Raw genomic sequence first — 57491 nt, forward strand, 5'->3', positions numbered from 1 at the left:
GGTTGGCCCAACGGCAAGCCGTCGCGGTCGAACACCAGGCTGGTGTTGTACAGCGCGCCATGACCGACCTGCAATTGGCCCTGGCTGACGCTCGGGTTGGGCAGGGCGATGGAGCCGGCCACCAGGGTCACTCCGAACTCTTTGGCCAGACCGCCAAACAGCACCTGGTAATCACGGGCCATGGCCGGCGCCTTCATGCGCAGGTAGGCATCGTCCAGGCGGTTATCGCCCTGGGCACTGATCAGTGCGCGCAGGAACAGCAACGGATTGCTTGCCGACAGCCAGTTCATCGCCTCTTTCAGGCTGGTGGCCTGATACAGCTGGTTTTTTTCGCCACTGACCATCAACCAGGTGCCGACGTGCTCCGGCAGGACCACGATGGTTTTGTCGTTGATCAGGCCCATGCCCCGGGCATTGCGCAGGTAGGCCGAGAGCTTCAGGTGCAGGCGTTCCAGGCTCTGGTAGTCAGCGGGGAACAGCTCCGGCTGGATGCCCAGCAGGTTGCCGTGATCGGCGGGAGTGCCCTCGTTCACCGCCAGGTTGATCCGCAGGTCCGACAGGTAATGCCCCACGGGGCGCTCCTGGGTCCAGACCAGATAGGCGGAAACGGCGGCGACCAGGGCCATGGTCAGGGTCAAAGCAAGTAATTTACGCATGGGGGAACAGACAACAGGCCGTGTGCAGGGTTCGCCCCTAGGGTAGGGCCCGTCGTCCCGCTTGCCAAGGGGCGCTGCACATTTGGATCAATAAGTTGTCAGTTTCAGTCATTGAGCGCTAAGGGCGGGGCTCTTAGTCTGTGGGACATAAACCGATGGCCGGCCATTCGAGCCTGCCACGTCCCGTGATGATCCGTTGTGGAGCTGTACCATGACCGCTGCTGCCTACCCGCACCTGCTGGCCCCGTTGGACCTGGGTTTTACCACCTTGCGCAACCGTACCCTGATGGGGTCGATGCACACCGGCCTTGAAGAAAAGCCCGGCGGCTTCGAGCGCATGGCCGCGTATTTCGCCGAGCGTGCCCGAGGCGGCGTGGGCCTGATGGTCACCGGCGGTATCGGCCCGAACGATGAAGGCGGGGTGTACTCCGGGGCAGCCAAGCTGACCACTGAAGCCGAAGCGCTGAAGCACAAGATCGTCACCCAGGCCGTACACGAGGCGGGCGGCAAGATCTGCATGCAGATCCTTCACGCCGGGCGTTATGCCTACAGCCCCAAGCAGGTTGCGCCGAGTGCGATCCAGGCGCCGATCAACCCGTTCAAGCCCAAAGAGCTGGACGAGGAAGGCATCGAGAAGCAGATCAGCGACTTTGTCACCTGCTCTCTGCTGGCCCAGGTCGCCGAGTACGACGGCGTCGAAATCATGGGTTCCGAAGGTTATTTCATTAACCAATTCCTCGCCGCCCACACCAACCATCGCACCGATCGCTGGGGTGGCGCCTACGAAAACCGTATGCGTTTGCCGGTGGAAATCGTGCGCCGGGTGCGCGAAGCCGTCGGGCCGAATTTCATCATCATCTTCCGCCTGTCGATGCTCGACCTGGTGGAAGGCGGCAGCACCTGGGAAGAAATCGTGCAGTTGGCCAAGGCCATCGAGCAGGCGGGCGCGACGATTATCAATACCGGTATCGGCTGGCATGAAGCACGCATCCCGACCATCGCCACCAAGGTGCCGCGCGGCGCGTTCAGTAAAGTCACGGCCAAGCTGCGTGGCGCGGTGCAGATCCCGTTGATCACCACCAACCGTATCAACACCCCGGAAGTGGCCGAGCAGATCCTCGCCGAGGGCGATGCGGACATGGTGTCCATGGCGCGGCCGTTCCTCGCCGACCCGGAGTTCGTCAACAAGGCCGCCGCTGGCCGGGCCGACGAGATCAATACCTGCATCGGCTGCAACCAGGCCTGCCTGGACCACACCTTCGGTGGCAAATTGACCACCTGCCTGGTCAACCCGCGCGCCTGCTACGAGACCGAGCTCAATTACCTGCCGGTCCAGCAGATCAAGAAAATCGCCGTGGTCGGTGCCGGCCCAGCCGGCCTGGCTGCTGCCACCGTGGCGGCGGAGCGCGGCCATCAGGTGACCCTGTTCGACTCGGCCAGCGAGATCGGTGGCCAGTTCAACGTGGCCAAACGCGTGCCGGGCAAGGAAGAATTTTTTGAAACCCTGCGTTACTTCAAGCGCAAGCTGCAGACCACCCATGTCGAACTGTGCCTCAACACCCGGGTCGATGTAGCGCAACTGGTGGCCGGCGGTTATGACGAGATCATTCTCGCCACCGGTATCGCGCCGCGTACCCCGGCGATTCCTGGCGTGGAAAACCCCAAGGTGCTCAGCTACCTGGACGTGCTTCTGCAGCGCAAACCGGTGGGCAAGCGCGTGGCGGTGATCGGCGCCGGTGGTATCGGCTTTGACGTGTCGGAGTTCCTTGTGCACCAGGGCGTGTCCACCAGCCTGGACCGCGAAGCGTTCTGGAAGGAGTGGGGCATCGACACCCTCCTGCAGGCGCGCGGTGGCGTGGCCGGGATCAAGGCCCAGCCCCATGCCCCGGCGCGTGAGGTGTACTTGCTGCAGCGCAAGGCTTCCAAGGTTGGCGACGGCCTGGGCAAGACCACCGGCTGGATCCACCGTACCGGCCTGAAGAACAAAAAAGTGCAGATGCTCAATAGCGTCGAGTACCTGAAGATCGACGACGCCGGCCTGCATATCCGGATCGGCGCCGAGGGCGAGCCCCAGGTGCTGGCGGTGGACAATATCGTCATCTGCGCCGGCCAAGACCCGTTGCGCGAGTTGCAGGACGGCCTGGTCGCCGCTGGCCAGAACGTGCACCTGATCGGGGGGGCGGACGTGGCTGCCGAGTTGGACGCCAAGCGCGCCATCAACCAGGGCTCGCGCCTCGCCGCCGAGCTGTAAGGCGACACGAGGGGCGGTGTTAGACTACCGCCCCTTTTTTTATGCAGACATGCACTGATGGGTCCTTTCGACTGGCTTCCCCATGCGCCCCTTGAACCTTTGCAGCTGGAGTGGCTGAACGGGGTCGAGGTGGCCGTGTTGCGCCTGGACCGCATTGACCCGCTGATCAGCGGCAACAAGTGGTTCAAACTCGCCGGGCACCTGGCCGAGGCGCAACAGGCGGGGGCCAGCGGCGTCATCAGCCTGGGCGGCGCCTACTCCAATCATCTGCATGCCCTGGCGGCGGCCGGCAAACGCTTCGGTTTTGCCACCGTCGGCCTGCTGCGTGGGCACCCACAAGACACCCCGACCGTCCTCGACCTGCAAGCTTTCGGCATGCAACTGCACTGGCTGGGCTATAGCGGTTACCGCGCGCGCCATGGGCCGGACTTCTGGTTGCCTTGGCGCGAGCAATACCCGGATTTGCATCCCGTGCCCGAAGGCGGCGGCGCAATGACAGGGGCGTTGGGCTGTGGCGTGTTGGTCGAGCAGGTGCGCAGGCAGTTGCACACCCTGGGCTGGGCCGATTACCACGCCTGGTGGCTGGCAGCCGGTACCGGTACCACCCTGGCGGGCCTGGTGCTGGCGGAGGCGGGTGCCCATCTTGTGTACGGGGCCCTGGCGGTGCCGGATGACCACGGCGTTGCGCAGAACGTGCAGGCTATCGTGCCGGGCGGGTATGAGTTGCTGGATGCCAGCCGTGGCGGCTTTGCAAAGGTCGATCCGTTATTGCTTGAGTTTATCCAGGCCACCGAGCGGGCCAGCGGCCTGCTGTTGGAACCGCTTTACACCGGCAAGGCGCTGCTGGCGCTCAAACAACAGATCGAGGCCGGGCGCTTTGCCCCCGGCACTCGCCTGATTTTTGTGCACACCGGTGGCCTGCAAGGCCGCCGGGGTTTTGTGGGTTAACGCTTGGGCAACATGCGCAACACGGTGTTATCCCGCATGAAGTAGTGGTGGTACAGACCCGCCGCGGCATGCAGGCCGATCAGCCAATAACCGAGGGTGCCGCCCAACACATGCCAGCCTTCGATCTGCTTGGCCAGGTCCTTGTTCTCACCAATCAGCGGTGGCAACTCGATCCCGTAGAACCACACCGAATGCCCTTCGGCACTGACGATCAGCCAGCCAAAGATCGGCATGCCGATCATGAACACATACAGCGCCACATGCATCAGCGTCGCCAGCAGGGCTTGCCATTGCGGCGGCGCGGGTAAAATCTTCGGCGCCACGCCAAGGCTGCGGGCAAACAGGCGCAGCCAGACCAGTACGAATACGGTCAGGCCGAACATGAAGTGCATTTCCTTGATCAGGGTGCGGCCGCCGCTACCTTTGGGGAAAATCCCGCGAAACTCAATGGTGGTGTAGACCAGCACCAGCAGCACTAGCATCAGCCAGTGCAAGGCGATGGACATCGTACTGTAACGGGACTCGCTGTTTTTCCACGGCATCGCGTATTTCCTCACTCATCAGGGGCAAACCTCCGTTCTTTGGCGACGAAGTCCCTTTAGCCTAAACCTGTTATGCAAGGTTTGCCCGAGTGAGGGGCGATGTATTGACGTCGATCAGGCGCTTTGCGGCATTTCACCACGGGCCAGGCGCTGATTGATGTCGGCGATCACGCCGGGCAGGTCGGTGATGGTGTCGATCAGGTAGTGCGGGCGCGAGCCGGCAAACAGCGTTTCGATGCGCTGGCGTTCACTGGCCAGGGTCGCCGGGTCCAGGGCGCGGAACTGCTCGTAGGTCAGGCCCAGGGCGTTGCCTGAGCAGGTCAGCGCCACGGTCCACATCCCGGCGCGGCGGCCTTCGAGGATGCCCGGCACGGTGTCGTCGATCTTCACGCAGGCCGCCACGTCATCGATGCCCAGGGCGATCACGTTGGCCAGGGCCTGGGCCGGCCATGGGCGGCCATTGGGTACTTCGTCGGTGGCCACGACGTGGTCGGCGATGTAGCCGTTGGTGGCGGCCAACTCGACCACTTTGTCCATCACTTGCTTGGGGTAGCCGGAGCAGGAGCCGATCTTGATCCCTTGCGCACGCAGCGCGGCAATGGTCTCCAGGGCGCCGGGAATCAGCGCCGAGTGTTCGGCGATTTTCTCGATCTGCAACGGCATGAAGCGCTCGTAGATGGCGGTCACGTCATCGTCGGTCGGCGTGCGGCCGAAGGCCTTGCGATAGCGCTCGGCGACTTGCGGCTGATCGCACAGGGTGCGGATGTGGTCCCACTTGCCCATGCCCATCGGGCCACGGGCTTCTTCGATGGAGACCTGCACGTCGAACTCGGCAAACGCTTCGACAAAAATCTGCGTAGGCGCGAAGGAGCCGAAGTCGACCACGGTGCCGGCCCAGTCAAGGATGGCGGCCTGCAGGGTGTTGGGGTTCTGATAGTTCATGGTTTAAATCCTGTCAGTAAGGGGTAGGAGTCGGCTTGCCGGCGATGGCGGCCGTGAAGGCCCCATCGCCGAGGGAATCAGATTTCGAGTACTTCCATCTCTTGCAGCGCCTGGGCAATCGCCGCCACCGCCGCTTGCATCTCGGCCTGGTTGACATGGCCGATGCAGCCGACGCGGAAGGTCTCCACCTGGGTCAATTTGCCCGGATACAGAATGAAACCCTTGGCCTTGACCCGCTCGTAGAAGTCTTTGAACTGGTAGCGCGGATCGTTCGGCGCATGGAAGGTGACGATGATCGGCGCCTGGATCGCGCTCGGCAGGAAGCTGCGCAGGCCCAGGTCGGCCATGCCATCCAGCAGCGTCTGGCAGTTGGCGGCATAGCGCTGATGGCGCGCCGGCAAGCCGCCTTCTTCGTTGTATTGCAGCAGCGCTTCATGCAGGGCGGCCACCACGTGGGTCGGCGGGGTAAAGCGCCATTGCCCGGTCTTGGCCATGTAGGCGTGCTGGTCGAACAAATCCATGGCCAGGGAGTGGCTGTTGCCCTGGGCCGCGGCCAGGGCCTCTTTTTTCGCAAACACAAAACCCATGCCTGGCACGCCTTCCAGGCATTTGCCGGAGGCGGCGATCAGTGCATCGAATGGCACCTGGGCGGCGTCGATGGGCAGCGCGCCAAAGGAACTCATGGCGTCAATGATCAGGTGCTTGCCGTGGCGCTGGATGACCTGGGCGATCTCCGGCAGCGGGTTGAGGATGCCGGTGCTGGTTTCGCAGTGGATCAGCGCGATATGGGTGATGCTGCTGTCAGCCTGCAACAGCCGGTCGACATCGGCGGCGGTGGTGGGTTGGTCTTCGGCGGTTTCGAAGGTGCTGAACGGGCGGCCCAGCACTTCGCAGATCTTCGCCAGGCGCTTGCCGTACGCGCCGTTGATCAGCACCAGCACCTTGCCATCGCGGGGTACCAGGGTGCCGATGGCAGCTTCGACGGCGAACGTGCCGCTGCCCTGCAAGGGCACGCAGTGATGGCTGTCGCCACCGTTGATGATCGCCAGCAGTTGCTCGCAGAGGCTGGCGGTCAGTTGGTTGAAGCGGTCATCCCACGAACCCCAGTCAACCATCATCGCCTGGCGGGTGCGGGCGGAGGTGGTCAGGGGCCCAGGTGTGAGCAGGATCGGCGCGGCAGTACTCATTCTCATGTCCTCGCAAAGCAGTGGGATGAAGCTACGGGACATAAATTGCAGTTTGGCTTGTCATCAATCAAATTGTTTGTTGTTATGCCAGCCATCAGTGAGGCCGATAGCTATGAATCTTTTCCAACTCCGTGCATTTGACGCCGTGGCCCGGGACGGCAGTTTTACCCGTGCCGCCGCGCGCCTGTTTATCAGCCAGCCAGCCGTGACCGGGCATATCAAGGCGCTGGAAGAGCACTACCAGATCACCCTGCTGCGGCGTACCGCGCGGCGCGTCGAGTTGACGGAGGAGGGCATCAAGCTGGCGGCCATTACCCGCAGCATCTTCGGCCTGGTGGATGAAGCGCAGACCCTGCTCGAAGCCAACCGCCAATTGCTCACCGGGCGCCTGGAAGTGGCGGCGGATGGCCCGCATATGGTCATGCCGATGCTGGCCAAGCTGCGTGCCCGTTACCCGGGGATTACCGTCAACCTGCGCCTGGGCAATGCCCAGGAAACCCTGGCGGCGCTGCTGTCCGAGCACGCGGATGTGGCCGTGTTGACCGAAGTCGAGCCGCGCAAGGGCGTGCACCTGCAACCCTTGAGCGAATCCCGTATCTGCGCCTTGGTACCGGCTGGCCATCCGTGGCTGGCGGACCCGGCGGGTATCCGTCTGGAGCAGTTGGACCAGGTGATCATGGTGCTGCGCGAGCCCAGTTCCATTACCCGCCGCACCTTCGACGACGCCTGTGCCAAGGCCAGCGTGCAGCCCAGGGTGTTGCTGGAACTGGACAGCCGCGAAGCGGTGACGGAAGCGGTGGCGGCCGAGTTGGGGGTGGGCGTGGTGTCGTCGGTGGAAGTCAGCCGCGATCCGCGGGTGCACGCGATTCCCATCCGTGGCGACGGGCTGCTGAACCAACATATGCTTGGCTGCATGGAGCGGCGCCGGGAGTTGCGCTTGATTCAGGCGTTTTTCGAGTTGGCTTCGGGCTGATCTTCGCGCAGGCTTTCGCGGACAATCTCCAGAAAGGTCGCCACTACCCGCCGCGAACTCTGCTCCTTGAGGCACACCAGTGTTTCCTTCATGCGCTGGGTGCAGTCGCGGATGGGCATGGCATACACCCGTGAATCGGCGCCGAACTCCGACGCCGACACCACGCCCACGCCAATCCCCACCACCACCGCCTCGCGCGCGGCTTCGCGGCCTTCCACCTGGATCGCCGGGCGGATGCGCAGCCCGGCCTGGTGCATCTCGCGCTCCAGGGTCTGACGGGTCACCGAGCCGGTTTCCCGCAGGACCAGGGGCGTGTCGTCCAGGTCCGCCAGTTCGATGGACTCGCGCCCGGCCCACGGGTGGTTGCGGGCTACGAACGCCAGCATCGGGTCATCACGCAAGGGGATCGAAAGCAGGCGCTCATCGTCGACGTCACGCCCCACCAACGCCAGGTCGGCCTGATAGTTGTACAGGCGGTACAGCGCATCATCGGTGTTGCCGGTCTCGATTTTCACGGTGATTCCCGGATAACGTTCGCAAAACCGGGCGATTTGCGGCAGCACATGCACCGGGGCGTCCACCGCCAGGGTCAGGCTGCCGGTTTGCAGGGCCTTGGAGTCTTGCAGCAGCTCCTGGGCTTCGGCGGCGATGACAAACAGGCGCTGGGTGATACTCAGCAGGCGCTCGCCGAGGTCGGTCAGGCGCACCGAGCGTTTGTTGCGATGGAACAGCAGCACGCCAAAACGCTCTTCAAGCTTGCGCACTTGGTCGGAAATGGCCGGCTGGGTGAGGAACAACCGTTCGGCCGCCAACGTGAAACTGCCATGGACAGCCACGGCATGGAAGGCTTTGAGTTGGGCGTGGGAAACCGACATGGCGCGACCTCTTACAAGCTGAGCTTATATTTGAAATACGATAAATCGATTTTACCTATTAGTCAGCCATTGCTTTGATAGCCCTCAGTCGCCGTAGGTTGAGTCCTACAACTTCGGCGATCATGAGCCCTTGCGTGCAACCTTGCAGGACTCATCTGACCAGTACCCGGTGCTCTGCCACCCGGTACTGCAGTGCAAAACAATAAAAACACAGGCAATTGCTTCTCGATTCTGCCGGCACACTCACACCTGAGGTCAGAACCACCATGAATATCCCTATGGGTAGCATCAAGCGTTGGCGCGTGCAGATTTTCGCCATCACCTGGCTGGCATATGCCGCTTTCTATTTCACCCGCAAAGCATTTTCCGTGGCCAAGTTAGGGATCGTTGACGACCCGAGTTTCCCGCTGGACAAGATGATGATGGCCAACCTGGATGGCCTGTACCTGGCGGCCTATGCCGTCGGCCAGTTCACCTGGGGCATGCTCGCCGACCGTTTCGGCCCACGGGTGGTGGTGTTGGGCGGGCTGGTGATTTCGGCGGCTGCCGCCCTGGTCATGGGCACGTTTGCCACCTTGCCGATCTTTGTCACGTGCATGTTGATCCAGGGGTTGGCGCAATCCACCGGCTGGTCGGGGCTGTGCAAGAACCTCGGTAGTTTCTTCCCGGCGCAACAGCGCGGGCGGGTGCTGGGCTTATGGAGCTCGTGTTACGCGTTTGGCGGGCTGGTGGCCTCGCCATTTGCCGGCTGGTGGGCCTACACCCTGATTGGCAGCTGGCACGCGGCATTTATCTCCAGTGCCGCGGTGGTGGCGGTGGTGGCGGTGCTGTTCTTTATTTTCCAGCGCAACACGCCACAGGACGTCGGCCTGCCAGAAGTGGAGCCCGAGCCGGCAATGAGCGCCGAAGAGCAGGCGGCGGCGAAAAAAATCAGCATTCTTGAGCCGTTGCGCGAGATCTTGCGCAACCGCACGGTGCTGACCCTGGGCCTGGCGTACTTCCTGTTGAAACCGGCGCGTTACGCGATCCTGTTGTGGGGCCCGGTGATTGTCTATGAGCAGATGCCCTCGGTGGGCAAGGTCGGCGCGGCCATTGTGCCCACGGCGTTCGAGCTGGCGGGGTTGTTGGGGCCGATCATGATTGGCCTGGCGTCCGACAAACTGTTCGGCGCCCGGCGCATGCCGGCCTGTGTTCTCAGTTTGTTGGCGCTGACCGTGTCCCTGGCGCTGTTTATGGGGGCGTTGCATACCGGCAGTGTGATGTTGGTGATGGCTTTGCTGTTTGTCATGGGCCTGACCCTGTACGGGCCGGACTCGATGATCAGCAGCACGGCGGCCATTGACTTCGGTACCGCCAAGGCCGGCGCAACGGCGGCGGGCTTCGTCAATGGTTGCGGCTCGGTGGGCGCGATCCTCGGTGGCCTGCTGCCGGGCTACTTCGACACGGTGACGGTGTTTATCGTGTTCGCCGGCGCCGCGCTGTTTTCCTCGCTGGTGCTGATGCCTTATTGGAACGCCCGGCCTGCGGTATTGGCGCAAGTGGGCGACTTTGTGCCGGATCGCACTGTGGCAATCAAACCCCTGCGCACCTGAGGTACCTGCAACGCTGGCCGGTTTTTTGGTGGAACGATGGGTTCTTGCCCTATAAACTCTGCGGCCAAAGCGCCGGCCAGTAGACGTCTCGGCGCCACGGATATCAAGAGAGTGAGTCATGGGCGCACAGTGGAAGGTTAAACATAAAGAAGCGGCATCCAATGCCAAGGGCAAGATTTTCGGCAAGCTGGTGAAGGAAATCACCATTGCCGCCCGTAACGGTGCGGACACCGCGACCAACGCCCACCTGCGTCTGGTGGTCGAGCAGGCCAAAAAGGCCTCGATGCCCAAGGAAACCCTGGAGCGCGCAATCAAGAAAGGCGCGGGCTTGCTCGGCGAGACCGTGCAGTACCATCGCGTGACTTATGAAGGGTTCGCCCCGCACCAGGTGCCGTTGATCGTTGAATGCGTGACCGACAATATCAACCGCACCGTGGCGGAAATCCGCGTAGCTTTCCGCAAGGGGCAACTCGGGGCTTCGGGCTCGGTGGCTTGGGACTTCAACCATGTAGGGCTGATCGAGGCCTCGCCGGACACCCCCGATGCCGACCCGGAAATGGCCGCCATCGAAGCCGGTGCCCAGGACTTTGAGGAAGGTGAAGAAGAGGGCACGACCCTGTTCATCACCGAGACCACCGACTTGGACGCGGTGCAGAAGGCGTTGCCGGAGCAGGGTTTTACCGTGTTGTCGGCGAAGTTGGGCTACCTCGCGAAAAACCCGGTCAGCGGCCTGAGCGACGAGCAGATGGCTGAAGTCGAAGCCTTCCTGGAAGGCCTGGACAACCATGACGACGTGCAGGATATGTTCGTCGGCCTGGCGGGCTAAACCCGGCCTGGAATTATGGGCACGGGCTTGTGTGTGAGCGGGCTTGCCCGCGATTGCTGTGTATCAGATGGCACATCAGTTGGCTGACCCACTGCTATCGCGGGCAAGCCCGCTCCCACATAAGCCCGCTTCCGCATTTGCAGGGCGTTTCAGAGTGAGGACAGCAGTGCCTCGATCTCTTCGAACGCCGGACGCGCCAGCACCTGCGGCTGGCAGCAGCGCTCCCGCAGCGCCTCCAGCACTTGGCGCTGGTCATCGCTCAAACCTGCGTCAATGCGCTCCAGCAACTCCTCCAGCAACACCCCGAACGCCCGCACTTCAATGCGCTGCAACGCCCTGGTTTCCAAGGTGTCGGCCGTGGCATGGAATGACGCCGCGCCAAAGTCCCCCAGCAAACAATCACCCCCGGCATTCCACAGGATATTGTGGCCATACAGGTCGCCATGGGTGATGCCATGCCGGTGCAGGTGTGCGGCCACGGAGGCGATGCCGCGCGCCATGCGCAACGCCACAGCCACGCTGAAACGGCTGGCGGGGTCGTAGATGTCCCGTGTGCAGGACGCCAGGCTGGGCAGGCCGGCGAGGTTGCGGTAGCTCGGGTCGATCAGGTCCATCACCAGCGCGGCCTGGTCATCGGGGTGGCCGATTACCCGGCCTTGCACCTTGATCAGGTTGGGGTGCAGCCCGGCGGCAATGCAGGCCTGCATTTCATGCAGCGGTGAACCGTCGCTGGTGATGGTGCCCTTATAGAGTTTGACCGCGACCGGCTCGTTCGACGGTTTGCGCAGTGCCTTGCGAATCACCCCCGAGGCGCCTTCGCCGAGCACCTCGGCCAGCTCCAGTTCGGCCCAGGGAATATTCGCTGTGTTGTCGTCAATTGCCAGCTCTACCGCGCTTTCCACCGGGTTGCCGGCATAGGCCAGCCAGGTCAGGCGCGGCAGCGTCAGCAGCCATTGCGGCAATTGCGTCAGGCGGTTGGCGGCGATGCGCAGCAGTTCGAGGTTATGGCACTGGGCCAGGCTCGCCGGCAGTTGCTCCAGGCGATTACCGGCCAGCATGAGTTTTTGCAGCAGCGGCCGTTCGCCGAGTTCATCCGGCAAGTGGCTGAGACGGTTATCGGTGAGGATCAACCAACGCAATTGCGGCGGCAGTGCAGCAGCCGACACCTGCTCGATCTGGTTGGCCTTGAAGCCGACCATGCTCAATTGCTGGCATTGCCCCAGGCACGCCGGCAGTTCGGTGAAGGCGTTGTCCGAGCAAAACAGCACGCGCAGGTGGGGCAGCCGGTGCAGGTCGTCGGGCAGACTGCGCAGGGCGTTGCCGCTCAGGTTGAGGATTTCCAGGGAGTCGGCCAGGTCGAAGATTTCCCGGGGGAACTGCGTCAGGCCGCAGGACAGGTCCAGGCGCTTGATGCCAGCCAGTTGGCCAGCCTTGAGTTGGGCAAGGGTATCCATGAACAGCTTAGGTCACTCGACAAGGTCAAAGGCGCTCATGATAGCGACTTGAGCGCCAGCGGGCTGACTTGTTGCAACTGCCCCAGGCGGCTGCGGGTGCGCGCCAGGTCAATCGCCTGGCCTTGCAGGGCGTGGTCCAGTGGCTGTTGGCCCAGCAGGGTCAGGTGCTTGTCCTGGTCGTACAGCACGTCGATCAGGTTGATAAAGCGCTGTTGCACGGCAATCGGGCAATCGCCGAGCAGCGGCAGGTCGTCGATGATCCAGTGGTCGAAATCCTCGCACAGCAGCAGGTAATCCATCACGGCGGTGGGCTGTTCGCACAGGTCGTTGAAGGTCAAGGCCAGGCTGCGCGCCTGGTGCCAGCGCACCTGCAGTTGCCGCGAGCCGACCGCCAGCGCCAGGGGCGGGCCATCGGTGGCGGGCAGCCCCAGCTCACGGCGCTGGGCCGGGGTGCCCGGCCACACGTACTGGCCATGGGTGAAGCGCTGCAGCTGGTGGTTCTGCGCAAGGCCCCGGTAGTCCTGGGGCGCGCTGACTTCCATGACGTCCATGCGCGCGCTGATCAAGTCAATCACCGGCTTGAAGCGCTGATGGTACAGCGGGTTGGGCAGCAAGCCCTGGGGCGGGTAATTGGAGGTGACCAGCAGCAGGATGCCCCGTTGGAACAGGGCCTTGAACAGGCGGGTGATCAACATCGCGTCGCCGATGTCATGCACATGGAACTCGTCGAAACACAGCACCCGGCAGCCGTCGAGCAATTGATCCAGGGTGGCGCCCAGGGCATCGGCCTGCTGGCGGTGGGCAAACATGCCGCGGTGCAGGCGGGCGAAAAAGTCGTGGAAATGTACCCGCTGCTTGTCAGGCAAGGGCAGGGCCTGGAAAAAACCGTCCAGCAGCCAGCTTTTGCCCCGGCCGACAGCGCCGTGCAGGTACAGGCTGCGGGTCGGGCGCTGGGCCAGTAGGTGTGCGGCCTGCCGCGCCATAGCGTCGATCACCTGCACCTGGCTGGGGCTGAGGGTGTAGCCCTGTTGCCGAGCCTTGTCCGCGAAGAAGCGCTGAATGGCTGGCGCGCTGTCGTGGGCGGTTTTTTTGCCCAGCAGGCGTTTGAGCAGGGGCAGGCGCCGGGGGCGGCTCTCTCGAAAAGGCATGGTGTTGGCGTCCTAGAACCGGGTGGTCTGCTTGAGCAATCGCGTGGTCGGCTCGTCCTCCGGGCTGACCATCGCATAGTTGTAGCCGGGGCTGGACCAGTATTCGGCCTGCAGTCCGTCGGCACTGCGGCTGCCCCGTGGCAGCAGAGTGTTTTGCGGGCCGGGCGGGCGAATATAAAAACTGATGCGCCGGCCCTGCGGGTTCTCGTAAAGCACCATCGCTGCCGCGCCCTGATCGGTGCTGAGCAGCCGTGCGCTGACCGGGCTGAAGCCGGCCTGGCTGAGGTCTGGCAGGCGATGGGCCTGGGCGAAGTAGCGGTCGAGCCAGGCTTGCATATCGCCATTGCCCTGCACCTGGTAATCGGCGGGCATGATTGGGTTCTGGGCAAACAGGCGGTACGCCTGCATGGCGTCGGTCATCGGCAGTGCGCTGGCGACTAGGGTCGCCTGCCGCGCTTGCCAGCCACCCAGGCCGCCCAGGCCGACGGCGAGCACCAGCATGGCGGCAGTAGCCAGCTGGCGGCGCGACTGGTGCTTGAGACGCTGGCGAATCTGCGCCGGATCCAACTCGGGGTTGGCCGCTGGCGGCGCACCGATGGCCGCGCGCAGCTGCTGGGCATCCTGTTGCCAGGCGTGGACCTGGGCCGCGACCTCGGGGTGGGCGGCAAGCCAGATCTGCAGTTGGCGGCGATCCGGTTCGCTGAGCTGGTGATCGACGTACGCGTGCAGGTCGCGTTCGTTGGGGGGCAGGTTGATCATTTGAGTATCCGCAGGGAAGGGCGGGTGATGTCGCCGTCGCTGAGCTGGCGCAAGGCCTGGCGGGCGCGGGACAGGCGTGACATCACGGTGCCGATGGGCACGTCGAGGATATGGGCGACTTCCTTGTAGCTCAAGCCTTCCACCGAAACCCACAGCAGCAGGGCGCGTTGCTCGCTGCTCAACTGGTCGAAGGCTTGCAGGGTCGATTGGGCGATCACCGTACGTTCGACTGACGGTTGCACGTCATCACGGCCGGTGAAGAACTCCAGCATCCGCGCATAACGCCGCGAACGCCGGTGCGCGTCGAGGAACTGCCGGTAGAGGATCGAGAACAGCCAGGCGCGCAAATCGCCGTCGACGCGCTTGTTGCGCCAACTGACGATGGCGCGCTCAAGCGTGGCCTGCACCAGGTCGTCGGCGCTGCTGGGGTTGCGTGTCAGGGATACGGCAAAGCGCCGTAGCCTGGGGAGGAGTTCACGCAATGAGTCGTCGAGTTCGTGCATGGCAATCTTGGTCACTGTGCTTGGACCAGGAAGACGTCCGGCCTTGGAGGTTATTCCAGGGATTGAAAAATAAACAGTGCGGGTGGGAATAGAGCGTGTCGACGCTCGTCCTGCTTCTCTCTCACCTGTGGCCGCTGGCCCTGGAGCACTGCATGCCAGATCAACCATCCCCCTCACGCCCGCCGCTGGGGCGCGCCAGCCTGATGCTGCGCCTGGCCGCTATCGGCGTGGTCGTCGGCGCCGCCGCCGGGGCGTTTGCCTACGTCAACGGTACACTCGACCCGCAGCGGTTACGCCCTAAAAACCTGGTCAATGCCCTGGAAACCAATAATGGCGTGTACCCCGGCTACCGGCGCAACCATTCCAAGGGTGTATGCGTGGCGGGCTATTTCGAGAGCAGTCCTGCGGCGCGTGCCTATTCCCGTGCGCAGGTATTCAGCGAGGCCCGCACCCCGGTGATCGGCCGTTTTGCCTTGCCCAGCGGCAACCCCTATGCCCCGGACAGCAGCGTGCCGATCCGCAGCCTGGCCGTGCAGTTCAACCAGGCCAACGGCCAGCAATGGCGCAGCGGGATGAACAGCATGCCAGTGTTCCCGGTGGGCACGCCCGAGGCGTTCTACCAGATGCTCAAGGCGGGGACTCCCGACCCGGCGACCGGCAAGCCCAACCCGGCCAGTATGCCGGCGTTTTTTGCCAGCCATCCGGAGACGGCGCCGTTCTTGGCCTGGGTCAAGACGGCCAGGCCATCAGCCAGCTATGCCACCGAGCGTTACAACGGCATCAATGCGTTTTACCTGGTGAATGCCGACGGGCAGCGCCAGGCCGTGCGCTGGGGGCTGGTGCCGCTGAGCCAGGACGTCAGCGCAGCCGCTGCGCCGCCAGGGGCGGATTTCCTCCAGGCCGACCTGGAGCAACGATTGGCGGCCGGCCCCCTGCGCTGGCAGTTGCAGATCACCCTGGCCAACCCCACGGACCCGGTGGATGACGCCAGCAAGGCCTGGTCTGGGGCGCACACGGTGCTGGATGCCGGCACGCTGGTACTCGAGCGCAGTCAGCCGCAGTTGGACGGTGATTGCCGCGATATCAACTTTGACCCGCTGATCCTGCCCAGTGGTATCGAAGCCTCCAATGACCCGCTGCTGGCTGCACGTTCTGCTGCCTATGCCAGTTCCTACCTGCGCCGTACCGGCGAAGTCAGCCAGTTGCACAGCGCCTCTCAGGAGTCCCAGCCATGAAGACTCAACCACGTTTTTTCGCCCCGCTGGCGCGCCTGCTGCACTGGCTGATGGCGCTGATGGTCATTGCCATGCTGTTTATCGGTGCTGGCATGGTGGCCTCGGTGTCCCAACGCCATGCATGGTTGTTGCACCTGCACAAGCCATTGGGCATTGCGATTCTGCTGTTGGTGATCGTGCGCCTGGTGGTGCGCTTTGCTACCCGCCAGCCGCCGCTGCCTGCCGATTTGCCGGCGTGGCAGGTGTTGGCGGCCAAGGCGTCGCATCTGCTGCTGTATGGCTTGATGCTGGCGCTGCCGTTGTTGGGATGGGCGATGATTTCGGCGGCCGGTGACCCAGTGATGCTGAGCAGTTCTTTGCAGTTACCGGCGTGGGTGCCGGCCAACGCGCAGTTGTTTGCAATCCTGCGCAAGGCCCATGGGTATCTCGCCTATTTGCTGTTCCTCACGGTGTTGCTGCATTTGGCGGCGGCGTTGTTCCATGGCTGGATTCGCCGGGATGGCGTTTTGCAAAGCATGCTCGGCAAGGACTGAGCCCCGAGGGTTGCCCACCAGTATCCCAGGGCCAGTAGGTTGATGGCGGCGCCCAGGGCACAAACGCCGGGCCAGCCGGCCCAGGCGTACATCAGGGTGGCGCCGAGCGAGCCCAGGGCGCTGCCTGCCGAATAGAACAGCATGTAGCCGGCAGCCAGGCGGCTCTGGGCTTCGGGGCGCACGCTGTAGATCAGGCTTTGGCTGGTGACATGCACGGCTTGCAGGCCGAGGTCGAAGGCAATCACCCCAAGCAACAGTGCCCATAACGAAGACTGGGTCAAGGCGATGGGCAGCCAAGACACCAGCATCAGCGCCAGGGCCGCGCCGCTGGTCCACTGTGCCCAGCCTCGGTCAGCCAGGCGCCCGGCATGGGCCGCTCCCAGCGCGCCGGCGGCACCGGCAAGGCCGAACAGGCCGATCTGGGTGTGGGACAACGACAGCGGCGGGGCGCTCAAGGGCAATACCAAGGGCGTCCATAGCACCGTGCCCGCGGCAAAAATCAGCAAGGCCAGCACCGCGCGGTCGCGCAGCACTTTTTCCTCGCGCAACAGGCTGAACACCGAGCCGAGCAACTGGCGATAGGCGCCTGGTGCCCGGGGCTGCTCGGTAGCGGGCAAGACACGCCAGAGCAGCAGCGCCATCAGCAACGTCAAGCCAGCCGACAGCAGGTACACCGAGCGCCAGCCGGCCAGGTCCGCCATGAGCCCGGACACCGTGCGCGCCAGCAGCAAGCCAACCACGATGCCACTGGTCACCAGGCCCACCACATGCCCCCGTTGCTCGGGGCGCGCCAGGTTTGCGGCGTAGGCCACCAACACCTGGGCCACCACGGCGAGCAAGCCCGTCAGCAACAGGCCAGCCAGAAACCCAACGCTGCTGTTGGACAGGGCGACCAGCAATACCGCGCCGGTGGACAGCAGTAACTGGCCGACGATCAAGTGCCGACGGTTGAGCAGATCGCCCAACGGCACCAGCAGTAATAAACCGAGGCCATAGCCGACCTGGGTCAGGCTGATCACGATGCCGACGGTGGCGGGGTCCATGGCGAACGTCGTGGCCATGGCATCCAGCAGGGGTTGGGCGTAATAGACGTTTGCCACCGACAGGCCGCAGGCAATGGCGAACAGCAGCACCACGGCGCCGCTTAACGATGATTGGGGCATGCTGAGTTCTCATTGTGGTTGTTAAATAAAACCAGTTGTACGGTAGGTATTCTGGTTTTATATTGCAACTACATTTTTTGTCAGGCAGGCGTTATCCATGGTCAAACTCACCCGCTTTGAAAGTGCCGAATGCCCGGTGGCGCGCTCGCTGGAGGCGATTGGCGATGGCTGGGCACTGTTGATCATTCGCGATGCATTCGATGGCATCCGCCGCTTTGGCGAGTTTCAGCGCAGCCTGGGCATGGCCAAGAATATTCTTTCGGCACGCTTGCGCAGCCTGGTCAGCCACGGGATTTTCGAGATTGTCCCGGCCTCGGATGGCAGTGCTTATCAGGAGTATGTGTTGACGGAAAAGGGCAGGGGGCTGTTTGCCGTGATCATTGGGTTGCGGCAATGGGGCGAGGGGTTTTTCTACGCCGAGGGCGAGGCCCATTCGGTGCTGTTGGACCGTGAGCACGGGCAGCCGCTGCAGGCTTTGCACGTGCAGGCGGCAGATGGCCGGGTGCTTGGGCCGCTGGACTGCGTGCGGGTGGCGGCGCAGTCCGAGGCTGAGGGTTAACGACGCTTATTGGTGCAGGGTCAGCGCAGGACGTTGACCATGTCCGCCACGGTGCTCAGCACGTCCTTGCCCAGTTGCCGGGAGCGTTTGCCGGACCAGCCGGTGCGTGGATCGGGCGCATCGTCGTTGTCCTTGAACGGCATTTCCAGGGTCAGGGACAGGCAATCGAATTTCTCGCCCACGCTGTTGCACGCCAAGGTCATATTGGCCTGGCCCGGCAAGTCGCGGGTGTAGCCATGGGTGGTCTGGAAGTCGCGGGTCAGTTCGCTCAAGTGGCTGCGAAAGTGTTTTTCCAGGGCCTCGATACGCGGGGTATAGCCGGGGTTGCCTTCACACCCTGCGGTGAATACGTAGGGGATTTCTTCGTCGCCGTGGATATCCAGGAACAGGTCGACGCCATATTTTTCCATTTGCTGCTGGACGAACAGCACTTCCGGGCTCTGTTCCTGGCTTGCGCTTTGCCAGGCGCGATTGAGGTCCTGGCCCATGGCGTTTGTGCGCAAGTGACCGTGGAACGCGCCATCCGGGTTCATGTTCGGCACCAGGTACAGGTCGGCGGATGCCAGGAGTTTTTTCAGTTCAGCATCACCTTCCTGTTGCAGGCGCTCGATGATGCCTTCCATAAACCACTCGGCCATATGCTCGCCCGGGTGCTGCTGCGCAATGATCCACACTTTGCGCTGCCCGGCGTCACCCTTGCCACGGCGTAGCAGGGGAATATCACGGCCTTCGACACTCTTGCCGGTGGCCAGCAATTGCGTACCAGCGCGGTTCAGTGCCTGCTCGATCAACCAGGTGTGACGCTCGCGACTGTAGGGTTCGAAGTAGGCGAGCCAGGCGTGTTTTTGCTCGGCCTGCAGTTCGATGTGCAAGGTTTCGCCATCAAAGCGCGTCGGCACCCGGAACCAATTGATGTGGTCGTAGGACGCCACGGCGTTGTAACCGCTCCAGGCATGTTTGTAGGAGGACTGGCCGGCGTTGCTCAGGCGAAAGGTATGGGTATGACCAATGTGCATGCCTTCGGCCTTGAAGTGGAACCATTGGAAGTGCTGGCTGCGGGTATCAGGTTTGATCGCCAGCAGTAACTGATGGGCATCGCTGGTGTCGAGCACCTGGATATTGCCACTGTCGAAGTCGGTGCTGATTTTGATGGAAGTCAAGGCCACGGTCATAGTCTGATTGCCTGAATATGAGAGTTGTGGCGGGCAGTTTACACAGACGCGGGGTAAAGTCTGGACGCAAATTATTGCGAAAAGGGAGGGGGCGTCATCCTTGACGCAGCCGCAGCTTAGAGTCTATGAGATTGATTCTCAAGTGCTATCTTGGAAAGAAGCGGGCCAGAGCGCTTGATCGGCTTTCTTTCGGTGATTGTCTTTTGCTACCATGCGCGCCATCGAGCAACACACAGTCTTCATTAGCCTGAAGCCACGCCAGAATAACTGGCAAAAAAAAGACCCGGCCAAAGAGCCGGGTCAAAAACCGTGATTAGCCTGATGAGGAGATATTCCAAGAGTCCGACCTAAGGTCTCTTGGCCTATCGACTGATCTCGCGACCAGCTGCTTGCAATAATAATCATTATCATTTGCAAGTCAAATGTTTTTATCCGTCTGATAGAAATATTTTTCCTTCTGTTCCTGCACGCCTATCTGGCTATGAGGCTTTGCCGCCTGCCAGTTGCAGTGGACGCTCCAGCATGGCCTTGGCCATATCAATCAAATACACCACTGAAAACGCCAGGTCTCGGGTGCCCCCCAGCTTGTTGTTCGCCAACTCATACGCGATGGCGGCGGCGCTGCGCAGCAGGTCCGAGGCATGCACCAGGGCTTCTTCGCTGCTGACATGGGGGTTGGCCTCGAAAAAGGCCACATCGTCCACTGGCTCCGTGTCCTCTTTCAAGTAGTAGTCCAGTGCGCGTCGGGCGGCTTCGCTGCCCTGCAAGAACTTTATTTCATCGTCATCAGGTGTGCCAGGCAGGTGATCCAGGGTAGTGGTCATGAGGTCGGTGCTCTGGGTGGGAAGGTGAACAGGTGGGGTTGATAATAATACGATCTGTATTTATGTCATTTGATTGATTACTACAAACTGTTTATTGTCGCCCTGAAGTCATCCTGTATTGTGTGGCCCATGGATAAATGGATAGCGTTGGTCAAAGCCAACATGAAGGCCCGCAAGGTCACGCAGCATCAACTGGCCGCACGCTTGGGCATGTCCCAGGGCGGCATTGGCCACTGGCTCGGCAAGCGCCGGGTGCCCAGCCTCGCCGATATGAACCGGGTGCTCGAAGAGCTGGGCCTGGGCTATCTGGAGACGGTGCTGGTGATCCGCGAAAAAAGCGACGCCCCGGCGAACGACGATGCCGCGCCGGTCACTCAATACAATCCGTATTTTCGTTACCCTGTGACCGACTGGAAACACCCCTGCCAGGTGCACGAACAGCGGCCAGCCTATGGCGCCACGCGTTTTGAGGCGAGCGATTACGAGGCCGACGGCGAGGCGTTCTGGCTCCAGGTGAGCGGCGATGCGATGACCGCGCCCAGTGGGCCGAGTATTGCCGAAGGGATGATGATCCTGGTGGACCTGGCCCGCGAAGCCGAGCCCGGTACATTGGTGGTGGCCCAATGGGCCGGCAGCAGCCAGGCGACCTTTCGCAAGTTGATCGAGGAAAGCGGCCAGCGTTACCTGGTGCCGCTCAACCCGACCTACCCCAAAGCCCTGCTCACCGATGACTGCCGGATCATCGGCGTGGTGGTACAGGCCACGGTGAAGTTCTAGGCCTGGGCTTCCAGCTCCACCAAGGCGCTGCCTTCGCCGACCATTTCGCCTTCCTGGCAATACAGGGCCTTGATCACGCCTCCGTGGGGCGCGCGGATGCTGTGCTCCATCTTCATCGCTTCAAGCACCACCAGTTGCGCACCGGCCTCCACCGTCTGCCCGACTTCCACCAGCACCCGCACGATGCTGCCGTTCATGGGTGCGCTCAGGCCGCCCTGATGGGCTTGTCCGGCATCGACGGCGGCGATCGGGTCAAACAGCGTCACGCTGCGCATCTCACCTTGCCAGCGCAGGAACAGCGTCTGCCCATGGCGCACGGCCAAGTGCGAACGGCGGATGCCAGCATCCTCGATCAGCAATTGTTCGCCACGCAGTTGCGGCGCGGTGCTGGTTTGCAGTGTTACCAGGCGATCCTGGCCGTCACTGCTCAAATGCAGGGATGTTTCGGCAGGCAGGCCCGCACGAAAGCCCAGGGTTGCAGCCCACGGCGAGGCAGGATCGTCCTGCCGCAGCCGGGAGGGCTGGCTCTGCATGAAAGCATGACCGGCCGCCTGCCAGAACTCATCACTCAACGCACTGGCGGCAGGCAGCAGTTGCTCCTGATAACGCGGGATAAACCCGGTATCCAACTGCGCTGCGGCAAAGGCGGGATGGCCGATGATGCGCCGTAAGAAGCCCAGGTTGGTCTTCAAACCACCGACCGCAAACTCATCGAGCATGCTCAACAGGCGCAGGCGCGCCTGTTCGCGGTCCTCGCCCCAGGCAATCAGTTTTCCAAGCATCGGGTCGTAGAAGGGCGAGACGTCGTCCCCTTGCGCGACGCCACTGTCCACCCGCCGTCCCGGGCCTGGCGCCGATTCGCGGTACAGCGCCAGATGCCCGGTGGCCGGCAAAAAGTCATTGGCCGGGTCTTCGGCATACAGCCGCACTTCAATCGCGTGGCCGCGCAACGGCACCTGCTCCTGGGTCATGGGCAGCGGCTCGCCTTGCGCCACGCGAATCTGCCAGGCCACCAGGTCCAGGCCGGTGATGGCCTCGGTCACCGGGTGTTCTACCTGCAAGCGAGTGTTCATTTCCATAAAGAAGAACTCACCGCGCGCATCCAGCAGGAACTCCACGGTGCCGGCGCCCACATAGCCAATCGCCTGGGCGGCACGCACCGCTGCCTCGCCCATGGCCTGGCGCAGGGCAGGGCTGAGGCCGGGGGCCGGTGCTTCTTCGACGACCTTTTGATGGCGACGCTGGATCGAGCAGTCGCGCTCATTGAGGTACAGGCAATGGCCGTGCTGGTCGGCAAACACCTGGATCTCCACGTGACGGGGCTTGATCAGGTACTTTTCCACCAGCATCTGCGCATTGCCAAACGACGACAGCGCCTCGCGCTGGGCCGAGGCCAGGGCTTCGGCCAGTTGGCTTTCGTCCTCGACCACTTTCATGCCCTTGCCGCCGCCGCCCGCCGTGGCCTTGAGCAGCACCGGGTAGCCAATGCGCGCGGCGGCCTGGCGGAAGGTTTCCAGATCCTGGCCGGCACCGTGGTAACCCGGCACCAGCGGCACGCCAGCGGTTTCCATCAATGCCTTGGCCGCCGACTTGCTGCCCATGGCATCAATGGCCGAGGCGGGCGGGCCAAGGAAAATCAGCCCGGCCTCTTCAATCGCTCGGGCAAAGCCCGGGTTCTCCGAAAGAAAGCCATAGCCTGGATGAATCGCCTGGGCGCCGCTGGCCTTGGCCGCGGCGATCAGTTTGTCGATCTGCAGGTAGCTGTCGGCGGCCTTGCTGCCGCCCAGGTCCACCCGGATATCGGCTTCTCGGCTGTGGCGCGCATCGCGGTCCGTGGCGCTGTGCACGGCAACGGTGGTCATGCCCAGTGCCTTGGCCGTGCGCATGACCCGACAGGCGATTTCGCCCCGGTTGGCCACCAGTACGCAGGTAATCAACGGTGCACTCATGAACGCGGCTCCTGGGACTGCCAACTGGGCGCACGCTTTTGCAAAAATGCGCGCAAGCCTTCCTGGCCCTCGGCGCTGACGCGGATGCGCGAGATGGCGTTTTCGCAGTAACGGCGCAACGCCGGGGTCAGGGCGCCATTACCCACTTCGCGCAACAAATCCTTGCTGGCGCGCATGGCCGCCGGGCTGTTGAGCAGCAGGTTGGCGATCCATTGCTCGACGTGCTGATCCAGCGCATCCAACGGGTAGCTTTGCGCCAATAGCCCGATGGCCTGGGCCTGCTGACCGTCGAAGCGTTCTGCGGTCAGGGCATAGCGGCGTGCCGCGCGCTCGCCAATCGCCTGCACCACAAACGGGCTGATGACCGCCGGCGCAAGGCCGATGCGTACTTCCGACAGGCAGAACTGCGCATCCTCGGCGCCAATGGCCATGTCGCAGCAACTGATCAGGCCCAGGGCGCCGCCGTAGGCCGCGCCCTGGACCACCGCCAGTGTCGGGATCTTCAGCTTGGCCAGGTTGTACATCAACTCCGCCAATTCGCGGGCGTCGTCGAGGTTGGTGTGGTAATCCAGTTCGGCCGACTGTTGCATCCAGGCCAGGTCCGCGCCGGCGCTGAAATGCTTGCCGCGCCCGCGCACGACCAGAAAACGCAGCGCGGCATCGGCCTGGACCTGGTCCAGGGCAATGATCAGCTCGCGGATCATTTCGGCGTTGAACGCGTTGTTCTTCTCTTCCCGGCTCAACCACAGCGTGGCAAAGCCACGGGGGTCGTTGACCAGCTCAACAGTGTTGAAATCGCTCATGGGTGCAGCTCCAATTACATGCGGAACACGCCGAAGCGGCTCGGCTCGATGGGGGCATTCAGTGCGGCGGACAAGGCCAGGGCCAGCACGTCACGGGTCTGCAAGGGGTCGATGACGCCGTCATCCCACAGGCGGGCGCTGGAGTAGTAAGGGTGGCCCTGGGTTTCGTACTGGTCGAGGATCGGCTGCTTGATCTGCGCTTCGTCCTCGGCGCTGAACGCCTGGCCACTGCGCTCGGCCTGTTCGCGCTTGACCTGCACCAGCACGCCGGCGGCCTGTTCGGCGCCCATCACGCCAATGCGGGCGTTGGGCCACATCCACAAAAAGCGCGGGTCGTAGGCGCGCCCGCACATCCCATAGTTACCGGCACCAAAGCTGCCGCCGATGATCACTGTGAATTTCGGCACCTTGGCGCAGGCCACCGCCGTGACCAGCTTGGCGCCGTGCTTGGCGATGCCGCCGGCTTCGTATTTCTGCCCAACCATAAAGCCGGTGATGTTCTGCAAGAACAGCAGGGGAATCCCGCGCTGGCAGGCCAACTCGATAAAGTGCGCGCCTTTTTGCGCCGCTTCGGCGAAGAGGATCCCGTTGTTGGCGAGGATCGCGATGGGGTAGCCATGCAAATGGGCAAAGCCGCAGACCAGCGTGGTGCCGAACAGCGCCTTGAATTCATCGAAGACCGAGCCGTCCACCAGTCGCGCAATCACTTCGCGTACATCGAACGGTTGCTTGGCGTCGGCCGAGATCACCCCATACAGCTCTTCGCTGGGATACAACGGCGCGACCGGCGTGCGCTGTTGCAACTGCCCCTGTTTGCGCCAGTTGAGGTTGGCGATGCTGCGACGGGCCAGGGCCAGGGCATGTTCGTCGCTGTCGGCGTAATGGTCGGCCACCCCGGAGATCTTGCAGTGCACATCGGCACCGCCAAGGTCTTCGGCGCTGACCACTTCACCGGTGGCCGCCTTCACCAGTGGAGGCCCGGCGAGGAAGATGGTGGCCTGCTGGCGCACCATGATCGCTTCATCGGCCATCGCCGGTACATAAGCGCCACCCGCCGTGCAGGAGCCCATCACCACGGCAATCTGCGGAATGCCCTGGGCGCTCATATTGGCTTGGTTGAAAAAAATCCGCCCAAAGTGCTCGCGGTCGGGGAACACCTCGTCCTGGCGCGGCAGGTTGGCGCCGCCGGAGTCCACCAGGTAAATGCAGGGCAGGCGGTTCTGTTCGGCGATGGTCTGGGCGCGCAGGTGTTTTTTCACGGTCAGCGGGTAGTAGGAACCGCCTTTTACCGTGGCATCGTTGGCGACGATCATGCATTCGACGCCTTCGACCCGGCCGATCCCGGCGATCACGCCCGCGGCCGGTACCTCTTCACCGTAGACCTGATACGCCGCCAGTTGGCTGAGTTCGAGGAACGCCGAGCCCGGGTCGAGCAGGCGGTTGATACGCTCGCGCGGCAGCAGCTTGCCACGGGAGGTATGACGCTCCTGGGCCTTGCTGCCGCCGCCTTGCTGGACCTGGGCGAGCAGGGTGTGCAAGGCATCGACCTGTTTGAGCATCGCCGCGCTGTTGCTGGCGAATTCCGCCGAGCGCGGGTTGAGTTGGGTGTGCAGGGTGGCCATGGTGCACTCCCTCAGCGGGTTTCGTTAAACAGTTCGCGACCAATCAACATGCGTCGGATCTCACTGGTGCCCGCGCCAATTTCATACAGCTTGGCATCACGTAACAGACGGCCTGCGGGGAATTCATTGATGTAGCCATTGCCGCCGAGAATCTGGATCGCATCGAGGGCCATCTGTGTTGCGCGTTCGGCGCTGTACAGAATCACCCCGGCGGCGTCCTTGCGCGTGGTTTCGCCGCGCTCGCAGGCCTGGGCCACCGCATAGAGGTAGGCGCGGCTGGCGTTGAGCTGGGTGTACATGTCGGCAACTTTGCCCTGGATCAGCTGGAATTCGCCGATGCTCTGCCCGAACTGCTTACGGTCGTGGATGTAGGGGACGATCAGGTCCATGCAGGCCTGCATGATCCCGGTAGGGCCGCCGGAGAGCACCACACGCTCGTAGTCCAGGCCGCTCATCAGCACTTTGACCCCGCCATTGAGCACGCCGAGGATGTTTTCTTCGGGCACTTCGACGTCATCGAAAAACAGCTCGCAGGTGTTGGAGCCGCGCATGCCCAGCTTGTCGAACTTGTTGCTGCGGCTGAAGCCCTTGGCGTCGCGCTCGACAATAAACGCGGTAATACCATGGGCGCCTTTTTCCAGGTCGGTCTTGGCGTAGATCACATAGGTTTGGGCATCGGGACCGTTGGTGATCCAGGTCTTGCTGCCGTTGAGCACATACACGCTGCCGCGTTTGTCGGCGCGCAGCTTCATCGACACCACATCGGAGCCCGCATTCGGCTCGCTCATGGCCAGGGCGCCAATGTGTTCGCCGCTGATCAGCTTGGGCAGGTACTTGAGTTTCTGTTCATGAGTGCCGTTGCGGTTGATCTGGTTGACGCACAGGTTGGAGTGCGCGCCGTAGGACAACGCCACCGAGGCCGAGCCGCGGCTGATTTCTTCCATGGCCACCACGTGGGCCAGGTAACCCAGGCCGGCACCGCCGTATTCTTCCGGCACGGTGATGCCCAGCAGGCCCATGTCACCGAACTTGCGCCACATATCCACGGGGAACAGGTTGTCGATATCAATCTGCGCTGCCCGTGGCGCCAGCTCCTTGGCCACGAAGGCCTGCACCTGGTCGCGCAGCATGTCGATGGTTTCACCGAGGGCGAAATTCAGGGTCGGGTAACTCATGGAGGGGCACCTATAAACATTATTGTTGTGGGGCTGGCGACGCCATTGGGCGATCACCTTTACGTTAACGTAAACTTGCGTTGCATGACTGTCAATCGTAGCTTACGTTAACGTCAAGCTCGCGCCTGACCGGCGCACCGTCCACCTACAAAAAAGACAATAGGGGTCGTCATGGATCAACCGAATCAGAGCTACAGCCGTGGCCCACAGGACAAGGCCTTGCTGGCCATGACCATCGGCCAGGCATTTGACCGCACGGTGGCGCAGTACCCGGAGGGCGAGGCCCTGGTGGTGCGCCATCAGCAGCTGCGCTACACCTGGCGGCAGCTGGCCGAAGCCGTGGACCTGCATGCACGCGGGCTGCTGGCGCTGGGGTTGCAGGCCGGGGATCGCCTCGGCATCTGGGCGCCGAACTGTGCCGAGTGGTGCATCAGCCAGGTGGCCAGCGCCAAGCTCGGGGTGATTCTGGTCAACGTCAACCCGGCCTACCGCAGCAGCGAGCTGGAATACGTGCTCAAGCAGTCGGGTTGCCAGTGGTTGATCTGTGCCGGTTCGTTCAAGTCCTCCGACTACCACGGCATGCTGCAGGCGCTGGTGCCGGAACTGGCGGAGCAGGGCATTGGCCAGTTGCACTGTGATCTATTGCCGGAACTGCGTGGGGTGATCAGCCTGGATGCGCGACCGCCCTCGGGGTTCATGCCCTGGTCGCAATTGTCGGCCCTGGGGACGGGGACACCCCCGGAACAATTGCAGCACCGCGAGGCCAGCCTGCACTTCGATCAAGCCGTCAATATCCAGTACACCTCCGGCACCACGGGCTTCCCCAAGGGCGCCACCCTCAGTCACCACAACATCCTCAATAACGGTTACATGGTTGGCGAAAGCCTGGGCCTGACCGCGCAGGATCGCCTGGTGATCCCGGTGCCGCTCTATCATTGCTTTGGCATGGTCATGGGTAACCTGGGCTGCATCACCCATGGCACCACCATGATCTATCCCAATGACGGCTTCGACCCACTGCTGACCCTGACCGCCGTGGCCGAAGAGCGCGCCACCGGCCTGTACGGCGTACCCACGATGTTTATTGCGGTGCTCGATCATCCGCAACGCAGCACGTTCGATCTGTCGAGCCTGCGCACCGGGATCATGGCCGGCTCCACCTGCCCGATAGAGGTGATGCGCCGGGTCATCAGCGACTTGCATATGAGCGAGGTGCAGATTGCCTACGGCATGACCGAGACCAGTCCCGTTTCCCTGCAGACCGGCGCGGATGACGATCTGGAGCGGCGCGTGACCACGGTCGGGCGGACCCAGCCGCAACTGGAAAGCAAAATCATCGACGAGGCCGGTAACACCATGCCGCGTGGGCAGATTGGCGAGTTGTGCACCCGAGGCTACAGCGTGATGCTCGGCTACTGGAACAACCCTGAAGGCACCCGCGAAGCCATCGACGACGCCGGCTGGATGCACACCGGCGACCTGGCGACCATGGATGAGCAGGGTTATGTGTGCATCGCCGGGCGCAACAAGGACATGATCATTCGCGGTGGCGAGAACGTGTACCCACGGGAGTTGGAGGAGTTCTTCTTCACCCACCCGGCGGTGGCGGATGTACAGATCATCGGCATTCCCGATGAGCGTTATGGCGAAGAGATCGTGGCCTGGATCAAGTTTCACCCCGGGCACGTGGCCAACGAGCTGGAACTGCAAACCTGGTGCAAGGGGCGCATTGCACACTTCAAGACGCCGAAGCATTTCCGCTTTGTCGAAGAATTTCCGATGACTGTGACGGGGAAGATTCAGAAGTTTCGCATGCGTGAGATCACCATCGAGCAACTGCGTAGCGAAGACTGAGATCTGGCGCCGATCAAAAATGTGGGAGCGGGCTTGCCCGCGATGACGGAGTGTCAGTCAACTATTCATCAGCTGACCCACCGCTATCGCGGGCAAGCCCGCTCCCACATTTGCCTTTGCATGTACCGCGCAATGGTTTTCACCCAGACAGCACAAAGGGGAGCCGAAGCTCCCCTTTAATTTGTTGTTACGTGCTCTTTTTTTATTATTGAGGGGCGGTCTATTGTTGTTTTTGGCAACCGTGGCCCTTTACCGCTGTTTTTGGCGACCCCCATCCGGGGTCAAGAGCAAACGTATTTTTTTGAGCGCTGATCTGCTTCTTCGCACGCGATCCAACCAGTGGGTAGCTACCTTGAGGTAGTTTTATTGTTCTCTGCCCGGTTGCGAGTGGCGGCTTGCGCCGTACCCTGCGAAGCACATCTTCTCCAAAAAAATCTGTTAGCTGCGTCTCTGCCGTGTTGTTTTTGTTATGTCAGAGTCGTTACGTCTTATTTTTATTAGGTTTGGTGCTTTTTATTCTTGTTATGCCATAGAGATAGCAGAAGCCGTGCCAACTTTTAAAAGTCCTTTAAAATCAATGGTTTGATTTTTTAGTAGGAAATTTACTTCAGAGAATGCGACAAAATATGTTCCCGTGTTACCCGATGTGTAGCCGCGAGGTAACACATCGGAGCAGGCGCGCTACTCAACGGGCGCTACGGGCCTTGACCACGCGTGAGCCGGTGGGGCGGCCCAGGACCGTACAGATCTGCTGGCCCGCCACAATCAACTTGTCCATGTCGATACCGGTTTCGATGCCCAGGCCGTCGAGCAGGTACAGCACATCCTCGGTGGCCACGTTACCGCTGGCGCCCTTGGCATAGGGGCAGCCGCCAAGGCCCGCGATAGAGCTGTCGAACACCTGGATACCCTCCAGCAGGCTGGCGTAGACATTGGCGATGGCCTGGCCGTAGGTGTCATGGAAGTGTCCGGCGAGCTTTGCCCGTGGCACGTCCTTGCCCACTACCTCGAACATGCGCCGCGTAGCGCCTGCGGTGCCGGTGCCGATGGTGTCGCCCAGGGATACTTCATAGCAGCCCATGGAATACAGCTCGCGGGCCACCGCAGCGACTTGCTCCGGGGCGACCTGACCTTCATAGGGGCAACCCAAGACACAGGACACATAGCCGCGCACACTCACGCCGTGCTGTTGTGCCGCCGCCATGATGGGTGCAAAGCGCTCCAGGCTCTCGCTGATGGAGCAGTTGATATTGCGCTGGGAAAACGCCTCGGACGCCGCTGCAAATACTGCGACCTCCTTGACCCCGGCCGCCAGCGCGTCCTCGAAGCCCCGCAGGTTCGGCGCCAACGCGCCATAGATCACGCCCGGCTTGCGCTGGATCTGCGCAAACACGTCGGCCGAGCCGGCCATCTGCGGTACCCACTTGGGCGAGACAAAACTGCCGACTTCGATATAGCCCAGGCCCGCCGCGCTGAGGGCGTCGACCAGTTGCACCTTGTCGGCCACGCTGATGGGCTGGGCTTCGTTTTGCAGACCGTCGCGCGGGCCGACTTCGATCAGGCGCACCTGAGAGGGGAGAGACATGGGATCTACCTTTTTATTGGGGTTGGCCGACCTGGCTCTGGATCGTCTGTTCCAGGGCCTGGGTGCAACGTTCTTCGGCGGTGTCCAGTTCCAGTTTCATCTGCTCGATGTCCAGCAACTGCTGTTCCAACTGCTCACGGCGTTCGCTGATTTTTGCCAGCATGCTGTGCAATTGCTTTTGATTGCCGCTGCTGGGGTCGTAGAGTTCGATCAGTTCGCGGCATTCGGCCAGGGAAAAACCGATGCGCTTGCCCCGCAGGATCAGCTTCAGGCTGACTTTGTCCCGGGGCGAATAGATACGCTCCTGGCCCCGGCGCTCGGGGCGCAGCAGGCCCTGTTCTTCATAGAAACGAATGGCCCGGGTGGTGATGTCCAACTCGCGGGCCAGGTCGGAGATGCTGTAGGTCGTGCTCATGGTGGCGCTCAAGGAGGGTCTTGGCGCTACGCTAATGGCTGCTTGACGTAAACGTCAAGCAAATCACCGCCTACGCGTTATCCAACTTCTTCTCACGCGCCGTAACCTGCTGGCACAACTCGATCATCTGCTCGCGCATCCAGCGGTTGGCGGGGTCCTGGTCAGTGCTTTCATGCCAGTACAGGTGGGTTTCCACCGGCGGCACATCATTGACCGGCAGGTTGAACGAGTGCAGCTCGTTACGCCGTGCAAAGCGCTCGGGCACGGTCATTACCATATCGGTCTGCTGCAACACCTGGGAAGCCATCAGGTAATGCTGGGAGCGCAGGGCGATCTTGCGCTGGATCCCCATTTTGCCGAGGGCCAGGTCGACGTGGCCCAGGCCATTGCGCCGGCTGGAAATATGGATATGGGTCAGCGACAGGTAGTCATCGAGGCTGAACTTTTCCTTGCCCGCCATCGGGTGGCCCTTGCGCATGGCACACACGTAGCGGTCTTCCATCAGCTTGACGTGGCGCACTTGCGGGTCGGTGTTGAGCGGCGCGTCCACTGCGAAATCCAGGCGGCCGGCGGCCAGTTCCTTGGTGGTTTCCCGACGTTTGGACAGGAAACTCTCAATGATCACCGTGGGCGCCAGGCGGCGCAGGCGCTGGAACAGCGGCGGCAGGATCACCGCTTCAGTGAGGTCGGTCATGCTGATGCGGTAGGTCTTGGCCGCTTGCAACGGGTTGAAGATCCGGCTCTCTTGCACCGATACCCGCAGCAACGACAGGGCATTGCGCACCGGGCCAATGATGTTCTGGGCCATGGGGGTCGGCACCATGCCCTGGGCGGTCCGCACGAAGAGCGGGTCGTTGAAGGTCTCGCGCAGGCGTGCCAGGGCGTTGGATACGGCCGGCTGGGTGATGCCCACGATCTGTCCGGCACGGGTCAGGTTGGCTTCGGTGTAGATCGCGTCAAAGACGATGAAAAGATTGAGGTCGACCTTGCTCAGATTCATTTCGTTGCGCTCTTCTTGTTAGGTTTTCATACGCCGATCATATATCGGTGATGAATGTTAATACACGCCGAGAATAGGCTAGGTAAATTATCAGCGCTGTTCTAGCATCGTTTGCATGACCTAAACAACCTCTCCAAGAAGGGAGCTGCTCATGGATTTTGCCTATTCGCCCAAGGTTCAGGAACTGCGTGAACGCGTCACCGCGTTTATGGATGCTTACGTTTACCCCGCCGAGCCGGTGTTTGAACGCCAGGTCAGCGAAGGTGACCGCTGGCAGCCCACTGCGATTATGGAAGAGCTCAAGGCCAAGGCTAAGGCTGAAGGCCTGTGGAACCTGTTCCTGCCGGAATCCGAACTGGGCGCTGGCCTGACCAACCTGGAATACGCGCCGCTCGCCGAAATCATGGGCCGCTCCCTGCTGGGGCCGGAGCCGTTCAATTGCTCTGCACCCGACACCGGCAATATGGAAGTGCTGGTGCGCTACGCCAACGAAGAGCAGAAACAACGCTGGCTGGAGCCCCTGCTGCGTGGCGAGATCCGCTCGGCGTTCGCCATGACCGAACCCGATGTGGCGTCTTCCGACGCCACCAACATGGCCGCCCGCGCCGAGCGCCAGGGTGACGAGTGGGTGATCAACGGTAAGAAGTGGTGGACCTCCGGCGCGTGTGACCCGCGCTGCAAGATCCTGATCTTCATGGGCCTGAGCAACCCGGATGCGCCGCGCCACCAGCAGCACTCGATGATCCTGGTACCGGTGGATGCGCCTGGGGTGAAAATCGTCCGGCCGCTGCCGGTGTTCGGCTACGACGACGCGCCCCATGGGCATGCCGAAGTCCTGTTTGACAACGTGCGTGTGCCGTACGAAAACGTCCTGCTGGGTGAAGGCCGCGGCTTTGAAATTGCCCAGGGGCGCCTTGGCCCGGGCCGTATCCATCACTGCATGCGCTCGATTGGCATGGCTGAACGGGCCCTGGAGTTGATGTGCAAGCGTTCGGTCAGCCGCACCGCCTTCGGCAAACCGCTGGCGCGCCTGGGTGGCAATATCGACAAAATCGCCGACTCGCGGATGGAAATCGACATGGCACGCCTGCTGACGTTAAAGGCCGCCTACATGATGGATACGGTCGGCAACAAAGTGGCGAAAAGTGAAATCGCCCAGATCAAGGTCGTGGCGCCGAATGTGGCCCTGAAGGTGATTGACCGGGCGATCCAGATCCATGGCGGTGCCGGGGTCTCCAATGACTTCCCGCTGGCCTACATGTACGCCATGCAACGTACCCTGCGCCTGGCCGACGGCCCGGATGAAGTGCACCGGGCGGCGATTGGCAAGTTCGAGATTGGCAAATATGTGCCTAAAGAACTGATGCGCAGCGGCCAGTAGGACCGAGTCGCCGGTATCGCGGGCAAGCCCGCCCCCACATTGTGATCGCACGCGGTCAGTGTGGGAGCGGGTTTGCCCGCGATTGCGGTGGGCCAATCCACACCCGTCTTCAGGTTTCAATAAACCCAGACCTCCACCCGGCGATTCTTGATCCGCCCCTCATCCACGGTATTCGCCGCTACCGGCATCTCGGCGCCGAAGCCGCGAATATCGCGCAACACCACACCACTTTTGACCAACTCCCGGCGTACCGCCATTGCCCGCAGCTTGGACAGCAGGTCGGCGCGTTGCGGATCATCCTTGGCGTCACCAAACCCCACCAGCGTGACGCGCTTGTCCCGTTTATCGTGGCTATCTATATAAGCCACCACGCGGGCAAGGTCCTGGCGCGCCTTGTTGTCCAGGCTGGCGCTGCCTTCTTCGAAGCGAAAATTCACCGTCAGGCGCTGCGCCTCGCGGGCAATGGCCTGGTAGTCGGCTGGCATCGGCGCCCGTGGCTGCACGGTGATGGCCTGGACCTGCTGGGCGATAAAGCCATTGGCCGCCACGATGGCCTGGCCTTGGGCGCTCTGGGTAAAGTCCACCAGCGCTTCGGCCCAGGGATTGCTGTTGTTGGGCGGCAGATAGAAAAACAAGCGGCGCGACAGCGGGTAGTCTTCGGTGGCGATCAGGCTGCTCTGCGGCAACATGGCTTGGGAGTCGCCATCGCTGATGGCCACCGCCTTGGCCTGACGCACATAAGGCAGGCCGATAAAGCCAATCCCCTGAGGATCCTGGCTGACTGCATCGGACAATTGCTCGCTCGATTCAAAGCGCTGAGCCTTGCTGTCGAGGGTTTTGCCGCGACGGCTGAGCACCAGCTCCTTGAAGGTGTCGTAGGTGCCGGATTGATCATCGCGAGCATACAGGCGGATCTTCCCACCGCTGCCGCCCAAGGCTTCCCAGGTGCTGATCTCGCCGCTGAAAATCCTCGCCAGTTGTTCGGTGGTCAACACCTGCAGCGGGTTGCGTGGGTGCAGGATGATTGCCAGGCCATCAATCGCGATCACCTGTTCGGCACCGGGGCTTTTCAGGTCACCCAGGGGCTCGAGGTCCACCAGTTCGCGGTCCTTGATCGGGCGTGACGCGGCCGCCAGGTCGGCCGCGGCCTGTTTCAGCGCGGCAAAGCCGGTGCTGGAACCATGGGCGGCGATCTCGACCAGTACCCGCTTGCCTTGGGGGCTGGTGCCGACGAGGCGCTCTTCGTTGGGGCGGGCGGGTGTTTCGCTGTGTACAGCCTTGAGACCCTGTTGCTCCAGCAAACCCCTGACCAGCGCCGGGCCCAACGCCGCGCCAATGGTGTTGGAGCCCTGGATGCGTAAGGCCGGGCCGTGTTCGGGAAAGGGTAGGGGCGTTGCAGAAACTGTAAGAGGAAAAACGCTGCAAAGTGTCAGCAGGTACAGAACGCGCAGCATCATGCCGGCACCTTCTCAAGCCAAAGGACGTGCGGGCAGATTAAGTCAGTAAGGTTGCCAAAATATGACTGACACCCAGCCGGTCCAAATGTGGGAGCAGGCTTACCTGCGAAGGCGGTGTGTCAGTCAACATATCTATCGACTGCCCCAGCGCCATCGCAGGCAAGCCAGCTCCTACATTTTATGGTGTGGTCGCAAAGATCAGCTCAGTTCCAGCCAGATCGGCGCATGGTCCGAGGGTTTTTCCAGGCCGCGCAACTCATAGTCCACACCCGCATCCTTGACTCGTGGCAACAGGCCGTTGGAGGCCATGATCAGGTCGATCCGCAGGCCACGCTTGGGTTCGTCTTCAAAGCCGCGGCTGCGGTAATCGAACCAGCTGAAGCGATCCGCCACGTCCGGGTTGAGGTGACGGAAGCTGTCGGTCAGGCCCCAGTTCTTCAGGCGCGCCATCCACTCGCGTTCTTCCGGCAGGAAGCTGCATTTGCCGGTCTTCAGCCAGCGCTTGGCATTGTCGGCACCGATGCCGATGTCGCAATCCTCGGGGGAAATATTCACGTCGCCCATCACCACCAATGCCTGGTCATTGCTGAACTGGCTCTCCAGCAGGTGCTGCAGATCTTCGTAAAAGCGCTGCTTGGCCGGGAACTTGGTCGGGTGGTCGCGGCTTTCGCCCTGGGGGAAATAGCCATTCATGATGGTGATCGGGTTGCCGTGTTCATCGGCGAAGGTGCCCCAGATAAAGCGGCGCTGGGCATCCTCTTCGTCGCTGGCAAAACCCTTGTGCAGGGCCAGCGGTTCCTGGCGCGAGAGCAGGGCGACGCCGTAGTGGCCTTTCTGCCCGTGGTAGTACACGTGATAGCCCAAGGCCTGGACTTCGGCCAGCGGGAACTGCTCGTCGTGGACTTTGGTTTCCTGCAGGCCGATCACGTCGGGTTGATGTTTGTCGATCAGGGCCGCCAGCTGATGAGGCCGGGCGCGCAGCCCGTTGATATTAAAAGAGACGATTTTCATGGTCGGCAGTCCAGTCTGGCAAAAGGGCGATGCTAGCCGACAAGTCGGACGGGGGCCAGCGTGGCGGTAGGACAGATGCGCTGCTAATGTCTCTCAGGGAGCCAATGGCAGGGAACGACTCCGTTGCCCCGGGCTCGTAACAATAAGAGCGCGACCTTTTTGAGTGGCGCCCAGGGGAGATACGACTGATGCTCGACACCTCGACCGCCGTTGCCCAGGTGCACCTGCTCGATAGCGGCTATTCCCGCGAAGCGCGCTCGCTGCTGTACCACGCCTATCGGCATGAGCCGACCTTTGCCTACCTGTTCGAAGCTGAACGCTCAGGGTACGAGCAGCGGGTCCGCGCGACGGTGCGCGAGCTGGTCAAGCAGCACTTTCTCCAGGAACTGCCGGCCATCGGCCTGCTGGTCAATGACCGCCTGATCGGCATCGCCCTGATTGCCCCGCCGCAACGGCGCCTGGGCATCACGGAAAGCTGGGCCTGGCAATTGCGCATGTGGCTGAGCACCGGTTTCAGGTGCACCCGGCGCTACCTCGAATACCATCAGGCGGTGCTGGCGTGCTTGCCATCGGAGTCGGTGCATGTGCTGCCGCTGCTGGGGGTCCACCCGCAATTCCAGGGCAAGCATTACGGCGAACAACTGCTGGAAGCCGTGCATAACTGGTGCGCCGAAGACCCGCACTCACAAGGGGTGGTGCTGGACACCGGCAATCCGCTGTACCTGGAGTTCTACAAACGCCAGGGCTATGCCGAAGTGGCAGAGGTGGCTGTAGGACCCATTCTGGAGCATGTGTTTTTTCACCCGAATCCCCAGGTGTTACAACCTGCAACGCCTTAACCCAGAATTATTCAGACAATTCCAGGTTCTAAGGTGCTCCTCAGCTCGTGTAGCATCCGCGCCTATGAAGTTTCCAAATAAAATTACCAGCGGCTTGATCCTGCTGTTCACAAGCTGCGGCGCCTTGGCACAAAGCGAACTGGACGTGCGGGTCAAGCCTTCAAACGATGCGCTGAAGGCCAATATCGAAGGCTATATCGGCGGGGTTGGCGAGCGTGACGAAGAGGCCTTGCAGCGCTTCAGTCGCGGTGCCGAGGAGCAGGCGCGCAAGGCCGCCCAGGCACTGGGCTTTTATCAGCCGCAGATTGCCAGTGAGGTAAAGCCCGGCAAGAATCCGCGCCTGATCCTCAGTATCGACCCCGGCGAGCCGGTGCATTTACGCAATGTCACGATTCGCGTCGACGGCCCGGCGGCCGAGCTCAAATCCTTCCGTGTGCCCGACAGCAAAGACCTCAAGTCCGGCGCCGTACTCAACCATGGCCATTACGAAGACGCCAAACGCCTGATCCAGAACCAGGCCTCGCGCTTCGGCTATTTCAGTGGCCGCTTCACTCGTCAGACACTGTCCGTCGACCCCCAGGCGGGCGTGGCCGATATCGAACTGGTCTACGACAGCGGCCCGCGCTACACCCTCGGCAAGGTCAACTTTGCCGGCGATACCCCCTTTGATGAAGAGCTGTTGCAACGCATGGTGCCGTTCAAGAGTGGCGCGCCCTACGATTCCGAACTGATCGCCGAACTGAACCAGGCCCTGCAATCGAGCGGCTATTTCGAGGGCGTGCGCGTGGATGCCGCCCCGGCAGCGGCGGCCAATGATGTGATCCCGGTGGCGGTCCAACTGGAAACCCGTAAACCGCGGACCATGGGCCTGGGCCTGGGTTTTTCCACTGACGTCGGCCCGCGTGGCAAGGCCAACTGGACACGGCACTGGGTCAACCCCCAGGGGCACAGCTATGGCTGGGAGGCCGAGTTGTCGGCGCCCCGGCAGAACGTCGGCCTGTGGTACGACATTCCCCTTGATCCGCCGCTCACCGACAAGCTGCGTTTTGCCGGCGGCTATCAGAATGAAGAGCTGGCCAATACCGACACCCTCAGCAAGCTGCTCACCCTCGGCCCGGAATGGCACAGCAAATTGCCCAGCGGCTGGACACGGGTGATCTCGCTCAAATGGCAGCGCGAAGAATATCGCCTGGGGGACGACTCCGGCTTGAGCAATTTGCTGATGCCCGGTATCAGCTATTCCTACCTGCGCAGCGATAACCGCATCGACCCGCATAATGGCTATCGCCTGCAGTTCGATACCAAGGTGGCCAAGGAAGGGCTGGGCTCTGACACCAACCTGCTGTACGGCACTGCGATGATCAAGGGCTTGACCACCGTGTGGGACAAGCACCGTTTCCTCGGCCGCGCGCAGTTTGGCGGCAGCGCCACCAACGGCTACAAGTCGGTGCCGCCGTCCCTGCGTTTCTTTGCCGGTGGCGACCAAAGTGTGCGTGGCTACGAGTACCAGACCCTGTCCCCGGAAAACAACAAGGGCGACCGCATCGGTGGCCGCTACATGGTGGCCTTGAGCGCCGAGTATCAATATTCCATCGCCGAAAAATGGCGGATCGCGACCTTTGTCGACCAGGGCAACTCCTTTAACACCCTTGAGTTGCCAAGCCTGAAAACCGGGGTCGGCGTCGGCGTGCGCTGGGTGTCTCCGGTCGGCCCGATTCGTCTTGACCTGGCCCATGCCCTGGAAGATCCGGGCGGCATTCGTTTGCACTTTTCCATGGGGCCTGAGCTGTGAAGCGTGGTTTGAAAATAGCGGGTCTGAGTGTGGCAGCGGTCGTTGCCTTGGTGCCGCTGGCGGTGTGGAGCGTACTGGGTACGCAAGTCGGCAGTCGCTGGGCCCTCGGCCAAGTCCCGGGGTTGAGCGTGGAAAACTTCCAGGGCCGTTTGGGTGGGCAATGGAGCGCCGACCAGGTGCTGTGGCAACAAGACAGCAGCCGCGTAGAGCTCAATGCCCCCAAATTCGACTGGTCGCCGGCGTGCCTGCTGCGCATGACCCTGTGCATCCGGCAACTGGACGTGGAGCAGATCAGCCTGCAATTACCACCCAGCACCGAAGACAGCAGCGGCCCGATTACCCTGCCGGACTTGAACCTGCCCGTGGCGATCGAACTGGGCGACGTGCGCGTCGGCAGCCTGCTGTTCAACAGCAGCGAAGAACTCAAGGGCCTGCAACTGGCCGCGCATTGGACAGCCGAGGGCATGCAGATCGACGCGGTACATCTGCAACGCGACGACCTGGTGCTGGATCTCAGCGGTATGCTGCACCCCGCGGGCGATTGGCCGTTGACCGCGACCGGCAACCTGAGCCTGCCCTATGCCCCGGGCGGCGCGCCGTGGACGGTGGCGCTGAACGTGACCGGTGATCTGCTCAAGACCCTCAAGCTCGACGCCGACAGCACGGGCTACCTGCCAGCCAAACTTAGCGGCGAACTGCAACCCCTGGTCGAGAACCTGCCAGCAGAGTTGCGCATCACCGCCGATGGCTTCAAACCTGCCGCCGACTTGCCGGACACCTTGCAGCTCAACCAACTGGACCTGACTGCCAAGGGCGACCTGGGCAAGGGCTATCAGTTGCTGGGCAAGGCTGTATTACCCGCAGAAAAGGGCCCGGTTGACCTGTTGCTGCAAGGCCGGGTCGATGCCAAGGGCGCGCAGCTCGCCGGCCTGGACCTGAATGCCGGGGACAAGCAAAGCCTCACGCTCAGCGCCCAACTGGATTGGCAGCAGGGCTTCAGCGCAGACGCAAAAATCGACTGGCTGGACTTCCCCTGGCATCGCCTGTATCCGCTGATTGACGAGCCGCAAGTGGTGCTACGCACCTTCAACGGTGAAGTGTCCTACAAGGACGGCAACTACCTGGGCAATCTCAAGGCCGACCTCGATGGCCCGGCCGGCAAATTCAGCCTGGTCACGCCGTTCAGTGGCGACCTCAAGCAAGTGTTCCTGCCCGAGCTGAAATTGACCGCTGGCCAGGGCAAGGCCGAAGGGCACTTGAACCTGCAATTTGCCGAGGGCATCGCCTGGGATACGGCGCTGGACCTGTCGGCGTTGAACCCGGCGTACTGGGTCGCAGAGTTGCCCGGTACCCTGGCCGGGCCGCTGCGCAGCAAGGGCGAGTTCAAGAACGAACAACTCAAGCTCAACGCCGACCTTGACCTCAAGGGCCGCTTGCGCGGCCAAACGGCGGTGCTGGCCGCCAAGGCCGAAGGCGCGGGCGAGCAGTGGACCCTGGCCAACCTGGATATCCGCCTGGGTGACAACCGCATCAATGGCAGCGGCAGCCTGCAACAGCGCCTGGCCGGGCAGATCGATATCAAGCTCGCACGCCTGGCCCAGCTGTGGCCGCAGCTTCGTGGGCAGGTCAATGGTCGACTCGATGTGGCCGGCACTCTAAAGGCGCCCCAGGGCAAGCTCGACCTCAAGGGCCAGCAACTGGTGTTTGAAGACAACCGCCTGCAAGCCCTCACCCTGGACGCCACGCTTGATAACGCACAACGGGCGAAGATCGACCTCAAGGGCACCGGCATCCAGGCCGGGGATACCCAGCTCGGTACTTTGACCGCCAGCGCCCAGGGCGACATCAAAAACCAGAAAGTCCAACTGGACCTCATGGGCCCCCTGGTCAAACTGGCCCTGGCTCTGGACGGCACGCTCGACAAGGGTAACTGGCGCGGGCGCCTGGCCAGTGGCGAGGTGCAGGCCGGGGGCCAGGACTGGAAGCTGCAGGCCCCGGCGAAAATCGAGCGCATGGCCGATGGCAAGCTGACCTTCGCTGCCCATTGCTGGGTCTCCGGGCCCGCCAGCCTGTGTGGCGAAGACCAGCGACTGATGCCCGATCCCAAGCTGCGTTATCACCTCAAGCAGTTCCCCATCGACAGCCTGGCGCAGTGGCTGCCCAAGGATTTCGCCTGGCAAGGCAAGCTCAACGCCGATATCCAGCTTGACCTTCCGGCCAGCGGCCCTAAAGGCCTGATCGCGGTGGATGCCAGTGGCGGCACGTTGCGGGTCAAGGACAAGGACCAGTGGCTGGACTTCCCCTACGACACCCTCAAACTGGACACCACGCTTAACCCCACGCGCATTGATACCCAGCTGAATTTCCGCGGTGGCAAGCTCGGCGAGTTGCTGCTGCAGGCGCAGATCAACCCGCTGGCGAAAAACAAGCCGATCTCCGGCAACTTCAGCCTTACCGGCCTGGACCTGGCGGTAGCGCGGCCGTTTGTGCCGATGGTGGAAAAACTCAATGGCAAGCTCAATGGCAGCGGGCGCATCTCCGGCGGCTTGTTGGCGCCGCAGGTCAACGGCAACGTCAACCTGATCGCCGGCGAGATTTCCGGACCCGAACTGCCCATCAGCCTTGAAGGCCTGAACGTGCAGGCCCTGATCGCCGGCGAAAGCGTGCAGCTCAACGGCGGCTGGCGCAGTGGCAAGGCCGGGCAGGGCAGCCTCAAGGGGCAGATCGACTGGGGCCGAGCGCTGGCCGTTGACCTCAGCCTGCAAGGCTCGCAACTGCCGGTCACGGTCGAGCCCTACGCCGAACTGGAAGTGGCGCCTGACCTGAAGATTACGCTCAAGGACGACAAGTTGGCGATTGCCGGCAATGTGCACATCCCGCGCGGTGACATCACTGTGCGCGAACTGCCGCCATCGACGGTCAAGGTCTCGGATGACACGGTGATCGTCGGCAGCCAGACCGAAGAGGGTAAGCCGCCGATGGCCATCGCCATGGACATCAACGTGGTCGTGGGCGAGGACCAGCTCAACTTTGCCGGTTTCGGCCTGACCGCCAAGGTCCAGGGCCAGGTGCATATCGGCGATAACCTGGACACCCGTGGCGAGCTGTGGCTCAACGACGGGCGCTACCGCGCCTATGGCCAGAGGCTGGATGTGCGGCGTGCGCGCCTGCTGTTCGCCGGGCCGCTGGACCAGCCATACCTGGATATCGAAGCCATCCGCAAGACCAACGACGTGATCGCCGGTATCCGCCTGAGCGGCAGTGCCGAGCAGCCGACCACGCAGATTTTCTCGGAGCCGGCCATGAGCCAGGAGCAGGCGCTGTCCTACCTGGTGCTGGGCCGTCCGTTGAGCACCACCGGCGAAGACAACAATATGCTGGCGCAAGCGGCACTGGGCCTGGGCTTGATGGGCAGTGCCGGCGTGACCTCGGACATTGCCAAGAACCTGGGGATCCAGGACTTTGAGCTGGACACCCAGGGCAGCGGCACCAACACGGCAGTGGTGGCCAGCGGCAAGATCACCGAGAAACTCAGCCTGCGTTACGGGGTCGGGGTGTTCGAACCGGCCAGCACCATTGCCTTGCGTTACCTGCTGAGCAAGAGGGTGTACCTGGAAGTGGCCAGCGGCGTGGCCAGTTCATTGGATATCTTCTACAAGCGGGATTTCTGACGGTTAAAGGCACATCAAATGGTGGGAGCTGGCTTGCCAGTTCCCACCATTTTTTTGGGGTGCATTCAGCGCCTGATTACCAAGCAACCTAACTATTTATTTGACATTCGCTGCCTAGGCAGTAATATTTCGTCACACATTCACTGCCTAGGCAGTAATAAGGTGACTCCCGATGGAACACTTCACCCCGGAAAACTTCCATAACTGCCATCTTGGGCTGTTGCTGGGGCGCGCCGCGATTCTCAAGGACCGCATCATCGACACCCATATGGAACCCCACGGCATCACTGCCGCGCAGTTCAAGGTGTTGATCATCATGGCCCAGTTCGGCGTCGATACCCCGGCGGAGCTGTGCCGCAACCTGTCCCTGGACAGTGGCTCGATGACTCGCATGCTCGACCGCCTGGAGCAAAAAGACCTGCTGGCGCGCAAGCGCTCCGAGCAGGACCGGCGCCAGGTGCAACTGGTGCTGACTGCAGAAGGCCAGCGCCTGGCGGACATGCTGCCGCAGATCGGCGCCCAGGCCCTGAACCAGTTGGCTGGCGCACTCGAACCGGGGGAGTTGCAGACCCTGGAGCACATCCTGAAGAAAATCCTGATCGCTGCGGGTGATCCCATCACGTTGCAGCGGGTCGGGACTCAATGAACACGCCAGTCACGCGCGCTGAATAACGCAAGGTACTTGTCATGGCTACTGCCCAAGCAAACAACACCGCACACTCCCAACCCAACGACGGCAACCCGCGCAAACGCAAAATCATGTTGCTGGGCCTGGCGCTGATCGTCGTCCTTTGCGTCCTGGGCGTGTGGGGCTGGCACGAGCTGTATGGCCGTTGGAGCGAAAGTACCGACGATGCGTACGTGAATGGCAACGTGGTGGAAATCACCCCGCTGGTCACCGGTACCGTGGTCAGCATTGGCGCCGACGATGGCGACCTGGTCCACGAAGGCCAGGTGCTGATCAACTTCGACCCCAACGACGCCGCCGTCGGCCTGCAAAGTGCCCAGGCCAACCTGGCGCGCACGGTACGCCAGGTGCGTGGCTTGTACAGCAATGTGGATGGCATGAAAGCCCAGGTACAGGCGCAAAAAGCCCAGGTGCAAACCGCCCAGGACAACTTCAACCGCCGCAGAATCCTCGCCCAGGGCGGCGCGATTTCCCTGGAAGAACTGTCCCACGCCCGCGACGCCCTGAGTGCGGCGAGCAACTCACTGGCCAACCTGCAACAGCAACTCAATACCTCCACTGCGTTGGTGGATGACACGGTGATTTCGTCCCACCCGGATGTGCAGGCCGCTGCCGCGCAACTGCGCCAGGCCTACCTGACCAATGCGCGCAGCACCCTGATCGCACCGGTCACCGGCTACGTCGCCAAGCGCACCGTGCAACTGGGCCAGCGGGTCGAGCCGGGTACCGCGTTGATGGCGGTGATTCCCCTGGACCAACTTTGGATCGACGCCAACTTCAAGGAAACCCAACTGCGCCAGATGCGCATTGGCCAGCCGGTGGATATCGAGGCCGATCTCTACGGCAGCGACGTGAAGTACAGCGGCACCGTCGACAGCCTCGGCGCCGGTACCGGCAGCGCCTTTGCCTTGCTGCCGGCCCAGAACGCCACCGGCAACTGGATCAAGATCGTGCAGCGGGTTCCGGTGCGCATCCATATCAATGCCCAGGAGTTGGCCCAGCACCCGTTGCGGGTGGGCTTGTCGACCCAGGTGGAAGTCAATCTGCACGACCAGAGTGGCCCGGTACTGGCGCAACAACCGCCGCAAAAAGCCTCGTTCACCACCACCGTGTATGACCGCCAGTTGGCCGAGGCCGACGCGATGATCACCCAGTTGATCCATGACAACAGCGTGGCCGCGCCCAAGGCAGCACAACGCTGATGAGCAATAACGCCTCGTTCACGCCACCCAGCTTGCTGATGGCCACCATTGGCCTGTCCCTGGCGACCTTTATGCAGGTGCTCGACACCACCATCGCCAACGTGGCGTTGCCGACCATTTCCGGCAACCTGGGCGTGAGTTCGGAGCAGGGCACCTGGGTCATCACCTCTTTTGCCGTAAGCAATGCCATTGCGCTGCCATTGACCGGCTGGTTGAGCCGGCGCTTTGGTGAGGTGAAGCTGTTTTTGTGGGCGACCGTCCTGTTTGTGCTGGCCTCGTTCCTGTGTGGTGTCTCCACCTCGATGCCCGAGTTGATCGGCTTTCGCGTGCTGCAAGGCTTGGTGGCGGGCCCGTTGTATCCAATGACCCAAACCTTGCTGATTGCGGTCTATCCCCCCGCCAGGCGCGGCATGGCGTTGGCGTTGCTGGCGATGGTCACGGTGGTCGCGCCCATTGCCGGGCCTATTCTCGGCGGCTGGATTACCGACAGCTACAGCTGGCCGTGGATCTTCTTTATCAACGTGCCCATCGGGATATTTGCGGTGATGGTGGTGCGTGCGCAGCTCAAGAAACGCCCGGTGGTCACCAGTCATCAGCCGATGGACTATGTCGGGCTGCTGAGCTTGATCGTCGGGGTCGGTGCCTTGCAGATCATCCTCGACAAGGGCAATGACCTGGACTGGTTCGAATCCAATTTCATCATCATCGGCGCGGCCATTTCGGTGATCGCCCTGGCGGTGTTTGTGATCTGGGAAATGACCGACAAGCACCCAGTGGTCAACCTGCGCCTGTTTGCCCATCGCAACTTCCGCATCGGCACCATCGTCTTGGTGCTGGGCTACGCCGGGTTCTTTGGTATCAACCTGATCCTGCCGCAATGGCTGCAGACGCAGATGGGCTACACCGCGACCTGGGCCGGGCTGGCGGTGGCGCCGATCGGCATCCTGCCGGTGCTGATGTCGCCCTTTGTCGGCAAGTACGCGCACAAGTTCGACTTGCGGCTGCTGGCCGGCCTGGCGTTCCTGGCGATCGGCCTGAGCTGCTTTATGCGCGCCGGCTTCACCAATGAAGTGGACTTCCAGCATATCGCCCTGGTGCAGCTGTTCATGGGCATCGGCGTGGCGCTGTTCTTTATGCCGACCTTGAGCATCCTGATGTCCGACCTACCGCCGCACCAGATCGCCGACGGCGCAGGCCTGGCGACCTTCCTGCGAACCCTGGGCGGCAGCTTTGCGGCATCGCTCACCACCTGGATCTGGATTCGCCGCGCGGACCAGCACCATGCCTATATGAGCGAGAGTATGAGCGTGTACGACTCGGCTACCCGCGATGCGCTGAACACCCTGGGCGGTGCGGGGCACAAGGCCTATGCGCAACTGGACCAGATCCTCACCAGCCAGGCGTACATGATGTCCACCGTGGATTACTTCACGCTGCTGGGGTGGATGTTCATGGGCTTGATCCTGCTGGTGTGGCTGGCCAAGCCGCCGTTTACTGCGAAGGCGGGGCCGGCGGCATCAGGGCACTGATCTTGACGTGTTCGCGGTTAAAAATGTGGGAGCGAGCTTGCTCGCGATAGCGGTGTGTCAGTCACCTAAATTGTCGACTGACACGCCGCTATCGCGAGCAAGCCCGCTCCCACATTTGCTTCGTGTTGTTTGCAAGTCAGGCGCCAGGCAACGCCAACTGCGGATTGACGAAGTCAAACGCCGCCAGTTGAAACCCTTGCTCATCCACCTGCAACGCCCAACCCTGCTTGTCCCAATCTCCCAGCACAATGCGCTTGGCCGCCTGCTCGCCAATCTGCAACTTGTGAATGGCCGGGCGGTGGGTGTGGCCGTGGACCAGGGTGCGCACGCCGAAGGCTTGCATCACCCGTGGCACTTCCTCGGGCGTTACATCGACAATATCGTTGGCCTTCATGCGTACCTGGGCACGGCTTTCGCTGCGCAGCTTGTGCGCCAGTTTATGGCGGGTGCGCAAGGGCAGGTGGCACAGGATAAACAGCACGATGGGATTACGCAGGATGCGCCGCAGCTTCATATAGCCGAGGTCGCGGGTACACAGGCTGTCGCCGTGCATCAACAGCACGGGCTCGCCATACAGCTGCACGACGGTAGGGTCCTTTAGCAACGTTGCGCCTGCGGCTTTGCAGAACGCCTTGCCGATCAGGAAATCCCGGTTGCCGTGCATCAGGAATACTTGGGTGCCACTGTCGCTCAGCTCACGTAGAGCCGCGCAAATCGAACGCTGGAACGGGGTCATGCCATCGTCACCAATCCAGGCTTCGAAAAAGTCCCCCAGGATGTACAACGCTTGCGCGCCACGGGCGCGGCCGTGGAGTAAATCCAGAAACGCCCGGGTAATGTCCGGGCGCTCCTCTTCCAGATGCAAGTCTGAAATCAGCAGTATCACGCAACGATCTCGGCTTTCTCGATGATCACGTCTTCTGCTGGTACGTCCTGGTGACCGCTTTTCGTAGTGGTGGAAACACCCTTGATCTTGTCCACGACGTCGGTGCCTTCGGTGACTTTACCGAATACCGCGTAGCCCCAACCCTGTACGGTCTTGGCGCTGTGGTTGAGGAAACCGTTGTCAGCCACGTTGATGAAAAACTGCGCGGAGGCCGAATGCGGCTCCATGGTACGGGCCATGGCGACGGTGTACTTGTCGTTGGAAAGACCGTTGTCCGCTTCGTTCTGGATGCTTGGACGCTTGTCTTTCTTTTCTTTCATGCCAGGCTCGAAACCGCCGCCCTGGACCATGAAGTTGCCGATGACACGGTGGAAAACAGTGTTTTCGTAGTGGCCGGCGTTAACGTACTCGATGAAGTTGGCGACGGTGATCGGCGCTTTCTCGGCGTTCAGCTCGATGACGATGTCACCGTGGTTGGTGGTCAGTTTGACTTGAGTCATGTTCATTACTCTTTTCAGGGAATTCGTGGGTTCGGACGCCTGGGCACCTTACCGGGTTGGCTAAACTGCGGCCAAGGCGCGCAGTTTAGCGTGCCTGTGAGGAATTTCGAGGTGGTTTTTTACCGTCCATGCAATAAATGCAGCAGTTTTTGGCCATGCCCTGTCAGGTGCTTGACGGCATCGGCTATGATAAGCCCTTTGTTTGTCTGGCCCGACCCGGCCACGTACCTGTCTGTTCAAGGATCCTATGAGCAAGCCCACTGTCGACCCTACCTCGAATTCCAAGGCCGGACCTGCCGTCCCGGTCAATTTCCTGCGCCCGATCATCCAGGCGGACCTGGATTCGGGCAAGCACACGCAGATCGTCACCCGTTTCCCACCTGAGCCCAACGGTTACCTGCACATCGGCCACGCCAAGTCGATCTGTGTGAACTTCGGCCTGGCCCAGGAGTTCGGTGGCGTCACGCACCTGCGTTTCGACGATACCAACCCGGCCAAGGAAGACCAGGAATACATCGACGCCATCGAAAGCGACATCAAGTGGCTGGGCTTCGAATGGTCCGGTGAAGTGCGCTACGCCTCCAAGTATTTCGACCAGTTGTTCGACTGGGCCGTGGAGCTGATCAAGGCTGGCAAGGCCTACGTCGACGACCTGACGCCTGAGCAGGCCAAGGAATACCGTGGCACCTTGACCGAGCCGGGCAAGAACAGCCCGTTCCGCGACCGTTCGGTAGAAGAGAACCTGGACTGGTTCACCCGCATGCGCGACGGCGAGTTCCCGGACGGCGCCCGTGTATTGCGGGCCAAGATCGACATGGCCTCGCCGAACATGAACCTGCGCGACCCGATCATGTACCGCATCCGCCACGCCCATCACCACCAGACCGGTGACAAGTGGTGCATCTACCCCAACTATGACTTCACCCACGGTCAGTCGGACGCCATCGAAGGCATTACCCACTCCATCTGCACCCTGGAGTTCGAAAGCCATCGCCCGCTGTACGAATGGTTCCTCGACAGCCTGCCGGTGCCGGCGCACCCGCGTCAGTACGAATTCAGCCGCCTGAACCTGAACTACACCATCACCAGCAAGCGCAAGCTCAAGCAGTTGGTCGATGAGAAGCACGTACATGGCTGGGACGACCCACGCATGTCGACGCTGTCGGGCTTCCGCCGTCGTGGCTACACCCCGGCGTCGATCCGCAATTTCTGCGACATGGTCGGCACCAACCGCTCCGACGGCGTGGTTGACTACGGCATGCTCGAGTTCAGCATCCGTCAGGACCTCGACGCGAACGCCCCGCGCGCCATGTGCGTGCTGCGTCCGTTGAAAGTCGTGATCACCAACTACCCGCAAGACCAGGTCGAGCACCTCGAACTGCCGCGTCACCCGCAAAAAGAAGAACTGGGCGTGCGCAAGCTGCCGTTCGCCCGTGAAATCTACATCGACCGCGATGACTTCATGGAAGAGCCGCCCAAGGGCTACAAGCGCCTGGAGCCGAACGGCGAAGTGCGCCTGCGTGGCAGCTACGTGATCCGTGCCGACGAAGCCATCAAGGACGCCGATGGCAACATCGTCGAACTGCGTTGCTCCTACGATCCTGAAACCCTGGGCAAGAACCCTGAAGGCCGCAAGGTCAAAGGCGTGGTGCACTGGGTACCGGCCGCGGCCAGCGTCGAGTGCGAAGTGCGCCTGTACGATCGCCTGTTCCGCTCGCCTAATCCCGAAAAGGCCGAAGACAGCGCCAGCTTCCTGGACAACATCAACCCTGACTCCCTGCAAGTACTTACGGGTTGTCGTGCCGAACCGTCTTTGGGCGACGCACAGCCGGAGGACCGTTTCCAGTTCGAGCGCGAAGGCTACTTCTGCGCGGATATCAAGGACTCGAAACCTGGTCAGCCGGTATTCAACCGTACCGTGACCTTGCGTGATTCGTGGGGCCAGTGATCAAGTCTTAAGGGAAACATCGTGCTAACGATCTACAACACGCTCAGCAAGACCAAAGAAGTCTTCAAGCCGCTGGACGGCAACAAGGTGCGCATGTACGTGTGCGGCATGACCGTGTACGACTACTGCCACATCGGCCACGGCCGCAGCATGGTTGCTTTCGACCTGGTGACCCGCTGGTTGCGTTTCAGCGGCTACGACTTGACGTACGTGCGCAACATCACCGACATCGACGACAAGATCATCAATCGCGCCAATGAAAACGGCGAGTCGTTCGACGCGCTGACCGAGCGCATGATCGCCGCCATGCACGAGGACGAGGCGCGCCTCAATATCCTCAAACCAGACATGGAGCCGCGCGCCACGGACCATATCCCGGGCATGCACGCGATGATCCAGACCTTGATCGACAAGGGCTACGCCTACGCCCCGGGCAATGGCGACGTGTACTACCGCGTCGCCAAGTTCATGGGCTACGGCAAGCTGTCGCGCAAGAAAATCGAAGACCTGCGCATCGGCGCCCGCATCGAAGTCGACGAAGCCAAGCAAGACCCGCTGGACTTCGTGCTGTGGAAAGGCACCAAGCCCGGCGAGCCGAGCTGGGAATCCCCCTGGGGCGCTGGGCGTCCGGGCTGGCACATCGAATGCTCGGTGATGTCCACCTGCTGCCTGGGCGAGACGTTCGACATTCATGGCGGCGGCAGCGATCTTGAGTTCCCGCACCACGAAAACGAAATCGCCCAAAGCGAAGCGGCCACCGGCAAGACCTATGCTAACGCGTGGATGCATTGCGGCATGATTCGCATCAATGGCGAGAAGATGTCCAAGTCCTTGAACAACTTCTTCACCATCCGCGACGTGCTGGAAAAGTACCACCCGGAGGTTGTGCGTTATCTGCTGGTATCGAGCCATTACCGCAGTGCCATCAACTACTCGGAAGACAACCTCAAGGACGCCAAGGGCGCCCTGGAGCGGTTCTACCACGCGTTGAAAGGCCTGCCGGTTGTGGCGCCGGCCGGTGGCGAGGCGTTTGTTGAACGCTTCACTACCGTGATGAACGACGACTTCGGCACCCCCGAAGCCTGCTCCGTACTGTTCGAGATGGTCCGCGAGATCAACCGCCTGCGCGAGAGCGATCTCGCCGCAGCGGCCGGCCTGGCGGCACGCCTCAAGGAACTGGCCAGCGTGCTGGGCGTGTTGCAAATGGAAGCGGACGACTTCCTGCAAGCCGGCGCCGAAGGGCGTGTGGACGCAGCCGAAGTCGACGCCTTGATCCAGGCCCGCCTGAATGCCCGTGCCAACAAGGACTGGGCAGAATCCGACCGCATCCGCGACCAACTCACCGCCATGGGCGTGGTATTGGAAGACGGCAAGGGCGGGACGACCTGGCGCTTGGCTGACTGACGGCTGATGCCTGCATGAATAAAAACGCCCCGACTGGTTCGGGGCGTTTTTGTTTGTGGCGGTGTTGCGAGTCAACGCTGCTCGATGGCATACCGGCTCTGGACAAAGCCATTGTCCGAGGTACAGGTAGCGATGTGGCGAAGCTCACATTCACGACCGACGTGACTGAACAAGGGAACTCCCTGGCCCAGCAGAATCGGAATGCGGGTGATGATCAACTCACTGAGCAGGCCTGCTTCAAGAAATGCCTGGATGGTCTGGCCGCCGTCGATATAAAGATGTTTCATGCCGCGCTCGGCCAGTTGGTCGACGAGCATGCTCACATCGGCTGCCAACATCTCCACCTTGCCCTGTAGGTGCGCAGGAATCTCTAAGGTCTTGTGAGAAAGCGCTATGACGGGCGTGCCCTCATAGGGCCACTCTGGAAAGGACAGTACTTTTTCCAGGGTCTTGCGCCCCATGACCAACCCGTCGACTGTTGCGATGAAGCTTTCATAAGTGATGCCATTCAAGCCCGAACTTTCATATTCCGGTCGGTGCAGCCACTCAATATCCCCATCTGGTCGGGCAATAAAACCGTCAATGCTTGCTGCGATAAAGACGGAACATTTGATCCTCATGGGTGGTAAAACTCCTTTTTTATCAAGTGGAATCAAGACGGTATCACTTTAGCGCCTGCACGTTGGCGGCGAATGGCGGAGCGACGTGGTGGTTGAGCCGACGCAAGGTCCTCCGAAGCGTTGATCAACAACGTCTTTGCATCTGTTCCTTTGCGCACGATGAAGATGCCATGGTCTTCAGCAGACCGCTTTGTTTCAGTAGGAGGGTTCAGCGGTGAGCCGCTGCGTGAAGCGAGGTTGAGTCTGATGGCGGGCTTGGGCTGTGTTTGATCATGGTAAAGCTCCTAGAGGTTGGAGCTACTACCCATCGCTGCGAAACCCGGTCGCTGAATTTGCAGCGACTGCCGAAGATTATGGGGGGCTTCCGAGTGGTAACCCTAAAACGCTGTCGGAAATATCTGAGGGGTAGGGGGCGAAGTTCTTAAATGCGTTTAGATAAATCCTCCTTTTTGTCCAGGGTTACCAGGTGGATGGGTCCTCCTGGCTGGCTTTGTCCAGATCGTCTTTCCATTTATCACTGGCTAATCTATAAACTTCCTCAAAAAACTCTCGAGGATCCTCTATTTCATCTTCATTCCAGGCCATGCTTGTATATTCATCATGGTTGTCCTCAAAGAAAGCGTTGAAATTAAAATTTTTGCTGTCTAGAGAGTGTTTCAAGGCTTTCATAAGAGTGTATCTGTGCCTGTATGAAAGCTGCTCGTCTGGGTCAAGACAGTATTTGAGTATAAGTTTTTTTCTGTCTTTTGGGTTGTTTGGGTTGTACTTTGAGAGTTCAACCCCTTTGGTCTCTTCTTGGTCGTAAATGTCAAAAACACCTACAAAATAATTCAAGCTCGCATCGAAAGGTATATGGTTGGAAAAAGGGTGAAATAGCACTTTTGTATTCCTTTTCTGGGGGATAGCGTGAATGGTGTTCCATCTTTATGAAACTTCATTTCGGCACCGTTCATGGCTTAATTTAAAATCGGATTTTGCGGATCCCTTCTGCGAAAAGGGGGCGGATCTACTTAACGAAGTGTACAGATAACGACTATAAGCGTTTGCCGAGCACCACGCCTTAGTGGTTGGCTTCATTCAGACACACTAATTAAGTGGGGCATTAATGACGGGCTTGTTTTTTATTGGCTAGGGATTAAATATGTCCGTCACTTTTATCACTCACATTATTAATGTTTAAATGGCTAAGGGTTTCTGAGATTTGAGCCAAAGCTTCGAGTCTGTCTAGAATGTTTAGATTGACGGAAGCTTTTACAGTGCTCCAATCTATCTTGCTTCCTGCGAACGTGAATTTTCTTGTATTTCATCAATTAGCTTTGCTTCTTCAGTTTTAGATAGCTCATTTTTTCGCAAACCTTCTGTTTATTTTGAGAACTGGTTCTGCAGAACCTTGGAACAGATAGTGAGTCCCTTTTTTCTTTCCCGACCAGACGTTTGCGTGAGAGCCATTTCGCTCATCACGCAGTAGTGGATGGTTTATCCAAGCACACAAACTCAGGGCGCATAGGCGATCAATGGCGGATCTACTACTGCATCGACTCGCCATCAAATAGATTCGTCCCGTACTGTATGTCACTTTGGTTTTTAAGCCCAGAGCACGCAATCATGGTCATCCAGATGAACCAAAAACGATAGATCATGATCGGTGACCCAGAACGGATAACCAGTTGTTTCGCTTATTAACAGCGCAAGGTCTTGTGCGTTTTCGAGTTTCCATGCTCTGTGACCCGTGTCAAAAACCAAAAGTATGAGGTCGTTTTTTTTTATGCGGTCTGGTATTTCCTTCCAAAAGTCAGGGTTGTGCTCGGTGCATTTCTCGTTGAAATCGACTGGATCTAGTACATTTTTTTCTGTTTTAAAGTATTTTTTGGTTAAGGTGGATATTAATGTTGCGATCTCTTCAGAATTGAGCTTCTTTGAGGAGATTTTCAACGTGTTTATAGTTTCGTCTAATTCTTCTTCTAGATAATTCATCATGGTTCTCCGATTCTTGAGCGGCTAACTGGAAGTAACTCTAAAAGTATATGGCCCCTTACTGCACCACCACCTGCCCTTTTTCCGGCAGTTTGGTAACCAATATGAGGTGATTGAGGACCTTTTTTGCTAGAAACAAGCGTTGGGTCATCAATGTTGACTTCCGTTCCTCTGTTTGGCCCTTTCTGTACACGCCACTCGGTTGGGAAGGTTTTTCCGTATTTGTCCTTTCCCCACTTGGTCACGCTGTAATCGTCCTTGGAGACCCCTATCCGGCGAAATGCATTGCGAAAAGGGGGCGGATCTATTTAACAAAGTGTAAAGATAACGACTATAATTGTTTGCCGAGCACCAGGCCTTAGTGGTTGGCTTCATTCAGACACACTACTTAAGGGGGGCATTAATGACGGGCTTGTTTTTTATTGGCTAGGAATTAAATATGTCCGTCACTTTTATCGGGCTGCGAAACCCGGTCGCTGAATTTGCAGCGACTGCCGAAGATTATGGGGGGTGTCTTCCCAGTGGCAACCCTAAAACGCTGTCGGAAATATCTGAGAGGGGATTGATATATAACCCTTCCGGTAGTTGGTTAAAGGAACGGACCTATTTAGCGCCCTGCGGGAGCAATGGCCGTTTGCCGCCGCTCAACGCGTTTTGGTGTTGATTCATAGTGGGCAATGGTGGGCCTATTACTAAATTTACTAGCGATTAAATAGGTTCGTTCCTTTTGTTCCGGTTTTTATCAAGGTTTCTGGAAAAATAAGTTGGAAGTTGAGCCCTGAATTTTCTTTGCTTTTCCTTTTTCTACGTACTCGCTGAACTCTCGCTCGAGCGTCGTCTTGTTAGTGTATTTTTTGTATTTTTTTGGAACTTCGCATGCGTAAATGTAAAGTCTCCATGAGTCGAAGCCATCAATTCGACCGTCGGGGCCGTAATCGAAGTCAATACATTTCTCGGATATGTAAACCCTACAGCCGATTCCATGTAGTTCGTACGTTGCGTCATCGCTGAGCTTTCCGCGCAGCGGGATTTTTTTTGAACGCCACAGTCCTAAGATATTTTTTGTACCAAAAGATAATTCAAGTAAGTTGGTTGCCTTTTCAACTTCCTCTAAGTATTCGCTGATTAGGTCTTCTAGCGTCTGAGTTTTCATTTTCTTGACCTTTCTAGCCTATCTGGTCCAGCGATTTTTGAAGAGTTCACTACGTCATTGATGCTGCTAAATGAGGTGTGGTGGTTTTCTATATTGTCAATCAGTCTTATGGTGACAAGTGTATGTGTTCGCCTTGCTGCAGACGCCCGATGGTGCCCATATTATATAATGCGAAAAGGGGGCGGATCTATTTAACAAAGTGCACAGATAACGACTATAAGCGTTTACCGAGCATCACGCCTTAGTGGTTGGCTTAATTCGGGCGCACAAGTTAAGGGGGCGCATTAATGACGGACTTATTTTTTATTGGCTAGGGATTAACTATTTCCGTCACTTTTATCGCTGATATGCAGGTTCTGGACAAGGCTGTCGATACTGGGCACATTAAAGTATTGACTTTCAAGTGAGTGGCTCTCGTCTAGACGTCTGTTGGGTAAAGTGAAATGTTTGTTGTTTTTAAGTTTACATACTTTGGAGTATGGTCGGGCTTTTCTTTCAGGTCTATAAGGATTGTTTAAGATCCAATGCGTAGGGCTGCGCAATTATCATCATTCCCTAAGATCAGTTCTGCAGTTATGTAGGTAATGCTGTCTATGATCTCTATTTTTTCCTCATGCTGGGGTGGTCGGGTAATATTATTGTTTCCAACAAAAAATATCATTCAGGTCGAATTCGACATCAATATACTCTCCGATTTTCGGTATCGGGCCTATCCACGTTGCTACACCACGTCCGGCAGATGTCTCATAATTAACATAAGATTTTTCGCGATGAGAAAATATATTTAGTGTTTTTACAATCATCTTATTTTTTTGTAGTGCGCTTTAATTGCTGGGTTGTCAATGTTCATTGTTTTGTTTTTTGGGGGAGTAAAAGGGAGCTATTATTGCATCGGCTTGCGATCAAATAGAATCGTTCCGTTTTTTACGTTTGGTAGTGTATGTGTTGTGTGTGCAGTCAAGTTTTTCAGCGGTATAGCTACCTGCAATTACTGTAAATATCACATCGCATCCGTCACTGGATGTGAAGCAATAACTTGTCCCTGTCTCGTTTGGATCTACTCGTGTTGCCTCTGCTGAGAGAGGCGTGTCAGTGGTTTCGTACATTTCGGATATTTCAGATCCGATCGCACCTATCCCTTGGAAGGCGATTAGTTTGTGGAAGGTTATTAGCCATAGCTGCTCCTGCCAGTCTGAAAACTCTATTGATAGCGTGCTTCTATCGCATATTAGTTTTTCTATTGTTCCGTCTGAAACGGGAAATTTCTTCATCTTAAGATCCTGGATGTTTTTCGCCCGGTAGAAACCCAGTTCCGTGCCCGGGCTGATAATTTTCAGGGGTGACCTTCAGTAGCGTATTTTGTTTTTCAGATTGCTTCCAGCTTAAGTCATTCGGCTTAAGCTCAATGTGATAGTGGTTGCCGTGATGTCTTGGACTAAAAGGGCCAGGATCTCCCGGGTGGCTTTCAAATCTAATGCGGGTATCTGTATTAGGCCTCCATTCCATTCGTTGGGTACCGTGTTTTGTTGTTGAAATCTTTGGCTGTACGCCTAAAGCCTCGGTAAAGTCATTTGGATCAGAAGGGAAGTGGGTGTAAGCATTCGGTATAGCAGGTGAGTTGTGGTCGGCTTCTATTTGCGATGTAGGGTCTTCGATACGAACGGCTGGTTTACACCCGCTTTCGCCCGGACACGTATTCAACCCCAACGGATCCACCCACCCCGTAGGGTTGGGCACATACAAATACCCGTTCACCCCACCCGCCAACTTCACCGGGTCGGGCGTCAGGTAGCGTCCGTTATCCGGATTGTAGTAGCGATGCCGGTTGTAGTGCAGCCCGCTTTCCCGGTCGAAATATTGCCCCTGAAAACGCAGCGGGTTATCGACGGTGCTCTCGTCCAGCCGGGTGATTTTTCCGTAGGCTTGGTAATGGGCTGACCAGACGATTTTGCCGTCCGTATTCGTCAGTTCCTGCGGTGTACCCAGGTGGTCCAGCTGGTAGTGGTACGCCTGGGTATTGGCCGGACCAAACCCTTCCAGCAAGGCCAGCGGCCTGAAGCTATCCGGCTCGTAGAGATAGCTGCGATGCTGCCCCGCCGTGTGCTCGGCGATGACTTTGTCGCCTTGCCAAAAAAACTCGGTGGTCTTGCCATTGATCACTTTAGCGATGCGCCGCCCAAACGGGTCATAGCGATAACTGGCCTGGCTGCCGTCCGGTTGTGTCACGCCGATCAGGCGGTGCTGGCAGTCGTAGCGGTATTCGGTGACTAACTGCTGCGCGCGGCCACGGCGTTCGCGTATGAGGTTTCCGAAGGCGTCGTAGTCGTAATGCCGGTCGCCTTGCAGTAACAGGCGGTTGCCGACGACGATGCCGGGGCCTGGGCGGTCTTGCATCAGCAGGTTGTTCGCCGGGTCGTGGGCGAAGCGTTCGGTGGGATCCTGGGAATGGTCGGCGCGGGTCAGGCGGTCGAGGGGGTCGTAGTGGTAGTCGTGCTGGCCCTTGCGGGTGTCGAGCAGGCGGGTGAGGTTGCCGCTGTTGTCGTAGGTGTAGCGGCGAAGGCCGTGGCGGTGTTCGTGTAGGGCCAGGCGGCCCTGGTCGTCGTAGTGGTAGTGGCTCAGCAGTTGGCCCTGCTGGCGCTGGTGTTCGCGGCCTGCTTTGAACAGGTGCGAGCTGAGTATCCGGCCATTCAGGTCGATAGTGGCAAGGTGGCCGCCCTTGTCGTGGTTGAAGGTCAGGCGGTTGTTGTCCGGCAGGCGCAGGGTTTCGAGCTGGCCGCAGTGGTCGTAGCCATAACGCAGGGTGCCCCAGCCTTGGTGCTCGGCGGTCAGGCGGCTTTGCGCGTCATATTCGTACTGTAGCGGCCAGTGGCCGTCGTCGACGCTAAGCAGATTGCCGAGGCGGTCGTAGGTGTAATCCACGGTGCTGCCATCGGGCAGGTTTTTTCGGACGAGGCGGCCGGCGTTATCGCGCTGGTAGGTGGTAACCAACTGACGGTCATCGTCGCCAAATTCGGTTTTTTCCTGCAGGTGGCCGTTGAGGTCGTAGACGTAGGCGGTGCGTTGGCCGTCAAAACCGGTTTCCTGTTGGATCAGGCCGTTAGGGTGGTACTCCAGTTGATAGCGCTCACCTGCCTCGTTTTCGATCTCGGTCAGCAGCAGGCGGGTGTTGTCGTAGCGGTACTTGAGTTGAGAGCCATCGGGGTTGATCCGGCGACTGATCAGGTGCAAGCCATCGGCATATTCATACCGGGTCACACGCCCCAGCTCATCGCGCTCGGCGGTGATTTTTCCGTAGGGGTTGTAGCTCAATTCGCGGGTGGCACCGCCCGGCATTACCACCTTGATCAGCCGACCCACCGCGTCCCAGTGATACTGGGTCAGGGCGCCATGTTCATCCTCGCGGGCAATCTGCCGGCCCAGGTCGTCATAGCGATAACGCCGCACGCCGCCATTGGGCAGTTGCTCGCCAATCAACTGCCCAAGCTCGTTCCACGTCAGGCGCTGACAGCTGTGGTCCGGGTACCAAACCGCTAAAAGCTGGCCACGCTTGTCATAGCTGTACTCGGTGACATTGCCGGCTGGATCAGTCTGGCGCGTGATCGCGCCCTGATCATTACGCTGGTACTTCCAGACCGCTTCACCCCGGCGCATGACCCGTACGAAGCCATCCTCATACTCGTAGGCCGTGGGCTCGTCATCCCCGGGAAACAGCGCCACCAAGCGCCCAGCCTCGTCGTACTGATAGGCCGTGATCGCGCCCAGGGGATCCTGCTCAACCGTCAGCCGCCCCTGTGCGTCGTAGGACTTGAAATGCTCGCCGCCATCCGGATCAACCCGCTGCACCAGGCGTGCCCGCGGGTCATGCACGTAGATTTCCTGGCTGCCATCGGCGTTAAGCAGGGTGACGCGGCCGTCGTCCCAGCTATAGCGCGTATCCATCTGCGCAAAACTGGCCCAATGCCTCACACAGCGCGCCGCCTTGCCAGGCCGTTCCCACTCCCAGAAGAAACTCGCCCCACCGGCCAACTGCCGCTCAGTAATTACCGCAAGGCTGTCGTACTGATAGCGCTCGCTTTCGCCGACGGCATTGATCGCCTCAAGCAGTCGCCACTGT

At 60.4% G+C, this 57491-nt stretch carries 49 protein-coding genes (1 of these 49 only partly in view); 19 read left to right on the forward strand and 30 right to left on the reverse strand.

What is annotated here, in order from left to right; genetic code table 11:
• Positions 1–656 carry the 5' portion of a carbon-nitrogen hydrolase family protein gene (locus PSFL_RS07760; RefSeq protein ID WP_397469867.1) on the reverse strand. Its footprint begins 475 nt before the window's first position, so 656 of the gene's 1131 nt are visible here — the first part of the coding sequence; the start codon lies at positions 654–656; its stop codon lies beyond the left edge, outside the window.
• Between the two features lie 211 nt (positions 657–867).
• Here PSFL_RS07760 and PSFL_RS07765 point away from each other — a divergent pair, with 211 nt between their 5' ends.
• Together PSFL_RS07765 and PSFL_RS07770 are read left to right on the forward strand one after the other, a co-directional pair.
• Positions 868–2907: an NADPH-dependent 2,4-dienoyl-CoA reductase gene (locus PSFL_RS07765; RefSeq protein WP_115128504.1), complete on the forward strand. Its 2040-nt coding sequence runs from the start codon at positions 868–870 to the stop codon at positions 2905–2907.
• 57 nt (positions 2908–2964) lie between these two features.
• Positions 2965–3855 (forward strand): 1-aminocyclopropane-1-carboxylate deaminase/D-cysteine desulfhydrase, encoded by an 891-nt coding sequence (locus PSFL_RS07770; protein WP_397469868.1) that lies wholly within the window; start codon positions 2965–2967, stop codon positions 3853–3855.
• Here PSFL_RS07770 and PSFL_RS07775 read toward each other — a convergent pair.
• The 3 genes from PSFL_RS07775 to PSFL_RS07785 form a co-directional block, all read right to left on the reverse strand.
• Positions 3852–4397, reverse strand: coding sequence for a cytochrome b (locus PSFL_RS07775; protein WP_057960053.1), 546 nt, complete (start codon positions 4395–4397; stop codon positions 3852–3854). The two genes, PSFL_RS07770 and PSFL_RS07775, sit on opposite strands and share 4 nt — an antisense overlap.
• Before the next feature lie 114 nt (positions 4398–4511).
• Positions 4512–5339 (reverse strand): phosphonoacetaldehyde hydrolase, encoded by an 828-nt coding sequence (gene phnX, locus PSFL_RS07780; protein ID WP_057441522.1) that lies wholly within the window; start codon positions 5337–5339, stop codon positions 4512–4514.
• A 77-nt stretch (positions 5340–5416) separates the two neighbouring features.
• Complete coding sequence (locus PSFL_RS07785) at positions 5417–6526, reverse strand: 2-aminoethylphosphonate--pyruvate transaminase (protein WP_057444272.1); 1110 nt, start codon at positions 6524–6526, stop codon at positions 5417–5419.
• A gap of 112 nt (positions 6527–6638) precedes the next feature.
• On the opposite strand from PSFL_RS07785, the gene PSFL_RS07790 reads away from it, so the two are divergent.
• Positions 6639–7499: a LysR substrate-binding domain-containing protein gene (locus PSFL_RS07790; protein WP_057960052.1), complete on the forward strand. Its 861-nt coding sequence runs from the start codon at positions 6639–6641 to the stop codon at positions 7497–7499.
• Here PSFL_RS07790 and PSFL_RS07795 read toward each other — a convergent pair.
• A complete protein-coding gene (locus PSFL_RS07795; protein WP_057441524.1) occupies positions 7469–8374 on the reverse strand; it encodes a LysR substrate-binding domain-containing protein in 906 nt (301 codons plus the stop codon). The genes PSFL_RS07790 and PSFL_RS07795 overlap by 31 nt on opposite strands.
• A 266-nt stretch (positions 8375–8640) precedes the next feature.
• Between PSFL_RS07795 and PSFL_RS07800 the strand changes: the two genes are divergently transcribed.
• Complete coding sequence (locus PSFL_RS07800) at positions 8641–9966, forward strand: MFS transporter (RefSeq protein WP_057441526.1); 1326 nt, start codon at positions 8641–8643, stop codon at positions 9964–9966.
• 118 nt (positions 9967–10084) lie between these two features.
• Positions 10085–10792 carry a YebC/PmpR family DNA-binding transcriptional regulator gene (locus PSFL_RS07805; RefSeq protein WP_057441529.1) on the forward strand — a complete coding sequence of 236 codons (708 nt, stop codon included), beginning with the start codon at positions 10085–10087 and terminating at the stop codon, positions 10790–10792.
• Positions 10793–10941: 149 nt separating this feature from the next.
• Here the strand turns inward: PSFL_RS07805 and PSFL_RS07810 are convergent, their stop codons facing one another.
• Genes PSFL_RS07810 through PSFL_RS07825 form a run of 4 tightly spaced genes read right to left on the reverse strand, consistent with a single transcriptional unit; the run spans position 10942 to position 14656 of the window.
• Positions 10942–12246 (reverse strand): protein kinase, encoded by a 1305-nt coding sequence (locus PSFL_RS07810; protein WP_169990348.1) that lies wholly within the window; start codon positions 12244–12246, stop codon positions 10942–10944.
• 35 nt (positions 12247–12281) lie between these two features.
• On the reverse strand, positions 12282–13394 hold the full coding sequence (gene zapE, locus PSFL_RS07815) for a cell division protein ZapE (RefSeq protein ID WP_115128501.1): 1113 nt from the start codon (positions 13392–13394) through the stop codon (positions 12282–12284).
• 12 nt (positions 13395–13406) lie between these two features.
• A complete protein-coding gene (locus PSFL_RS07820; RefSeq protein WP_397469869.1) occupies positions 13407–14153 on the reverse strand; it encodes an anti-sigma factor family protein in 747 nt (248 codons plus the stop codon).
• Complete coding sequence (locus PSFL_RS07825) at positions 14150–14656, reverse strand: sigma-70 family RNA polymerase sigma factor (RefSeq protein ID WP_397469879.1); 507 nt, start codon at positions 14654–14656, stop codon at positions 14150–14152. Before PSFL_RS07825 ends, PSFL_RS07820 begins: the two co-directional genes overlap by 4 nt.
• Before the next feature lie 152 nt (positions 14657–14808).
• Between PSFL_RS07825 and PSFL_RS07830 the strand changes: the two genes are divergently transcribed.
• Together PSFL_RS07830 and PSFL_RS07835 are read left to right on the forward strand one after the other, a co-directional pair.
• On the forward strand, positions 14809–15891 hold the full coding sequence (locus PSFL_RS07830; protein ID WP_273872722.1) for a catalase family peroxidase: 1083 nt from the start codon (positions 14809–14811) through the stop codon (positions 15889–15891).
• Complete coding sequence (locus PSFL_RS07835; protein ID WP_169990346.1) at positions 15888–16424, forward strand: cytochrome b; 537 nt, start codon at positions 15888–15890, stop codon at positions 16422–16424. Before PSFL_RS07830 ends, PSFL_RS07835 begins: the two co-directional genes overlap by 4 nt.
• On the opposite strand, the gene PSFL_RS07840 is transcribed toward PSFL_RS07835, so the two are convergent.
• The gene (locus PSFL_RS07840; protein WP_170045420.1) at positions 16322–17587 is read right to left on the reverse strand and encodes an MFS transporter; all 1266 of its coding nucleotides are present in this window, start codon (positions 17585–17587) and stop codon (positions 16322–16324) included. The two genes, PSFL_RS07835 and PSFL_RS07840, sit on opposite strands and share 103 nt — an antisense overlap.
• 97 nt (positions 17588–17684) lie before the next feature.
• Between PSFL_RS07840 and PSFL_RS07845 the strand changes: the two genes are divergently transcribed.
• The gene (locus PSFL_RS07845; RefSeq protein ID WP_170045419.1) at positions 17685–18146 is read left to right on the forward strand and encodes a helix-turn-helix domain-containing protein; all 462 of its coding nucleotides are present in this window, start codon (positions 17685–17687) and stop codon (positions 18144–18146) included.
• Positions 18147–18166: 20 nt separating this feature from the next.
• On the opposite strand, the gene PSFL_RS07850 is transcribed toward PSFL_RS07845, so the two are convergent.
• Positions 18167–19318: a M14-type cytosolic carboxypeptidase gene (locus PSFL_RS07850; protein WP_397469870.1), complete on the reverse strand. Its 1152-nt coding sequence runs from the start codon at positions 19316–19318 to the stop codon at positions 18167–18169.
• Between the two features lie 479 nt (positions 19319–19797).
• The gene (locus PSFL_RS07855) at positions 19798–20142 is read right to left on the reverse strand and encodes a DUF6124 family protein (RefSeq protein WP_057960043.1); all 345 of its coding nucleotides are present in this window, start codon (positions 20140–20142) and stop codon (positions 19798–19800) included.
• A gap of 129 nt (positions 20143–20271) precedes the next feature.
• Here PSFL_RS07855 and PSFL_RS07860 point away from each other — a divergent pair, with 129 nt between their 5' ends.
• Positions 20272–20919, forward strand: coding sequence for a LexA family transcriptional regulator (locus PSFL_RS07860; RefSeq protein ID WP_170060594.1), 648 nt, complete (start codon positions 20272–20274; stop codon positions 20917–20919).
• Here the strand turns inward: PSFL_RS07860 and PSFL_RS07865 are convergent.
• From PSFL_RS07865 to PSFL_RS07880, 4 genes are read right to left on the reverse strand one after another with little or no spacing between them, the layout of a single operon-like run.
• Entirely contained in the window at positions 20916–22868 is a 1953-nt protein-coding gene (locus PSFL_RS07865) for an acetyl/propionyl/methylcrotonyl-CoA carboxylase subunit alpha (RefSeq protein WP_198792507.1), read from the reverse strand. The two genes, PSFL_RS07860 and PSFL_RS07865, sit on opposite strands and share 4 nt — an antisense overlap.
• On the reverse strand, positions 22865–23671 hold the full coding sequence (locus tag PSFL_RS07870) for a gamma-carboxygeranoyl-CoA hydratase (RefSeq protein ID WP_169961073.1): 807 nt from the start codon (positions 23669–23671) through the stop codon (positions 22865–22867). The genes PSFL_RS07865 and PSFL_RS07870 overlap by 4 nt, the downstream gene beginning before the upstream one ends.
• Before the next feature lie 14 nt (positions 23672–23685).
• Complete coding sequence (locus tag PSFL_RS07875; RefSeq protein ID WP_169961074.1) at positions 23686–25293, reverse strand: carboxyl transferase domain-containing protein; 1608 nt, start codon at positions 25291–25293, stop codon at positions 23686–23688.
• Positions 25294–25304: 11 nt separating this feature from the next.
• A complete protein-coding gene (locus PSFL_RS07880; protein WP_397469871.1) occupies positions 25305–26468 on the reverse strand; it encodes an isovaleryl-CoA dehydrogenase in 1164 nt (387 codons plus the stop codon).
• Between the two features lie 171 nt (positions 26469–26639).
• Between PSFL_RS07880 and PSFL_RS07885 the strand changes: the two genes are divergently transcribed.
• Positions 26640–28322 (forward strand): AMP-binding protein, encoded by a 1683-nt coding sequence (locus PSFL_RS07885; protein ID WP_397469872.1) that lies wholly within the window; start codon positions 26640–26642, stop codon positions 28320–28322.
• 685 nt (positions 28323–29007) lie between these two features.
• Here the strand turns inward: PSFL_RS07885 and PSFL_RS07890 are convergent.
• The 3 genes from PSFL_RS07890 to PSFL_RS07900 all read right to left on the reverse strand — a co-directional run bounded on the left by PSFL_RS07890 (position 29008) and on the right by PSFL_RS07900 (position 31322).
• The gene (locus tag PSFL_RS07890; RefSeq protein ID WP_397469873.1) at positions 29008–29907 is read right to left on the reverse strand and encodes a hydroxymethylglutaryl-CoA lyase; all 900 of its coding nucleotides are present in this window, start codon (positions 29905–29907) and stop codon (positions 29008–29010) included.
• A 13-nt stretch (positions 29908–29920) separates the two neighbouring features.
• The gene (locus PSFL_RS07895) at positions 29921–30322 is read right to left on the reverse strand and encodes a MerR family DNA-binding transcriptional regulator (protein ID WP_057960037.1); all 402 of its coding nucleotides are present in this window, start codon (positions 30320–30322) and stop codon (positions 29921–29923) included.
• Positions 30323–30392: 70 nt separating this feature from the next.
• Complete coding sequence (locus PSFL_RS07900) at positions 30393–31322, reverse strand: LysR family transcriptional regulator (protein WP_057960036.1); 930 nt, start codon at positions 31320–31322, stop codon at positions 30393–30395.
• Positions 31323–31473: 151 nt separating this feature from the next.
• Between PSFL_RS07900 and PSFL_RS07905 the strand changes: the two genes are divergently transcribed.
• Positions 31474–32703, forward strand: coding sequence for an acyl-CoA dehydrogenase (locus PSFL_RS07905; RefSeq protein WP_029298342.1), 1230 nt, complete (start codon positions 31474–31476; stop codon positions 32701–32703).
• 116 nt (positions 32704–32819) lie between these two features.
• Here the strand turns inward: PSFL_RS07905 and PSFL_RS07910 are convergent, their stop codons facing one another.
• Positions 32820–34160 (reverse strand): phosphate ABC transporter substrate-binding/OmpA family protein, encoded by a 1341-nt coding sequence (locus tag PSFL_RS07910; protein WP_057441570.1) that lies wholly within the window; start codon positions 34158–34160, stop codon positions 32820–32822.
• A 198-nt stretch (positions 34161–34358) separates the two neighbouring features.
• On the reverse strand, positions 34359–35171 hold the full coding sequence (xthA, locus tag PSFL_RS07915; RefSeq protein ID WP_057441571.1) for an exodeoxyribonuclease III: 813 nt from the start codon (positions 35169–35171) through the stop codon (positions 34359–34361).
• Between the two features lie 188 nt (positions 35172–35359).
• Between xthA and PSFL_RS07920 the strand changes: the two genes are divergently transcribed.
• The 6 genes from PSFL_RS07920 (at position 35360) to PSFL_RS07945 (ending at position 44892) form a co-directional block, all read left to right on the forward strand.
• Positions 35360–36010: a GNAT family N-acetyltransferase gene (locus PSFL_RS07920; RefSeq protein WP_273878827.1), complete on the forward strand. Its 651-nt coding sequence runs from the start codon at positions 35360–35362 to the stop codon at positions 36008–36010.
• Positions 36011–36074: 64 nt separating this feature from the next.
• Positions 36075–37802, forward strand: coding sequence for an autotransporter assembly complex family protein (locus PSFL_RS07925; protein WP_057441574.1), 1728 nt, complete (start codon positions 36075–36077; stop codon positions 37800–37802).
• Positions 37799–41473 (forward strand): translocation/assembly module TamB domain-containing protein, encoded by a 3675-nt coding sequence (locus PSFL_RS07930; RefSeq protein WP_397469874.1) that lies wholly within the window; start codon positions 37799–37801, stop codon positions 41471–41473. The genes PSFL_RS07925 and PSFL_RS07930 overlap by 4 nt, the downstream gene beginning before the upstream one ends.
• A gap of 172 nt (positions 41474–41645) precedes the next feature.
• Complete coding sequence (locus tag PSFL_RS07935) at positions 41646–42119, forward strand: MarR family winged helix-turn-helix transcriptional regulator (RefSeq protein WP_057441577.1); 474 nt, start codon at positions 41646–41648, stop codon at positions 42117–42119.
• Positions 42120–42160: 41 nt separating this feature from the next.
• Complete coding sequence (locus PSFL_RS07940; RefSeq protein WP_115128488.1) at positions 42161–43363, forward strand: efflux RND transporter periplasmic adaptor subunit; 1203 nt, start codon at positions 42161–42163, stop codon at positions 43361–43363.
• The gene (locus tag PSFL_RS07945; RefSeq protein ID WP_057441580.1) at positions 43363–44892 is read left to right on the forward strand and encodes a DHA2 family efflux MFS transporter permease subunit; all 1530 of its coding nucleotides are present in this window, start codon (positions 43363–43365) and stop codon (positions 44890–44892) included. The genes PSFL_RS07940 and PSFL_RS07945 overlap by 1 nt, the downstream gene beginning before the upstream one ends.
• Before the next feature lie 136 nt (positions 44893–45028).
• On the opposite strand, the gene lpxH is transcribed toward PSFL_RS07945, so the two are convergent.
• Together lpxH and PSFL_RS07955 are read right to left on the reverse strand one after the other, a co-directional pair.
• Positions 45029–45778, reverse strand: a complete 750-nt coding sequence (lpxH, locus tag PSFL_RS07950; RefSeq protein WP_397469875.1) for a UDP-2,3-diacylglucosamine diphosphatase — start codon at positions 45776–45778, stop codon at positions 45029–45031.
• Positions 45775–46278 carry a peptidylprolyl isomerase gene (locus PSFL_RS07955; protein WP_057441582.1) on the reverse strand — a complete coding sequence of 168 codons (504 nt, stop codon included), beginning with the start codon at positions 46276–46278 and terminating at the stop codon, positions 45775–45777. Before PSFL_RS07955 ends, lpxH begins: the two co-directional genes overlap by 4 nt.
• Positions 46279–46525: 247 nt before the next feature.
• Here PSFL_RS07955 and PSFL_RS07960 point away from each other — a divergent pair, with 247 nt between their 5' ends.
• Both PSFL_RS07960 and cysS read left to right on the forward strand, forming a co-directional pair.
• Positions 46526–48226 (forward strand): glutamine--tRNA ligase/YqeY domain fusion protein, encoded by a 1701-nt coding sequence (locus PSFL_RS07960; protein ID WP_057960030.1) that lies wholly within the window; start codon positions 46526–46528, stop codon positions 48224–48226.
• Between the two features lie 21 nt (positions 48227–48247).
• Positions 48248–49630: a cysteine--tRNA ligase gene (gene cysS, locus PSFL_RS07965; protein WP_397469876.1), complete on the forward strand. Its 1383-nt coding sequence runs from the start codon at positions 48248–48250 to the stop codon at positions 49628–49630.
• 71 nt (positions 49631–49701) lie between these two features.
• Here the strand turns inward: cysS and PSFL_RS07970 are convergent, their stop codons facing one another.
• From PSFL_RS07970 to PSFL_RS08000, 7 genes are all read right to left on the reverse strand, one after another.
• Entirely contained in the window at positions 49702–50250 is a 549-nt protein-coding gene (locus PSFL_RS07970) for a dihydrofolate reductase family protein (protein WP_057441585.1), read from the reverse strand.
• Positions 50251–50709: 459 nt separating this feature from the next.
• The gene (locus PSFL_RS07975) at positions 50710–51129 is read right to left on the reverse strand and encodes a hypothetical protein (protein ID WP_397469877.1); all 420 of its coding nucleotides are present in this window, start codon (positions 51127–51129) and stop codon (positions 50710–50712) included.
• 705 nt (positions 51130–51834) lie between these two features.
• The gene (locus PSFL_RS07980) at positions 51835–52224 is read right to left on the reverse strand and encodes a hypothetical protein (protein ID WP_170045415.1); all 390 of its coding nucleotides are present in this window, start codon (positions 52222–52224) and stop codon (positions 51835–51837) included.
• Positions 52224–52532 (reverse strand): polymorphic toxin type 47 domain-containing protein, encoded by a 309-nt coding sequence (locus tag PSFL_RS07985; protein WP_115128486.1) that lies wholly within the window; start codon positions 52530–52532, stop codon positions 52224–52226. Before PSFL_RS07985 ends, PSFL_RS07980 begins: the two co-directional genes overlap by 1 nt.
• 434 nt (positions 52533–52966) lie before the next feature.
• Complete coding sequence (locus PSFL_RS07990; RefSeq protein ID WP_115128485.1) at positions 52967–53377, reverse strand: DUF6896 domain-containing protein; 411 nt, start codon at positions 53375–53377, stop codon at positions 52967–52969.
• A 902-nt stretch (positions 53378–54279) separates the two neighbouring features.
• Positions 54280–54648, reverse strand: a complete 369-nt coding sequence (locus PSFL_RS07995) for a hypothetical protein (RefSeq protein WP_081044273.1) — start codon at positions 54646–54648, stop codon at positions 54280–54282.
• 1 nt (position 54649) lies between these two features.
• On the reverse strand, positions 54650–57491 hold a 2842-nt coding region (locus PSFL_RS08000), incomplete at its 5' end, for an RHS repeat-associated core domain-containing protein (protein WP_397469878.1).

This window comes from Pseudomonas sp. DD1 (assembly GCF_044510355.1).
Taxonomy (GTDB): domain Bacteria; phylum Pseudomonadota; class Gammaproteobacteria; order Pseudomonadales; family Pseudomonadaceae; genus Aquipseudomonas; species Aquipseudomonas shahriarae.

Bases quoted from the DNA above. Each gene is read 5' to 3' on its own strand.
- PSFL_RS07765 (WP_115128504.1), top strand. From the start codon at position 868: ATGACCGCTGCTGCCTACCCGCACCTGCTGGCCCCGTTGGACCTGGGT.
- PSFL_RS07770 (WP_397469868.1), top strand. From the start codon at position 2,965: ATGGGTCCTTTCGACTGGCTTCCCCATGCGCCCCTTGAACCTTTGCAG.
- PSFL_RS07775 (WP_057960053.1), bottom strand. From the start codon at position 4,397: ATGCCGTGGAAAAACAGCGAGTCCCGTTACAGTACGATGTCCATCGCC.
- phnX (WP_057441522.1), bottom strand. From the start codon at position 5,339: ATGAACTATCAGAACCCCAACACCCTGCAGGCCGCCATCCTTGACTGG.
- PSFL_RS07785 (WP_057444272.1), bottom strand. From the start codon at position 6,526: ATGAGTACTGCCGCGCCGATCCTGCTCACACCTGGGCCCCTGACCACC.
- PSFL_RS07790 (WP_057960052.1), top strand. From the start codon at position 6,639: ATGAATCTTTTCCAACTCCGTGCATTTGACGCCGTGGCCCGGGACGGC.
- PSFL_RS07795 (WP_057441524.1), bottom strand. From the start codon at position 8,374: ATGTCGGTTTCCCACGCCCAACTCAAAGCCTTCCATGCCGTGGCTGTC.
- PSFL_RS07800 (WP_057441526.1), top strand. From the start codon at position 8,641: ATGAATATCCCTATGGGTAGCATCAAGCGTTGGCGCGTGCAGATTTTC.
- PSFL_RS07805 (WP_057441529.1), top strand. From the start codon at position 10,085: ATGGGCGCACAGTGGAAGGTTAAACATAAAGAAGCGGCATCCAATGCC.
- PSFL_RS07810 (WP_169990348.1), bottom strand. From the start codon at position 12,246: ATGGATACCCTTGCCCAACTCAAGGCTGGCCAACTGGCTGGCATCAAG.
- zapE (WP_115128501.1), bottom strand. From the start codon at position 13,394: ATGCCTTTTCGAGAGAGCCGCCCCCGGCGCCTGCCCCTGCTCAAACGC.
- PSFL_RS07820 (WP_397469869.1), bottom strand. From the start codon at position 14,153: ATGATCAACCTGCCCCCCAACGAACGCGACCTGCACGCGTACGTCGAT.
- PSFL_RS07825 (WP_397469879.1), bottom strand. From the start codon at position 14,656: ATGCACGAACTCGACGACTCATTGCGTGAACTCCTCCCCAGGCTACGG.
- PSFL_RS07830 (WP_273872722.1), top strand. From the start codon at position 14,809: ATGCCAGATCAACCATCCCCCTCACGCCCGCCGCTGGGGCGCGCCAGC.
- PSFL_RS07835 (WP_169990346.1), top strand. From the start codon at position 15,888: ATGAAGACTCAACCACGTTTTTTCGCCCCGCTGGCGCGCCTGCTGCAC.
- PSFL_RS07840 (WP_170045420.1), bottom strand. From the start codon at position 17,587: ATGCCCCAATCATCGTTAAGCGGCGCCGTGGTGCTGCTGTTCGCCATT.
- PSFL_RS07845 (WP_170045419.1), top strand. From the start codon at position 17,685: ATGGTCAAACTCACCCGCTTTGAAAGTGCCGAATGCCCGGTGGCGCGC.
- PSFL_RS07850 (WP_397469870.1), bottom strand. From the start codon at position 19,318: ATGACCGTGGCCTTGACTTCCATCAAAATCAGCACCGACTTCGACAGT.
- PSFL_RS07855 (WP_057960043.1), bottom strand. From the start codon at position 20,142: ATGACCACTACCCTGGATCACCTGCCTGGCACACCTGATGACGATGAA.
- PSFL_RS07860 (WP_170060594.1), top strand. From the start codon at position 20,272: ATGGATAAATGGATAGCGTTGGTCAAAGCCAACATGAAGGCCCGCAAG.
- PSFL_RS07865 (WP_198792507.1), bottom strand. From the start codon at position 22,868: ATGAGTGCACCGTTGATTACCTGCGTACTGGTGGCCAACCGGGGCGAA.
- PSFL_RS07870 (WP_169961073.1), bottom strand. From the start codon at position 23,671: ATGAGCGATTTCAACACTGTTGAGCTGGTCAACGACCCCCGTGGCTTT.
- PSFL_RS07875 (WP_169961074.1), bottom strand. From the start codon at position 25,293: ATGGCCACCCTGCACACCCAACTCAACCCGCGCTCGGCGGAATTCGCC.
- PSFL_RS07880 (WP_397469871.1), bottom strand. From the start codon at position 26,468: ATGAGTTACCCGACCCTGAATTTCGCCCTCGGTGAAACCATCGACATG.
- PSFL_RS07885 (WP_397469872.1), top strand. From the start codon at position 26,640: ATGGATCAACCGAATCAGAGCTACAGCCGTGGCCCACAGGACAAGGCC.
- PSFL_RS07890 (WP_397469873.1), bottom strand. From the start codon at position 29,907: ATGTCTCTCCCCTCTCAGGTGCGCCTGATCGAAGTCGGCCCGCGCGAC.
- PSFL_RS07895 (WP_057960037.1), bottom strand. From the start codon at position 30,322: ATGAGCACGACCTACAGCATCTCCGACCTGGCCCGCGAGTTGGACATC.
- PSFL_RS07900 (WP_057960036.1), bottom strand. From the start codon at position 31,322: ATGAATCTGAGCAAGGTCGACCTCAATCTTTTCATCGTCTTTGACGCG.
- PSFL_RS07905 (WP_029298342.1), top strand. From the start codon at position 31,474: ATGGATTTTGCCTATTCGCCCAAGGTTCAGGAACTGCGTGAACGCGTC.
- PSFL_RS07910 (WP_057441570.1), bottom strand. From the start codon at position 34,160: ATGATGCTGCGCGTTCTGTACCTGCTGACACTTTGCAGCGTTTTTCCT.
- xthA (WP_057441571.1), bottom strand. From the start codon at position 35,171: ATGAAAATCGTCTCTTTTAATATCAACGGGCTGCGCGCCCGGCCTCAT.
- PSFL_RS07920 (WP_273878827.1), top strand. From the start codon at position 35,360: ATGCTCGACACCTCGACCGCCGTTGCCCAGGTGCACCTGCTCGATAGC.
- PSFL_RS07925 (WP_057441574.1), top strand. From the start codon at position 36,075: ATGAAGTTTCCAAATAAAATTACCAGCGGCTTGATCCTGCTGTTCACA.
- PSFL_RS07935 (WP_057441577.1), top strand. From the start codon at position 41,646: ATGGAACACTTCACCCCGGAAAACTTCCATAACTGCCATCTTGGGCTG.
- PSFL_RS07940 (WP_115128488.1), top strand. From the start codon at position 42,161: ATGGCTACTGCCCAAGCAAACAACACCGCACACTCCCAACCCAACGAC.
- PSFL_RS07945 (WP_057441580.1), top strand. From the start codon at position 43,363: ATGAGCAATAACGCCTCGTTCACGCCACCCAGCTTGCTGATGGCCACC.
- PSFL_RS07955 (WP_057441582.1), bottom strand. From the start codon at position 46,278: ATGACTCAAGTCAAACTGACCACCAACCACGGTGACATCGTCATCGAG.
- PSFL_RS07960 (WP_057960030.1), top strand. From the start codon at position 46,526: ATGAGCAAGCCCACTGTCGACCCTACCTCGAATTCCAAGGCCGGACCT.
- PSFL_RS07970 (WP_057441585.1), bottom strand. From the start codon at position 50,250: ATGAGGATCAAATGTTCCGTCTTTATCGCAGCAAGCATTGACGGTTTT.
- PSFL_RS07980 (WP_170045415.1), bottom strand. From the start codon at position 52,224: ATGAATTATCTAGAAGAAGAATTAGACGAAACTATAAACACGTTGAAA.
- PSFL_RS07990 (WP_115128485.1), bottom strand. From the start codon at position 53,377: ATGAAAACTCAGACGCTAGAAGACCTAATCAGCGAATACTTAGAGGAA.
- PSFL_RS07995 (WP_081044273.1), bottom strand. From the start codon at position 54,648: ATGAAGAAATTTCCCGTTTCAGACGGAACAATAGAAAAACTAATATGC.